Consider the following 44492-nt stretch of genomic DNA (forward strand, 5'->3'; position numbering starts at 1 on the left):
CCGCGCCGCCTTCGCCGCGACGGCTTCGGCCTCCGCGGCCGAGCCCGGACGAAGGCGGTGGTCGACGGTTGCCACATGGATCGAGCCGGCCGGCGCGAGTCGCGCAGCAGCATGCATCAGCGCCGTGGAATCGGGGCCGCCGGAGACGGCGAGGAGCACAGGGCTCGCGGTCCGTCCGTCGAGCCAGGGCGCGAGGGCGTCGAGGACGGGATCGCCGCCCTCGCCCTCCGAGGGTCGCGTCAGGCGGCGCAGCGGGCGCGCTTCTGCTCGCGGGCGACGCCCTGGCGGACGCCGGGGCCGGCGGAGGGGAACTTGCGCTCGAGCTCGGCCAGGGTCGCGCAGGCCTGCTCGCGGGCGCCGAGCGCCGCGAGCGAGGTCCCGAGCTTCAGCATCGCCTCCGGCGCCTGGGCGGAGCGGGCGTAGTCGGTCGAGACCTTCAGGAACTGCTCCGCCGCCTCGCGGTTGCGGTTGCGCTGGAGGTAGCTCTCGCCGAGCCAGTAGGTCGCGGCCGGAACGTTGCCGTCGCGGGGGTGCGACTGGATGAACTGGCGCAGGCTCATCTCCGCCTGCTCGTACTGGCGCTGGCGGATGAAGGCGTAGGCCGCCTCGTAGTCGCTGCGCGCATCGCCGGTGCCGGTGGCTGCGACGCTCGCCGAGGGGCGCTCCGGAGGCCGCTCGGCCGGGATGGCGCCGGTGCGGGCCGGCGGCGTCAGGTCGATCGGCGCGCCGGTGCCGGGGGGCGGCAGCTCGCCCTCGGCCTCCTCGGCGCCGTCCTCGATCGCGGCGCGGGGCAGCGGCCGGGGCGGCATCGCGGCGGGCGTCTCGCTGCGCTCGCCGGCCAGCGGCCGGGTCGGGGTCGTCGTGCCGAGCTGCTGGGGGGCGCCGGGGCGTCCGGGATTGACCTCCGGGTCGAAGGCGTCGCCGCGCTTCTGCGGCTTGGCTGCGCCCGGGTTGCCGCCGTTGACCGGCCCTCCGGAGGCCGGCGCGGGCTTGGCGCCGCCCTTACCCTCCTGGAAGCGGTACTCGACGTCCTCCTGGAACTTGCGCAGCTGCTCCTTGAGCTGACGGTTCTCGTACTGGAGCGTCTCGATCTGCCCAGCCATCATCCGCGACTGGTTCTCCAGCCGGCCGAGGCGCACCACGAATTCCGAGGCGTCCTGGGCGCCCGCCGGAGCGGCGAGCGGCAGGGCGAGGCAGGTCGCGAGGAGAAGGCGGTGGAGCATGGCGTCGGGACCGGGCTGGACTGCGGCGGCCGATAGCAGATGCGCCCGGCCGCGGCAAAACTACGGCGGAGCCCGCCCGATCAGGAGCCGGCGCCGCGGTCGAGGACGGTGACGGCCCGGCGGTTCTGCGACCAGCAGGAGATGTCGTTGCAGACCGCCACCGGCCGCTCCTTGCCGTAGGAGACGGTCCGCATCCGGCCGGACGCGATGCCGCGGGAGGTGAGGTAGTCGGTCACGGCCTGGGCGCGGCGGGCGCCGAGGGAGAAGTTGTACTCGCGGGTGCCGCGCTCGTCGGCATGGCCCTCGATGATGAAGGTGTAGCGCGGGTAGCGCTGCAGCCAGGAGGCCTGCTTGTCGAGGGTGGCGGTGGCGGTCGGCGTCAGGTCCGTCGAGTCGGACTCGAAGAAGACGCGATCGCCGACGTTGACGACGAAGTCCTGGGCGCTGCCCGGCGTCGCGGCGCCCGCCCCGAAGGCGGAGGCGTCGGCGAGGTCCTTGTCGTTGGAGCAGGCGGCGACCCCGAGGGTCGCGCAGATCACCGCGGCAAGGGAAAGCGAGCGGCGCCATCCGGTGGTGGACATGGTCTCAGTCTCCTCGGGCGGTGCCGAAGGCCGACATGGATCTTCCACGGGTCTTCGAAGGCGAACCGCTTGAATTCGTTCGGCCCTGTCTAGGCCGGCTCGGTTAAGCGAAGGTTCCGTCAACCTTGACGAGACGCGTCGCGGGTTCCGGCAGGTGTCCCGGCGCACATCGCCTCGGACATCCGGTCTCCCGCGCTGACGTCACCCGCTCCAGACGCCCGGAATACGGCCAAGCCTTGGCGCGGAGATGACGAATCCGTCTCGGTGCTCCCCTGTGGCGGAGGGATCACACCCGCTCAGGCGGCCTGCCGCAGGTCGAGCAGCGCCGCGAGCGCGCTCTCGGCGGCCTCTCGCGCCTCCCGGCGACGCGTCTCGAACTCGGTGCCGGTGCGGTAGGCAGCCTCGACCGCGATGCAGGCGCGGGACAGGGCCGAGAAGCCGAGCGTCGCGCTGGCGTAGACGAGGCCATGCGCCGCCTTGCAGAATGGCTCGGACTCGAGCCCGTCCGCGAGCAGCCGGCCGCGGATCTCGTTGTGAAGGGCGCCGAGCAGGGCGTCGACGCGGGCGCGGCCGACGAGACCCTCGATCTCGCGAAGCGCGTCGCGGTCGACCACGCCGGCATGCGGGGTGAGCGAAGCATCGCGCACAATCTTGTTGATGCAGCTTTCGATTGTGCCGGGCACCGGTGGCCCCTCAACAGAATCACGGCGGCCGAAAAGCCGAGGTGGATTAGGAGTTCTCCTTAGCTTTAGCTTGGCTGGACTTCAATAGGTCCGCAAAACCCGGCACTTGGCCGGCGGTTCTCGTCGTCTAAGCAGATGACGAGGCTCGCGAGAGTCTCGCGCGATCATGCGAACGCGGCGGGGCGGCTAGCTTTGCCGCGCCGCCGAGAACAGGCCGGCGATCTCCGGGTCGGCCAGCCAGCCCTCTACCCGGGCGCAGCCGAGCTCCTCCGGTCGGCGGGCGGCATAGATCGCGAAGCTCTCGCCGACGAAGCCGGGCAGGTCGTGGAGGCGCGGGAAGGCGCCGCTCTTCGGCTTCGCCTTGAACAGGTAGGAGCCCTCAAGCCCGTAGATCTCGGCCACCGGCGGATAGACCGGCCAGATCACGTCGCGGGCGAGCTCGTCGCCGAGATACTCCTCGACCGACACGTGCTGCGGCGACAATCCGCTCTCGGTAAGCAGGCGCCGGGCGATGTCGCCGATCACGAAGGCCCGCGGGTGGTTGATGACGTGCATGAAGTTGCCGCGCCGGGCCCAGCGCACCGCCTCGCGCTCCAGCCCGAACTGCACGGCCGTGGCGGCGGCGAGCAGCTCGCGCATGCAGGCGTCCCAGCTGTCGAGATAGCCGAGCCGCGCGTAGACGTCCGATCGGAACAGGCGGACCGCCTCGTCGACGCTCAGCCCGGTCCGGAAGGCGGCCAGCGCGATGGCGGAATGGTACTGGCCCATCGGCGAGGGTACGAGCCGCTGGGTGGCGAGGTCGGCGAGGTCGCCGACATAGACCATGTCCGGGTGGAAGGCCGGGAACACGATGGTCGGGAACAGCTTCAGGCGCGGCTCGCGCTCCCGGAGGGCAGCGATGTCGCCGCCCGGGATCAGTCCCGACGGGAAGAGCTGCGAAAAGACGTGGTCGTAGCCGGAAAGCGTGTGCGCCAGCCCGTCGAGATGGCCGTGCTCGCGCTTCAGATACGCCATCTGGATGAAGCGGACCGGGCTTTCCGGCACCAGGAGGCGCATCGCCTGGGCGACGCCGCGGGCCTGGCAGTTGCCGATCACCGCGATCCTCGGTCCCTTGCGGGAGGGGTCTTCGCCGGGGCGTGCGCGCCACGGTGTCGCCCAGGATGGCGCGGAGAACGAGAGGGCCGCGCGGGCGCGCCGTGGCAGATCCTGTAGGCTCACGTATCGTGCGGGCTCAGGTGCGCGGTCTCGAAAAGGTCGCGAAGGCCGGGAGTGACGGGAAACGGATATGGCGTCGAACCCCTACAGCGATCTACCGGCCGAGCGTTTCTGGCGCAAGGTCGTGACCAACGTGCCGCCCTTCGCCGTGGACCCGCGCCCGGCCGCGCCCTTCGCCATCGGGCTCGCCGACAAGGTCGCGACCGGCGGCTCCTGCTTCGCCCAGCGCGTCGCCGAGGCGCTGCGGGAGGCGGGGTTCAACTACTACGTCACCGAGACGGCGCCCGAGGGCACGAATGCCGCGGAGGCCAGCGAGCGCCAGTTCGGCACCTTCTCGGCCCGTTACGGCAACCTCTACTACACGCGCCAGTTCGTGCAGCTCTTCGACCGCGCCTACGGACGCTTCGAGCCGGAGCTGAAGGCCTGGGAAAGGGAGGACGGGCGCTTCGTCGACCCGTTCCGGCCGACCGTCGAGCCCGACGGCTTCGCCAGCGAGGCCGAGGTCGTGGCCGCCCGCGACGCGCATCTCGCCGAGGTCCGCCACCTCTTCGAGACCCTCGACGTGTTCGTGCTGACGCTGGGCCTCACCGAGGGCTGGCGCTGGCGGGGCGACGGGGCGGCGCTGCCGCTGGCGCCGGGCGTCGCCGGCGGCACCTTCGACCCGGCCCTCTACGAGTGCGTGAACGCGGGCGCCGCCGAGCTGATCGGGGATCTCCGCGGCTTCCTCGACCGGCTCTGGAGCGTGAACCCGGCGGCGCGGGTCATCTTCACGGTCTCGCCGGTGCCGATGATCGCCACCTACATGAACCGGCACGTGATGGTGTCGAACAGCTACTCGAAATCGGTGCTCAGGGTGGCGGCCGGAGAGGTCTGCGACTGCGGCGACCCGCGGCTCGTCTACTTCCCCGCCTACGATATCGTCACGAGCAACGTGAACGCCGGCCGCTACTACAACGAGGACCAGCGCACCATCAACGACGCCGGCGTGCGCCACGTGATGCGCTCCTTCCTCGCCACCTTCGCGCCGGACCGGATGGCTCCGGCCCCCGCACGGGCGGCCGCCGACATCTCGGCCGAGTTCGAGGACACGGCCGGCGTCATCTGCGACGAGGAGCAGATCGAGCGCAGCGTGGCGTAGGTCTCAAGGCCGGATCGGCAGCGCCGCCTCCACGAGCCCTGCCCAGAGCGCGGCGCCGTAGGGGGCGGCGGCGTCGCAGAAATCGTATTCCGGGTGGTGCAGGCCGGCGCTGTCGCCGTTGCCCATGAAGATGTAGGCGCCCGGCCGCGCGGCGAGCATGTAGGAGAAGTCCTCGGCGACCATCATCGGCGCCGGGTCGCGGTCGACGCCCTCCTCGCCGACCAGGGAGGCCGCGACCTCGGCCATGAAGGCGGCCTCGGCCGGGTGGTTCTCGGTGACGGGATAGCCGCCGCCGAACGCGACCCGGCCCGTGGCGCCGAACCCTTCGGCCACGCCCGCGACGAGGGCGGTGATGCGCGCCTTCACGGTCTCGCGCACCTTCGGCGAGAGGGCGCGCAGGGTCCCTTTCAGGGTGGCGCTCGCGGGGAGGACGTTGAACGCCTCCCCCGCCTCCACGGCGCAGACCGAGACCACGGCCGATTGCAGCGGATCGACGTTGCGCGCCACGATCGATTGCAGGGCGACGACGACGTGGCTGGCGACGAGCACAGCATCGACGGCGTGCTGCGGCAGCGCGGCGTGGCCGCCCCGGCCCTCGATGGTGATCGTGAAGCGGTCCGTCGAGGCCATGATCGGGCCCGGCCGGATCGCGAAGCGGCCGACGGGCAGGCCGGGCATGTTGTGCATCCCGTAGACGGCGTCGATGCCGAAGCGCTCCATCATCCCGTCGCGGACCATGGCGTCGCCCCCGCCCCCGCCCTCCTCCGCCGGCTGGAAGATCAGCACGGCGTTGCCGTCGAAGTCGCGGGTGCCGGCGAGGTACCTGGCGGCGCCGAGCAGCATGGCGGTGTGCCCGTCATGCCCGCAGGCGTGCATCTTGCCCGGCACGGTCGAGCGGTACGGGGGGTGGCGCGCCTCCTCGATGGGCAGGGCGTCCATGTCGGCGCGCAGGCCGATCGCCCGGTTCGAGGCGCCGCCCCGCCCGCGGATCACGCCGACGACCCCCGTGCGGCCGATGCCCGTCGCGATCTCGTCGCAGCCGAACTCGCGAAGGCGGTCGGCCACGAAGGCGGCGGTGCGATGGACGTCGAAGAGCAGCTCCGGATGGGCGTGCAGGTCGTGCCGCCAGGCGGCGATCTCCGGGGCGAAGGCGTCGATCCGGTCGAGAACGGGGTGGGTCACGGGCTTACGGGCTTCGAATGGGGCGAGGGGCGGGAACGCCTCGGGAGCAAACAGGAGGCCAGAGTGGCGGTCAACGGCCGCGCTTGAAGCCCGCGGTCACGGCATCGCCTCCGGCAGGGTCACGGTCACGGTCGTGCCGGCGCCGACCTCGCTCTCGAAGGCGATGCGCCCGCGATGCCGGTTGAGGCTGTGCTTGACGATGGCGAGGCCGAGGCCGGTCCCGCCCTTCCGCCGGCTGGAGGCGGCATCCACCCGGTAGAATCGCTCCGTGAGGCGCGGCAGGTGCTCGGGCGCGATGCCGGGGCCGTCGTCTCTCACGGTCAGATCGACGACACTGCCGCGGGTCGGATCGGACCGGCGCGCGAGGGACAGGCGGACCGTGCGGCCGCCGTACTTCACGCCGTTCTCGACGAGATTCTCGACGACCCGCAACAGCTCGTCCCGGTCGCCGAGAACCGGAAACGGCGCCTCCTCGGCCTTCAGGGTGATCGCGACGCCCTGCTCCTGCGCAAGGGGGGCCTGAGCGTCCACCATCTGCCGGGTGATGCCGGCGAGGTCGACGGTCTCGGTCGGCGCGACGTGCTCGCGCAGCTCGATCCGGGAGAGGGAGAGCAGGTCGTCGATGAGGCGCGTCATCCGCTGCGCCTGCGTCCGCATGATCTCAAGGAAACGTTCGCGGGCCGCCGGATCGTTGCGGGCGGGCCCCTGGAGCGTCTCGATGAAGCCGAGGAGCGAGGCAAGCGGCGTGCGCAGCTCGTGGCTGGCATTGGCGACGAAATCGACCCGCATCGTCTCGAGCCGCCGGGCGGAGGTGAGGTCGCGCAGGAACAGCACCACGTTCGGCTGCCCGCCGGCGCGGGGGTCGGGCATCGGCAGCGCGCCGATCAGCGCCTCGAAGGCGCGCTCGGCCGGGCCCCTCGTCTCGTAGGGCACCCGCTGGGTCTCGCCGGAGTGCAGCACGGTCTCGATGCCGTCGAGCACGTCGGGATCGCGCAGGGCGAAGGCGAGCGGGTGGCGCAGCTTCAGGTTCGGCAGCAGGGCGCGGGCGGCGGTGTTCGCCTCGATCACCACGGCGCGCCGGTCCACGAGGATGACCGGATCGGGGATCGTGCCGAGCAGGGCCTCGGCGATGGCGGGCCGGTCCGGCTCGCCCGGCTGCGGCGCCGGAGAATCCGCCACGACCCGGCGGCCGCCGAGGAGCGCCGCGGCAAGGAGCGATACAGGGAGCGCGGCGAGCATCGCGCCGGTCGAAGCGCCGGACCCGAGCGCAACGGGGACGAGCACGAGGCTCGCGGCGGCGGCGCCGATCAGCGCCCGCTGGCGCGGTGAGGTCGGCACGGCCGGCGCGCTCCCTCAGCTCTCGTCCTGTCGGCCTTCCCGCTGGTCGCGGGCGCGCTTGGCGATCTCGTAGGCGCCGAGCATGGCGAGCGCCAGCAGGAACGGCCCGAGATAGTAGCAGACCCGGAACAGCAGCAGCGAGCCGAGCACTTGGTCCCGCGGCAGGCTCGACAGGGCGAGCAGGATCGTCGCCTCGAAGACGCCGAGCCCGCCCGGCGCGTTCGAGGCGATGCCGAGCATGGCCGCGAGCACGTAGATGGCGAGGAAGGTGGTGAAGCCGATGGTGAGCCCGGAAGGCAGCAGCACGTAGAGCACCGCCGCCGCGGCGCAGACGTCGCCGATGCCGACGAGCATCTGCCCGAAGGAGACCGAGGCGCCCGGCAGCTCCAGCCGCCAGTGCTTGATCTTCACGCTGCGCCGCTTCAGCGACACCCAGCCGAGATAGCCGACGACGGCGAGCAGGGCCGCGAAGCCGACACCCTGGTTGAGGCGGATCGAGGTGAAGGTGAGCGCGGCGAGCTGCCCCGCCTCGATGATCAGGCTCAGACCCAGCACCACGCCCATGCCGAGCCAGAAGGTGAAGCCGGCGATGACGGTGAGCGCGGCGATCTTGGCGGCCGACAGGCCCTTGCGCGAGTAGATCCAGTAGCGGATCGTGCCCGCCGTCAGCAGCGGGAAGCCGAGGGTGAAGCTCACCGCGTAGCTCGTGAACGAGGCGAGCGCGGTGGTCCGGTACGGGACCTTGATCTTGAGCTGGCGCAGCGCCAGGGCGTCGTAGCCGGTGAGGAACAGGTAGCTCACGGTCACGAACAGCAGCGCGATGCCGATCTGCTTCCCGCTCGCGGCGGTGAAGGCCTCGTGCAGCTCGGCCCAGGTCACCGTCTGCGACAGCTTCCAGAGCACGCCGATCGAGACCGCGAAGATGACGATGCTGGCGGCGGTGCCGATCCAGGCGTAGCGGCTCGGACGGATCAGCCTCCTGGCCTCGGGGGCCGCCTCGTGCGGCTCGGCCGCTTCGAGCGACCGCTTGTCCTGCCCCGCGAAGTTCATGCTCTCGGCGTCCGCCTCCGCCGGTGCGGCCGCGGGCCGCGTGAGCGGCGGGCGCGAGCCCCGGTTGTCGTCGGACCGCGGCCCGCTCCGGCGCGGGATGTAGGCCCTCCCGGCGCCGAAGACCAGGGCGGCCCCGCCCCCGCCCACCGCCTATCGGTCCGCACCGAGGCGCGCGGCGGCCTCCGCGAGGCCCGCCCGGATGCGCTCGGGCACCGACGGCGAGGTGCAGACATAGGTCGGGCTCGGATGCGGGACGGCGATCACCGCGAGGTCCGGCCGCAGCCGCTCGATCTCGCCCCGCGCCAGCCCGGCGACCCGCCCGGAGAGCACCGCGACGCGGAGGCTCGGCAGCAGGGCGAGCAGCGGTTCGAGATGGACGAGGCCCCGACGCTGCTCGGCGGCGCGCGGCGCGCGGTTGAGGGCGCCCTCCGCGTGGATCACCCAGGGCACCGCGTTCCAGATCAGGGTATCGGCCCGCGCGATGCCGGCCTCGCGGAGGAAGCGGAACAGATTCGCGGCCGTGCCGGTCGGGTTGTCCCGCGAGACGAGGCCGGTGCGGCCGATCGAGGGGCCGGGCGTCTCCAGCAGGAGGAGCATCCGCGCCCCGACGCCGCCGTCGAGGGGATCGGGATCCGGCACCGGCGCGGCGCGCTCCTCGGCGATACGCCGCGCCAGGATGCGCAGCGGCCGGACATGCGGCGCGTCGAGCAGCCCGTGCCGGGCGGCGACGGCGGAGGGGCCGGCGAGGCTCTTCGGCGTCTCCGGCTCGGCCGCCAAGCGGTTGCCTATGGCAGGGCGAGGCCGGCGGGCAGCACGCCCTCGGCCTTGAAGCGCTCGACCCCGCCCTCCTCCGCGAGGCGGCGGGCGAGGCCCTCGGCGCCGCCGAACTGGAAGCCGATCTGGGTCGCGTAGGCCCCGCAGGCGGCGGCCTTGGCGGCCTCGGCGGCGCCGTCGAGGGTCACCTGGCGGGTCGGCAGGGACTCGAAGAGGTCGCGCAGGGGCTGCTTCGGGGCGGCATCGCGGACGGTGTAGGGAAAGTCCCGCCACCACAGCACCGGGACGTCGTGGACGGCCTCGCGCAGGCTCAGGACCATCTGGACATGGTCGACATGGCCGCCGATGGCCTGGGGCGCCAGGATCAGGTCGGGCGCCGTCTCCGCGACCAGATCGTGGAGGGCATCGCGGAGCGCGCCGGCGATGTCGTCCCCGGCGTGGATTGCGCCGAACAGCTCCGGCGCCGAGCCGTAGCCCCGGTGCGGCGCCTCGCGGAACGGCAAGTGCCGAACCTCGACGCCGAGGAGGTGCGCGGCCTCGTGATCCTCGGCCCGGCGCAGTGCCATGTAGTCGGCGCTCGCCGGCAGCCCCTTGTCGAGCTGGCAGGCGAGCGCGAAGCCTTGCGGGTCCGGCACGGTCGCGGTGAAGACCGTCGCCATGACAACCCGCCAGCCCTTCGCGGCGAGCGTCGCCAGGGTGCCGCCACAGGAAAAGGCGGCGTCGTCGAGATGCGGAGAGAGGGCGAGCGCGGTCGGCATGGCCTAGAGCAGATGCGGCTCGGCCCGGAAGCGGCAGGTGGGATCGTGGGGAAGATCGGGGGAGAAGTCCGTCGCCGGCCGCTCTCCTGCGATCTGCGCGTAGACGTCCATGATCTGCCGGCCGACCGTGCGCCAGGAATAGACCCGCCGGCATTCGGCGAGCCCGTCCGCGGCGATCCGGCGGCGGAGCGTCTCGTCCTCGACCGCGCGAGTCAGGGCGGCGGCGAGCGCCGGCACGTCGTCGGGATCGACCAGGAGCCCGTTCTCGCCGTCGCGCAGGCAGTCCGAGACGCCGACCGAGTGGGTCGAGACCACCGCGAGACCGGCCGCCATGGCCTCGAGGATCGTGTTGGAGAACCCCTCCGCGTAGGTCGGCGAGACGAACACGTCCGCCTGCCGGTAGAGGTCGGGGACGGTTTCGTACTCGGCGTAGCCTGTGAAGCGCAGGGCACCCTCAGAGAAGCCGAGCTCGGCGGCGCGCTCCTTCGCGGGCTCCACGTCCGGCCCGATGCCGGAGATCACTGCGGAGAAGGGTGTGCCGTGCTCGCGCATCAGCGCCAGGGCGTCGATGAAGTCGAGGACGCCTTTCCTGCGGTCGACGCGGCCGTGGTAGAACAGGCGCACCGGGCCGGGATGGGGCTTCGGCAGGCCGTCGCCCGTCCCTTGCGCGAAGCGGGCGGTATCGACGGCGCCGGGCACGATGGTGAAGCGGGCGGGGTCCGAACCAAGGCGCCCGCAGACCTCCGCCACGAAGGATTTCCCGCCGATCAGCAGGGCGTTGGCATGGGCCAGCACCTCGCACATGGCGACGCGGTGGGTCTCGCAGCAGGAGCCGACCCAGTGTCCGTCGCCGCCCTGGATCGAGACGACGTTCGGCACACCGAGCCTGCGCGAGGCCAGCAGCACCGCCCAGCCGGTCGGGTAGCCGTACTGCGCGTGCAGGATGTCGAAGGGCTTCTTGGTGTGCTCGGCCTCGATGGTGGCGACCATCGTCCCGATGTCGCGTTCGAAGTCGCCGCCCGTCTGCTCGCCGATCTGCTCCAGGCCGATCACCTTGACGCCGGGCACGGCAGGCGGCGGGCCGCCGCCGTAGACGCGGGTCCCGAAGGAGTCGCCCCGGTACTGGCTGATCATGGTCACGTCGTGCCCGGCCTCGGCCAGCTCGCGCAGCAGGTTCTGCGCGTAGACGCTCATGCCGGAGATCGCCGGGAAGTAGCGGCGGCTGACGAAGCAGACCCTCATCGCGTCACGGTCTCGCGGATCTCGGTATCGGCCTGCGGCAGGCCGGGGCCGGCCCGGCGGCACTCGCGCAGGTAGTCGAGGGATTGCGGGATCATCCGGTCGGCCCGGTGGCTCTCGCGGGACAGCTCGACGCAGATCAGCCGCTCGAAGCCGATCCCTTCCAGCGCCGCGAGCACGCCCGGCACGTCCATGTCGCCCTCGCCGAAGGGCAGATGGACGTGGACGCCCCGCGCCATGTCCTCGATGGCGACCGTGCCGATCCGGTCGGCGAACTCGGCCACCGCCGCGGCGGGCTCGCGCTCGCCGGTGACGAGGCAGTGGCCTGTGTCGAGCGCGAGCCTCAATCCCGGAACGTCGAGGGCGGCGAAGTCGTCCAGCGTCTCGATGAGCATGCCCGGCTCGGGCTCCAGGCAGGGCAGGACGCCCCGCGCCTCGGCGTAGGCCGCGACCTCGGCGAGCCCTTCGACCAGCCAGCCCCGCGCCTCGTCGCGGTCGACGCCCTCGCGGGGCACGCCAGCCCAGAAGGACACCGCCTCGGATTTCAGGATCGCGCCGATCTCGACGGCGCGCTTGAGGAAGCCGACCCGGCGCGCCCGGCCGGCGGCGTCGGGCGTCACAAGGGTGGGCTCGTGCTTGGCGGTCGGGTCGAGGAGGAAGCGGGCGCCGGTCTCGATGACCGAGCCGAGCCCGAGCCGCTCCAGGCGGCTCGCCACGCGCTCGGCCTCCCGCGCCCAGTCCTCGGCGAAGGGGTCGAGGTGGTGGATGTCGAGCGTCAGCGCCACGCCGTCGTAGCCGGCGCCGGCGATGAGATCCAAGGCGTCGTCCAGGCGGTGGTTGGCCGCGCCGTTGGTGTTGTAGGCGAAGCGAAGAGTCACGCCGCCTGTCCCCTCTGCTCCAGCCGGAACGGCGCGTGGTGCGATTCCGGCTCCCGGTAGAGCGGATAGTGGCTGCCGACGATCTCTTCCGCCAGAGCGGTGTCGAACAGGGGCTGGCGGCCGTCGAAGCGCTCGATCGCCTCCGGCGTCAGCCGCACCGGCAGCAGGGTGTCGGTGGCCTGCCCGAAGCGGATCAGCGGGTGGTCGCGCTCCAGAAGCTTGCGGGTGTTGCGCTCACCGATCCGGTAGTAGCTCATGGTCTCGACCTCGAGGCCGGGGACGATCGCCTTGACGATGCCGACCCCGCCATCCTGGGGCGAGGCGTCGACGTAGAGCATGTCGAAGCCGGCCGCGCCCAAGCGCTCGCAGGCGATGCGGCCGCGGGCGTGCCCATCTTCAGCGTGCGTCGTCGGAAGTTCCGCGAACCGCTTGGTGGAGCGCTCGGAATAGACCGTGTCGCTGAGGATGCCGCGCAGGTCCTCGGGCGGCAGCACGATCCATTCGAGCATCGCCTTCAGCGCCCGGCTCTCTTCGAGATCGAGGCTCGGCAGCGCCTTCTCGATGAAGCTCCGCACGTAGCCCGGCGGCGTCACCCGCTCGGCGAAGGCGAGCGGCCCGTGGCCGAAGGCCTTGCGGACGCGGGCGGCCTGGAACTCGAGGAGCGCCTTGCGCAGCGCCCGCTCCCGGTCCGGGTCGCAGGCCTCGCCGCAGGCGGACAGCGCGATCGGAGCCGGCGTGTCGGCGGGGTTGCGGTCGTAGCCGACCACGTAGACGTTGGTGAGCCCGAACTGGTCGGTGGCGAATTTCGGCAACGCCCGGATGCCGAGCGCGTCCAGCCTCGCCAGCATGGACGAGGTCTCGGGGCCAAGCCCCTCGAAGCCCTCGCCTTTCGAGAAGTCGAGCATCACGCCCTGGTCGAGGGCGCGGAAGAGAAGGCCGTTGCCGTCGCGCTGCAGGATCTCGAGCACGCCGTGACCCAGGGCGAAGGACACGTCCGGTCCGGCGCCGAGGCCGTTCGTAATCAGGTTCGTGAACGGCCTGTAACCCTCGCGCAGCTCGAAGTAATCCGTCGCGGCGACGTCGAGGGGCATCAGCACTGTCTCGCCGGTGCCGAGGCGTTTCGTCTCGGTCCAGTCGAGGGGCGTGTCGCGGCCGACGGGGGAGCCCGCCGGCAGGCAGAGCGTCAGCGGATCGGCGACGAAGCGGGCGCCGTGGACGCGCACGAGCTCGTCGTACGAGCGGCGCTCCACCCGCTTGCGCTTCATGAGCGCGACGGTTGGCATCAGGTTCTCGGCGATCTCGGCGACCGCGCCGATCAGCGCCTCGTCGTCGGTGGCGCCGTAGCCGATGCCGCTCGGCATCGCGCCGACGTAGAACGGGTCGTCGAGGAACAGCGAGACGAACCAGACCGGGATGCCGGTGCGATCGAGGGGAGCCAGGTTGAAGCCGACGACGCGGCCCTCCGGCAGCACGTCGAGATAGGCGCGCACGGCATCCGGCAGGCGCTCCGGCAGGCCCTCGATGCGGCGGGGCGCGCGGAACCGGTAGGGACGGGGCATCCGCGCCGCGTCGCTGCGGGCTCGGCCGTCCTGGTCCTGTTCGGTCATGGGGTCTCCGTCATGAGAACGGTCCGCCGCCGCCGCGCTCGCTCTCGTAGGCCTCGCAGACGAGCCGCGCGGTGTGGAGATCGCGCTCGATGGAGTAGGCGTCCCGCTCCGCCGGCCGGCGGAGCGCCGAGCCGAAGGCGCGCACCTGCTCGGTGAAGGGCGAGGCTTGCCGATCGAAGGGCACATCCTCCGACGCGCCGTCCGAACCGTTCGTGAACGCCAAGTGGCCGCCGGCGGTCTGGCCCATGGTGTTCAGCGCCACGAGCTGGCCCGCCGTGCCCACCACCTCCAGCCGGCGGCGCGGCAGCGCGTCGGGCGTGTTGTAGGCGACGTGGAGGTTGGCGAGCACGCCCGACGGCGTGCGGCCGATCAGCAGGGCGCCGTCGTCCACGGCATAGTCCTGGGCGCGGGATTGCGTGAGCGCGAAGATGTCCGAGATCGATTCGCCGAGTAGATAATCGACGAGGTCGATGCCGTGAGGGGCGAGGTCGATGAGGGCGCCGCCGCCGGCCTGGGCGCCGTCGATGCGCCAGTTCGTCTGGCCGGGGCAGGAGGTCCAGTCGCGGCCGAGCCAGCAGGCGTAGACGATGCGCACCGCCGTCACCGTGCCGAGCCGGCCCGCCGCGATCGCGGCGCGGATTGCCCGGTGGGCCGGGTGATGGCGCTGGTCGAAGGCGGTGCCGTAGAAGACGCCGCTCGCCCGCACGGCCTCGGCCATGGCCTCGGCGTCCGAGAGGAAGGCGGCCATCGGCTTCTCGCAGAGGATCGGCTTGCCCGCCGCCGCCAGCGCCTCGACCGCCTCCCGGTGGAGATGGTTGGGGCTCGCGACGTAGACCGCCTCCACCTCGGCATCGGCGATGAGCCCGGCGATGCCGGCGTAGGCACGGGCGCCCTCGCGCTCGGCGGCGGCGCGGGAGTCCGCGCTCGGGTCGCTCACCGCGACGAGCCGGTGCCCGGCGGCGCGGATGCCCGGCGCCATGTAGTCGCGGGCGACCCAGCCGTAGCCGACGATGCCCCAGCCGACCGCGTCGGACACGGTCTCCCGCATCACCAGCGCTCCGGCAGGTCGACGAACTCGCGGGTCCGCACGCGGGTGACCGCCTCGGCATCCGACGGGCCGATCCAGTCGAGCCTCTCGGGGCCGGGGGACCGCAGGGGATAGGTCACGCGGACGGCGTACTCCGCCTCGTAGCGCTCGGACGGCCACACGATCCGGAACATGCCGGTACGATCGCGCCGGTAGAGCGGGTTGAGGCTGAGCAGCGTGCCCTCGCGCGGCAGGGTCAGGCCGTCGACCACCGAGCGCGGCGCCGGCCGCATGCCCGGACCCGCCACCACCGAGAAGGCCTCCGCGTCCCTGAGGTCGCCTGCCTTCCGGGGCGCCGGGGCGCGGGCCTCGACCAGGGCGCCGGTCAGCTCGTCGTCGTCGTAGACGAAGCCGTCGGGAAACAGCTCGTCGATCTCATCCGCCGACACCGCGCGGCCGGCGGAGAAGCCCGGCCGATCGCTGTTGTGGATGTGGCTGACCGCGAGCCAGCCGTCGTCGCCCGCGTTCTGGCGCAGGCATTCGAGCACGCCGGCCTTGTCGTCGAGGAAGTAGAAGGCGTCGTTGCAGATCACGAGATCGGCCGGCGCGCCGGGGATCGGCCAGTGGGGCGAGCCGGCGTCGAAGCAGACGAGCTGCGCCTCCCTGCCCGTCACCCAGTGCCTCGCCACCCAGAGCTTGGCGAAGACCACGTCGGCCCCGGCGACCTTGCAGCCCCGCCGCCTCAGCTCGCGCAGGTAGTGGCCGATGCCGCAGGCAAACTCGAAGACGCAGCGCGGCTCGTTCCAGTGGGCCTCGAGAAGCGCGAGGCCGGCGAGGAAGGTCGGGTCGCTCCAGCGGTGCAGGAAGTAGTCGCCGACCCGTCCCCAGCCGAGGAGCCGCACCGCGTCCCGCAGGGTGGCGGTGTCGCGCTCGCGCACGAGGCGCAGGAGGTCGTCGGGATCGGCCGGCGGCCCGTTCCACCAGTCGTCCTGGTCGGCGAGCAGCAGCGCCAGCGCCTCGTCGGCATCGCCCGAGTCGAGGCGCGCGAGCACGCCCTCGATCAGCTCGATCCGGTTGGTGCGCAGGTAGGGGATGCCGTCGACGACCGGCCAACGGGCCCCGTTCGACGCATCCGCGAGGGAGTGCGGCGTGTCGGGGCGCAGCGGGTGCCCGGTCTCGGGCGAGAGCAGCTCGAAGGGAATCATCCGGCAGGCTGCCCGCGCTTGTGCGGGCCCGTCTCCAGTCTCGCGATGCGGTTTCAGGGAATGCGCATATCCCGCAGCACGCGGTCGTGAAAGTCCTTCACCGGCCCGGCATGGACGAGCTCCATGTCGTCCAGCACCTGGCCCATGGTGGTCGAGGCGCCGCGCAGGTGCTGCGCGATCTGGAGCACCCGGTCGATGGCATCGGCGGCGTGGAAGGCGCGGCCCTCGGCGGTGGCATCGTCCGGCAGGACGGCGCGGGCACGCTCGACCTCCCCGCGAAGCTCGGGCTCCAGCTCGTCCAGCGCCCACTCCGTCGTCTCGCGCATTACCGGCCCGAGCAGGTCGCCGAGAAGCATCTCGCCGGTGAAGCCGGCATCCGGCATGGCGGCGTTGTGGAAGTGGTGCGCCATCGCGGCGAGGAAGACGGTGCCGGGATCGGCCCGGTAGAACGGGCTCAGCACCACGCCGTAGACGGCCACGACGAGGCAGTGCTCGGCGTGGTTCTCCGGCGGCTCGAACAGGATCCGGGGCTTGCCCGGGCAGGTCACGCCGGCCCGCGGCTGCTCGGCGAGCGCGGCGACGAAGGCGGGCACTCGCCCCTCGGCCATCTCGCGGCGGTTGCGGAGGCGTTCGCGCAGCCGCTCGCGGAGCGCCGGATCGACGGGCTCCGTCACCGCGTCGAAGCCGGCGACGAGCACGCCCGTCACCTGCTCGTCGGTGAGGCCGGCGGCGCTGAGGAAAGCCTCGTCGAGGTCGCAGAGGCGCGTCGCGGCGAGCGCCGTCGCCGTGATCTCCAGGGCGACCTCCTCCGGCGGCACGCCGCCGGTGAGATGCGCCCAGCCTCGGGCGAAGAGCCGCTCGGCGATGGAGCCGAAGCGGCCGGCGGAGCGGACGCGCTTGAGGTCGCCCGCCTCCACCAGAAGCTCGCGCAGGGCGAGCGGGGCGGCCGGTGCGCTGGCCGCGGCCTGGCTGAGCATCAGTTCACGCCGAGCCAGTCGAGGAGCATCTTCTCCTGCTTGCCGAAGGCGTGCTCGGGGCCGTGGCCGTTCTTGACCATCGGCGCCTTGAAGAAGGTCGAGAGCTGCTCCTGCACGCCGCCGTCGCCGCGCTTCTTGGCGAGGTCCAGGACGCGGGCGATCTCGATGACGAGGGGCGCGGCGAGGATGGAGTCCTTGCAGAGGAAGTTGACCTTGATCTGCATCCGCTGGCCCATGAAGCCGGTGACGTCGATGTTGTCCCAGGCTTCCTTGTCGTCGCCGCGGGGGCGGTAATAGTGAATGTGCACGAGATGGTCCTCGACCGGGTAGCCGAGGATCGAGTCGAGCACCGTGCCCTTGGTGTTGAGCTTCGACTGGAGCGAGGACGGGTCGTTCAGGGCAAGGCCGTCGCGGTTGCCGAGGATGTTCGTCGAGAACCAGCCGTCGACATGGAGGGCGCGGGCCTTCAGCGCCGGGGCGAGCACGGTCTTCATCATGGTCTGGCCGGTCTTGCCGTCCTTGCCGGCCACCGGGACGTTCAGCTCGCGGGCGAGCTCCAGCAGGGCCGGCACGTCGGCGGCGACGCTCGGCGTGAAGTTCGCGTAGGGAATGCCGCTCTTGATCGCCGCGTAGGCGTAGAGCATCGCCGGAGAGATCGACTCGTCGCTGGAATCGAGGCCCTTCTCGAAGGCGGCCGTCGAGTTCAGGGTCGGGTCGGAAAGGTCGGGCCAGCGCTCGGTGGAGGCGAGGTTCACAACCACGACCTCGTCCAGGTTGCTCTCCTTCTGGAAGCGGCGCAGGTCGTTGGCGATGACCGAGACCGCCTCGCGGTGGTCCTTGGCGACGATGCGGTTGCCGCCGTCGATGTTCTTGCAGAACTTGGCGCTGCCGACCGCCGGCCAGGGGGTCAGCCCCTTGAGCACCTGGGCGCCGTTCTCGATGTCCTGCTTGGTCAGCACGCCGTGGCCGGCGGCCGCGGAGGCGAGGTCGTCGCCGTTGAGGTCCCAGCCGCCGAAGACGAGGTCCTTGTAGTCGGCCATGCCGGCGACGGGGACGCCCGCGAGGGGCAGACCGTCCAGCCGGTTCGACCCGGACTTGATCATCTCGATGCCGGCGATGGCGGTGGTGGCGACGGCGCCGCCCATGCCAACGAACGCAACGCCGACGCGGCGACCGGTCTGCATGCTCATGGGGAAGGGTTTTCCTTGAAAAGGCCTGGGACCGCGGAGCGCCGATGACAGCGAGGCCGCCCGCGACGGCCATAGCTAACTGAGGCACCCGGGCTTCGTTCCAAGGCCGAGGGCCGCACCTTTCTGGTCCGGCACGCCTGAACCGCAGCCGAACGACGCCGGAAGAGCGCCCCGGAAGCGGTCTTCGGGGCATTCGCAGAAGTGTCATGCTTGGATCACGGCATCGTCCCATTATGGACACAGCCGGTTATGAAACACCCGCCTCTCGATCGAAGCCGCGCACCATGAAGTCGCGGCACGAAAGGCAAGAAGAATGGGGGTTCATCCGGAGCCGGCGCATCGCGCCGACGACGTGTGTTGTCTTGCGCCTTGCGAGACCTTCGATACGACAGGCGGGTCAGACCGGTCCGCGACGGAACCATCAAGGAATTCTTTCTCCAGCGCGAAATGTCGCGGTGCGGCGCGCCTTGTCGTCGCGGCCGTGGCCGCCGGCGGGCTTCTGCTGATCTCGGGACAGCGCGACGGCGCGCTTCAGGCGCCGGCCGTGGCGCATGACCGCCTCGACGAGAGCGCGCTGAGCGCCTCCGCGACGGGCGGCGGCAGCATGACGGAGCGGGTCGCGGCCTGGCACGGGGTGCCGCTGATGGAGGAGCAGCCGGCGACGAGCGCCCTCATCGCCGATACGCTCTCCGCCCTGCCGCGTCCGGCGGGCAGCAACGACGGCGTCGTGCAGTTTGGTGAGGCCCGCGTGCCCCGCGCCGTCGTCGCGCCGATCGTGCGGGCCTCGGCCGAGACCGGGGTCGACCCGGCCTACATGATGGCGCTCGCCGACAAGGAATCGCGCTTCGACGTCGAGGCGCGCAATCCCGCCTCCTCCGCCGAGGGGCTGTTCCAGTTCGTGACCGCGACCTGGCTGGAGATGATCCGCGACTTCGGCGCGCGCCACGGGCTCGCGGCGGAGGCGGCCTCGGTCAGCGGACGCGGGGGTGCGCTCACCATCGCCAACCCGGCCGCACGGGCCCGCGTGCTCGGCCTGCGCAAGGACCCCTACGTCGCCGCGCTGATGGCGGCGGAACTCGCCAAGCGCGACCGCTCGCGAGTCGAGAGCCGGATCGGCCGCGCCCTGCGCACCTCGGAGCTGTACGTCGCGCATTTCCTCGGCACCGCCAGCGCCGGGCGCTTCTTCACCCTCTCCTCCGACAAGCCGGACGAGGTGGCGCAGAAGGTCTTCCGCAACGCCGCCCGGGCCAACCGCAGCCTGTTCGTGTCGGGCGGGGCGCAGAAGCGGGGCGGCAAGGGCCATGGCCGGGGCCTGACCGTCGCCGAGCTTCACGAGCGCCTCGACGGCATGATCGACCGCCGCATCAGCCGCTACGAGGGCGTCGCCGCGCTGGTGCAGGAGGCCCCCTCCCGCGTCGTGCTGGCCGAGGCAGGAACGCCCTGACCGCCTCCGCTGCCGGCCGGGCTCAATGTCCGGCCGGGGCGCCGCCGCCGAGCTTCACCTTGCTCAGGGTCATCGCCAGCGGCACGGCGCTCGCCGAGACGATGGCGAGGACGAGGAACACGTCGATATAGGCCCAGAACGCCACCTGCCGGGCGACCTCCTGCCCGATCCAGGCGATGGCCTGACCCTGCGCGTCGACGCCCTTGTCGCCGTAGGTCGAGAAGTACTGCGTCGCCCTGGCCAGGGTGTCCTGATAGGCCGGGTTCGAGGGGATCGTGCCCTCGACGAGCCGGGTCTGGTGGAACTGCTGGCGGTAGGCGAGCACGTTCTGGGCGAGCGACACGCCGAGCGAGCCGCCGACGTTGCGGGCCACGTTGATCAGGGCCGAGGCCTGATCCGTCTGCGACTTGTCGATGCCCTCGTAGGAGGCGGACGTGATCGAGATGAAGATCAGCGGCAGGCCGATGCCGATATAGACCCGCACCCAGGCGAAGAACGAGAAGGTGGTGTCGCCGTAGATCCAGGTCAGCCGGTACATGGCGAGCGCCACGATCGTGGCGCCGATGGCGATGAGGTACTTCGGCTGCACCTTGCCGGAGATCTGCCCGACGACGAGCATCATCGCCACCGTGACGAGCCCTCCGGGGGCGAGCAGCAGCCCGGAGAGGGTGGCGGTGTAGCCGTAGTATTCCTGCGTGATCTGCGGGATGAACTGCGTCGTCGCGATCAGGATCGCGCCGGTGGCCATCATCACCAGGAAGCAGGCGCCGAACTGGCGCTTGAACAGGAGCTTCAGGTCGACGACCGGGTTCCGGTGGTTCAGCTCCCAGGGGATCATCAGCAGGAAGGACACCGCGCAGAGGCTCGCGAACACGACGATCAGGTTCGAGCCGAACCAGTCCTTGCGCTGGCCCTCGTCGAGGATGACCTCGAGCGAGCCGAGGAAGGTCGCGACCAGCACGAAGCCGACGATGTCGAAGCGCACGCCGCGCGCGCGGAGAGAGCGCCGCTCCTTCACCGCCTCGTCGGAATCCTGAAGCAGCCAGTGCATCAGCCCCAGCGAGATCAGCCCGACGGGCCCGTTGATCAGGAAGCACCAGTGCCAGGAGAGGTTGTCGGAGAGCCAGCCGCCCAAGGTCGGCCCGATCACCGGCGCCACGACGATGGCGAGGCCGTAGAGGGCGAAGGCCTGCCCGCGCTTCTGCGGCGGGAAGGAGTCGGCGAGGATCGACTGGGCGAGCGGGGCCATGCCGCCGCCGCCGAGCCCCTGCATCACCCGGAAGAGCAGCAGCGACTCGAGGTTCCAGGCGAAGCCGCACAGCACCGAGGAGAGGGTGAAGAGTGCCACGCTCCACATGAAGAACGCCTTGCGCCCGTAGCGCTTGGCGAGGAAGCTCGAGGCCGTGAGCACGATGGCGTTGGCGACGAGGTAGCTCGTCACAACCCAGGCCGCCTCGTCGGGGCCGACGGCCAGACCGCCGGAGATGTAGCGCAGGGCGACATTGGCGATCGTGGTGTCGAGCACCTCCATGAAGGTCGCCAGCGCCACGACGAGGGCGACCGCCCAGGGGCTGTGGCCGCCGGGTGCCCGGGGCAGTGCCCCGGCCTTGGCGCTCATCGCACCCGGACCGAGGGGACGACGGACAGGCCGGGCCCGATCGCCACGTCGTCGGGCCATCGCTCGACGACGATCTTCACGGGCACGCGCTGGACGACCTTCACGAAGTTGCCCGTGGCGTTCTGGGCCGGCAGCAGGCTGAAGGCGGTGCCGGAGCCGGGCTGCACCGAGGCGACGCGGCCGCTGATCTTGCGGCCCGGATAGGCATCGATCTCCACGTCCACGGCCTGCCCGGGGCGCATGTCGGTGATCTGCGTCTCCTTGTAGTTCGCCGTCACCCAGACGTCGTCGGGCACGAACATCGACAGGCTCTGCCCGGCCTGGGCGTACTGGCCCTTGGCCCCGCTCAGGCGCACGACGCGGCCGGGCTGGGCGGCGGTCACATCGGTGTAGCCGAGGTTCAATTCGGCCTGCGCCTTCTGCGCCTGCGCGGTGGCGAGGCTCGCCTCGGCGCTGGCCTTCTGCGCCTCCAGGGAGCCGATCTGCTTCTGCGCGGCGATCACGCTCGCCTGAGCGCGCTGAAGCGAAGCCTGCTGCTGCTCCAGATTCGAGGTCGATTGCTGCGACTGCTGGACGGTGCCGGCGCCTCGCTTGGCGAGCTCTTGGTAGCGGGCGGCGTCCTGCTGGGCGAAATCGAGGGAGGCCTTCGTCTGCGTGACCTGCGCCTTCGCCACGTCGACCTGGGCCCGCTGGCCCTCGATCTGCGCGTCGACGTTCTGGATCGAGGCCTGCGCGGACTGGACCTGCGCGTCGGCTTGGCGCAGTGCCACCTCGTAGTCGCGCCGGTCGATCCGGAACAGGATCTGCCCGGCCTCGACGTGCTGGTTGTCCGTCACCGGCACCTCGACTACGTAGCCGGAGACCTTCGGGGCGACGCTGAAGGAGCGCGCGTCCACGAAGGCGTCGTCCGTTGTCTCGTAGGGATGGAGCGCCGTCAGCCAGTAGAAGTAGCCGGCGACCGCGAGTGCGACGAGCGCCAGCGCGCCGAGGGCGAACCAGACCGGGTGGCGCCGCAGGACGTTCGGACGGCTCTCGTCCGCGTCGCTCTCACCGCCTTCGGTGCCGGACGGCTGCGTCCGCTCGTTCTCCTCCGGCGCGGCCTCTCCCGGCTTGCGTCCGGTCTCGCGCGCTTCGGCTGCGGTGCGGTCGTCCGGTGCCGTCCCGGCGCCGGAGGCATCGGCGCGGGGCGGCTTCGTGGTGTTGTCGAGCATGGATCGTCGGGTCCGGGTTGCGCCCCGCACCGAAAGGGTCGCGTGGTAGAGCCGCCTCGGAGCGATAAACGGGACCCGTCCGGAATGTTCCCCGTCCTCGCACGTCCGTGCGCGAAGGACCGATCTGCGTGCGCCTTGCGGTCCGGCGCCGATCGTCCCAAACCCCCGGCCGGCGCAGCGGCAGGGACGGGGCACGGATGGGCGAGATCCGAGAGGGCGAGGTGAGCGTGGCGCTGCCGGAGCGCTTCGACGCCGGCCTGCACTTCATCGGCCGCCTCCGCACGCCCTGGGCGACACGGCCGGAGTGCCCGAAGAACGGCTTGCAGAGCGACGCGGTCTGCACCGTCGAGGTCGACCCGCCCTACCGTCCGGCGCTGAGCCACGTGCGCGGCGCCAGCCACCTGATCCTGCTCTACTGGATGGACCGGGCCGAGCGCGGCCTCGTCATCCAGCGTCCCCGCCACGCCGACGGGCCGCGGGGGACCTTCTCCCTGCGCTCGCCGGCCCGGCCGAACCCCATCGCGCTCTCCGTGGTCGAACTGATCGAGGCCGGCCCGGAGACGCTCGCCGTGCGCGGGCTCGACTGCCTCGACGGCACGCCGCTCCTAGACATCAAGCCCTACTACGCCTCGACGGATGCGCGGCCCGACGCCACGGTCGACCGCTCCGGCCTGGGAGATCGGTCGTGAGGGCTGCCGTGCGGCGGGCGCTCCTCCTAGGCGCGGCCGGGCTCGCCCTGGCGGGGGCCGGCGGTGCCCTCGGCTGGAGCCTGCACACCGCGAAGCTCGATGCGCGCCTCTACGCGCAGAACCGGCTGATCGCCGTGCAGGTCCATCTCGACGCGGCGCCGGCCGAGTACGTGTTCCTGGCCGGCGACTCGCAGGCCGAGCTGCAGTCGCCCTCCGAGCGCCCTTGCGGACGGGAGATCGTCAACGGCGGCGTCAGCGGTGCGACCGCCGCGGTCTACGCCGACCTCCTGCGGAGCCTGCGCTTTCCCGTGCGGCCGCGCGCGGCGGTGCTGACGATCGGCACCAACGATCTCCTGCGCAAGAACGACCCCCTCTCGGCCGACGCGAGCGCCCGTTTCGAGAAGGCGGCGGGCGCCATCGTCGCGACGCTCAAGGCGGCGGCGGACGAGGTCGTGGTCACGGCGCTGCCCCCGGTCGGGCGGGAGCTCGACCGCTGGCTGGAGCCCGCCGCCGTCGGGCGGTACTCGGCCCGGCTGAAGGCGCTGTGCGAGCGCCTCGGCTGCCGCTTCGCCGACCCGTTCGAGGCCCTGCGCGACGGCGACACCGGCTTCGCGAAGCCCGGCGCGATGCGCGACGGGCTGCACCTTTCCGCCTACCGGCCGGTCATGCGCGCGCTGGAGCCGGCGCTGTGCCCGACCCTGCCGCCGTCCCGTCCCGCGGCGGGGCCTTGATCCGGTACCAGCCGACGTAGAGGGCGGGCAGGAAGAACAGGGTCAGGCCCGTGGCCGCGATGATGCCGCCGATCATCGCGTAGGCCATCGGCCCCCAGAACACCTCGCGGGCGATCGGGATCATGCCGAGGCTCGCCGCCGCCGCCGTCAGCAGGATCGGCCGCATGCGGTGGCGCGTGGCCTCCAGCACCGCGTCCCAGGGGCCCATCCCCTCCGCCTCGCACTCCTCGATCTGGCTCACGAGGATCACCGCGTTGCGCACGATGATGCCGATGAGGGCGAGGATGCCGAGGATCGCCACGAAGCCCATCGGCTTGTCGAAGATCAGCAGCACCGGCACCACGCCGATCAGGCCGAGCGGCGCCACCGAGAACACCAGGAACAGCTTCTGCACGCTCTGGAGCTGGATCATCAGGAAGACGGCCATGGTCAGCAGCATGATCGGCACCACGGCGGCGATCGGGCCCTGGCCCTTGGCCGCCTCCTCGACCGCGCCGCCGGTGGCCAGCGTGTAGCCCTCGGGCAGCGCCTTGGTGAACGCGTCGATCTCGGGCTGGAGCGCGGCGACGATGGTCGGCGGCTGCGTGGCGTCGAGGATCGTCGCCTTCACCGTCACCGTCGCCACCCGGTCGCGGCGCCAGACGATCGGCTGCTCCAAGTCGTAGTCGATGTTGGCGAAGGCGAGCAGCGGCACCACGGAACCGTTGGAGAGCGTCACCTGAAGGCTCTGGAGCGTGTCGAGGGAGCGCCGCTCGATGGCCTGCGCCCGGCCGACCACGTTCACGAGGTAGATCGAGTCGCGCACCTGCGTGATCGTGGTCCCGCCGACGACGCTGTTGAGGATGCTGGCGAGGTCCTCGCTCGTCACGCCGAGCTGGCGGGCCTTGTCCTGGTTCACGACGACCCGCAGCACCTTGCCCGGCTCGTTCCAGTCGAAGGTCGGCACCCCGACGCGCTTGTCCTTGGCGACGATCGAGGCGAGCGTCAGCGCCTGCTCCCGCACGACCTGAAGGTCGGGCCCGCTCAGGCGGTACTGGATCGGGCGGCCGACCGGGGGACCGAGAGAGAGCGGGTTCACGAACACGTCGATGCCGACGAACTCGCGCTTTCCGCGCTCCTCGAGCCGCGCCATCAGCCGGTCGCGGGCCTCGAGCGACTTCGCCACGATCACGACCTGCCCGAAGAAGGCGTTGGCGAGCTGCTGGTCGAGGGGCAGGTAGAAGCGAACCGCGCCCTGGCCGACATAGGACGACCAGCGCTCGATGTCCGGGTCGCCCTTCAGGCCGGCCTCGAGGCGGTCCATCTGCCGGCGCGTCTCGGCGATGGTCGCGTTCTGCGGCAGCGTCATGTCGACGAGGACCTCGTTGCGGTCCGAGGACGGGAAGAACTGCTGCTGGACGTGGGTCATCCCGACGATCGAGAGCCCCATCAGGCCGATGCAGATGAGAACCGTCGTCCAGCGCCAGCGCATGGCGGTGCGCAGCACCGCGACGAACAGCCCGGTCAGCCGGCCGGGCTTCTCGTGGTGGCCCTTCATGGTCTTGGGCAGCAGCGCCACGCCGATCAGCGGCGCGAACAGCACCGCGACGATCCAGGAGACCAGCAGCGAGGCGGCGATGACCACGAACAGCGAGTAGGTGTACTCGCCGGCCGAGGAGCCGTTGAAGCCGATCGGCAGGAAGCCCGCCACCGTCACCAGGGTGCCGGTGAGCATGGGAAAGGCGGTCGAGGTGTAGGCGAAGGTCGCCGCCTTCTTGAGGTTGTCGCCGAGCTCCAATCTGGCGACCATCATCTCGACGGTGATCATCGCGTCGTCGACGAGGAGCCCGAGCGCGATGATGAGCGCGCCGAGCGAGATGCGCTGGAGCGTCACGCCCATCACCTGCATGACCACGAACACGATCGCCAGCACGAGGGGGATCGAGATCGAGACGACGAGCCCCGCCCGCCAACCCAGGCTGATGAAGCTCACCGCGAGCACGATCACCACCGCCTCGACCAGCGCCTTCGTGAAGCCGCCGACCGCCTCCTCGACGATCTTGGGCTGATCCGAGATGAGGTGGATGCCGACGCCGATCGGCAGCTTGCCCTCGACGATGCGCATGCGCGCCTTCAGGTCCTCGCCGAAATGCAGGAGGTTGGCGTTCGGGCGCATGGCGACCGCGAGCCCGATCGCCGGCTTGCCGTCGACCCGGAACAGCGCCGCCGGCGGGTCCTCGTAGCCGCGGGAGATCTCGGCGACGTCCGAGAGGCGGAAGAAGCGGTCGTTGATGCGCAGGTTGATCTCGCGCAGGCTGTCCTCGGAGGCGAACTGGCCGCTGACGCGCACCGAGACCCGCTCCGGGCCGGCCTGGACCACGCCGGAGGCGGCCACCGCGTTCTGGGCCTGGAGCGTCTTGATCAGCGCCTGCACGTCGATGCCGAAGCCGGCGAGCTTGCGGGTCGAGAAGTCGAGGTTGATCGTCTCCTTCTGCGGGCCGAGCAGCTGCGTCTTGCCGATGTTGGGGACCTTCAAGATCTCGGTGCGCACGCTCTCGACGTAGTCGCGCAGCTGCCGGTGGGTCAGGCCGTCTGCGGTGAAGCCGTAGACGTTGCCGTAGACCTCGCCGAACTCGTCGTTGAAGAACGGTCCCTGCACCCCCTGCGGGAAGGTGCCCTGGATGTCGCCGAGGCGCTTGCGCACCTGGTAGAAGGCCGGCTGGATCTCGCTGGGCTTGGTGGTGTCGCGCAGGTTCACGAACACCGTGGTCTGGCCGGGGGTCGTGTAGCTCCGCACGTAGTCGAGGGCGTTGAGCTGCTGAAGCTCCTTCTCAATCCTGTCCGTGACCTGCTCCACGGTGTCCTTGATCGTGGCGCCGGGCCAGCTCGCCTGGACGACCATCGTCTTGATGTTGAAGGGCGGGTCCTCCTCGCGGCCGAGGCCGCGATAGGCGATGGTGCCGGCGACCAGGCACACGGCCATCAGGAACCACACGAAGGAGCGGTGGCCGAGCGCCCAGTCGGAGAGGTTGAAGCTCTTCACGGTTCGATGGTCCGGCTCGGTCACGGGAGGGGCTCGTCGGAGAGGCGCACGGCCTGCCCCTCGCTCAGGGAGTGCACGCCGGCCACCACGACGCGCTCGCCGGTCTTGAGGCCGGAGCGGACGGCGACCCGGTCCGGGCCCTCCGCCTCGGCAAGCGCGACCTCGCGGCGGGCGACGCTCTTGCCCTCGCCGTCGACGATCCAGACGAAACGCCTGCCGTCCGCGTCGAGGATGGCGGTGGCCGGCAGCGGGAAGCGCGTCTCGATCGGCTGCGACAGCGAGACGGTGATCGTCGCCCCGAGCCGGAAGGCGCTCGGCGGGTCGGCGAGCGTCATGCGGATGCGCCGCGTCCGGGTGCGCTCGTCGGCGAAGGGCGCGATCTCGCGGACCGTGCCGATCGCCGTGATCTCGGGCGCGCTCTGGAGGGAGACGGTGAAGCGCCCGTCCCGCGGCATCGCGCCGATCAACCCCTCGGGGATGTCGACGACCGCCTCCCGGACCTCGGGGCGGGCCACCGTCACCACCGTCTGGCCGGCGGAGAGATCCTGGCCGACCTCGGCCCGGCGCTCGGTGACGACGCCGTCGAAATCGGCGTGGAGCTCCGTGTAGCCGATCTGGTCGCGGGCCTTCTGGAGGCTCGACTGCGCCTGGGCGAGCCGGGCGAGCGCGGTGTCGCGGTTGGCGACCGCCTGATCGAGCTGCGCCTGCGTGACGTTGCTGCCCTCGATGAGCTTGCGGGTGCGGGTCTCGGTCGCCGAGGCGTTCTCCGACTGTGCCCGCGCATCGGCGACGTCCGCCTCGGCGCGGGTGAGCGCGAAGCGGGTCACGATGGGATCGAGGGCTGCGAGCCGCTGCCCCTTCTTGACCACGTCGCCGACGGTGACGTCGCGGGCGACGACGCGCCCGCCGATGCGGAAGCCGAGCTGCGACTGGTAGCGCGGCTCGACGGTGCCGGAGAAGGGCCCGAAGGTGACGCGGTCGAGGGGCTTGGCCAGGGTGTAGAGAACCGGGCGGATCGGCGGGGGCGGCTCCTCCTTGGCCTGGCAGCCGGCGAGGAGGAGCGCGGCGGCTCCGGCGGCGAGGGCGCGCATCATCGGGCGGCTTCCGTCGTCGGGTTCGCGACCGTCACGGTCTGGCCGGGGCGCAGGAACTGGATGCCCGCCGTCACCACCTCCTCGCCGGCCTCGACGCCGGAGGCGAGCGCGACGGTGTCCGAGCCGTAGCGATCGATGGCGACGGGCCGCGGCGCCACGGTGTTGGCGGTGGGGTCGCGCACCCAGACCGCCGGCCCGTTGTGCCAGCGGTAGAGGGCCGACCACGGCAGCACCACCGCCTCCCGCGGCCGGAAGTGCCCGCGCCCGATGACGACAGCGCCGAGGCCCATGGCGTCGGGCGTGCGGCTGAGCCCGACCTTGACCCGCACGGTGCCCGAGGCCGGATCGACGCTCGGCGCGATCTCCCGAACCGTGCCCGTCGCCGTCACGGAGGGGTCGGCCTGAAGCGACACGTCGACCTGCTTCGAGTCCGGCGGCGTGGCGAGCAGCGCCTCGTAGACGTTGAACACCGCGTCCCGCGGGCCGTCCTGGGCGATCACGAGCACGGATTGTCCCGCCTGCACCACCTGCCCCGCCTCTAGGGTGCGGCTCAGCACGATCCCGTCCACGCCGGATTTCAGCTCGGTGTAGGAGAACTGCTCCTGAGCGGTCCCGAGCGCGGCCCGCGCCGATTCGACCGAGGCCTGCGCCGTGCGCAGCTGTTGCTCGGCGTTGTCGTAGGCGGGGCGCGTCGTGTAGCCGCTCGCCAGCAGCGTCTCCTGCCGCCTGAAGCTGAGCTTCGCCTGGGTCAGCACCGCCTCGGCGGAGGTCAGGGCGGCCTGCGCGCTGGAGAGGTTGGCCTGCTGCTCCTGCGGGTCGAGCCGGGCGAGCACCTGATCCGCCTTGATGTGATCGCCGACCTCGAAGAGCCGCTCCGCGATCTTGCCTGCCGACCGGAAGGAGACGTTGGTCTGTGCCTGGGCCTGGATGTCGCCGGTGAAGACGATGTCCGCCGGCACCGCTTGGCGCTTCGCCACGAGGGTGCGCACCAGCGTCTGCGCGCCGAGGGGAACGTCCTGCGCGTGCGCCGGCGCGATCCACGGCACGACCCATGGCGACGCCAGGATCGGCAGCATCAGGAGGCGGGCGACTGGCGACATGGCAGGGAGCCTCGCGGCCGTTTCGAGCGGGTCGGGTGTCTAGCGCTTGATTTACCGACCGTCCAGACGGTATTGAGACGCATGGGTGCGACGAGACAGCGGCGTGAGGATCGGGCGGAGGTCATTCTCGATGCCGCCGAGGCCCTGCTGCGCCGGTCCGGCAGCCGAACGCTGACGATCGATGCCGTCGCGGCGGAGGCAGGTCTCAGCAAGGGCGGCGTCCTGCACCACTACGCCTCCAAGGACGCGCTGGTGACGGCGCTGGCCGCCCGCAAGGTCGAGCGCATGAGCGAGGGGATCGGCGCCTGCGCCGAGGCGCTGCGCGGCGACCCGGCGGCGCTGCCCCTGGCGATGATCGCCCACGCCCGCGGCGTCTACGCCGAGGAGTGCGGCTTCCCCGATTCGCTCCTCGTCGCCACGGCGGAGAACGATCAGGCCGTCGCGATCATGCGCGGCTTCCTCGACGGGAATCTCGCCTCGATCCGCGACGTCGAGGGGCATGAGGGCGCCGGCGCGGCGCTGCTCTTCGCGGTCCTCGGCCTGATGATGAGCCGTTCGCTCGGCTTCCATGCCCTGGAGGGCGAAGAACTCGAGCGGCTGTTCTCCGCTCTGGAGGCGCAGGCACGAGCCCTGCCTCGTCAGCGAGAGACATAGACCAAGGAGCTGTAACTCAGAATTGTATACTTTACGGCGCGTTAACCGGGCCGGCCGATCCTCCGGCCATGCTGTTTCGTGCCAGAACTTCCTCCGCGCCGGCGGCCGTCCCCCCCGATGCCGCCGTTGAATGCGCCCCTTCGGTCACGGCCGAACCGCCGCGGGTGCCCGCAAGCGACGTTCTCGACGTGATCGAGAGCGACGTGCTCTCGGCGATCGAGGCGGTCGGCCGCTCCATCGGCCTCGCCCGCGTCGAGGTCGGGGAGATGCGCTCCGCCTTCGCTGGCATCCGCGCGCAGATGGCGGCGCTCGCCGAGCAGGCGCAGAGCGCGGCCGGCGCCAGCGCCGAGCTCGTCGCGCAGACCGACGCGCTGGCCGGCGCCTCCGGACAGATCACCGCGGCGATGGCCGAGGCCGCGCGCCAGGTCGACCGGGCCGCGCAGCGCGGCGCCGAGGCCGGCACCATCATCGTCGGGCTCGCCGAGGCCGGCAACGAGATCGCGGGGATCGTCGACACCATCTCGGCGGTCGCGCGGCAGACGAACCTGCTCGCCCTCAATGCGACCATCGAGGCCGCCCGCGCCGGGCCGGCGGGCAAGGGCTTCGCGGTGGTGGCCGGCGAGGTCAAGGCGCTTGCCGTCCAGACGGCCGGTGCCGCCGACGACGTGCGCCTGCGGGTCGCCCGCCTGCGGACGGGCGCCGAGGCCTCCACCGGCGCGATCGGTGCCGCGGTCGAGGCCATCGACGCGATCCGTCCCTCCTTCGCCCTGGTGCGCGACCTCGCCGATTCGCAGGCCGCGACCCTGGCCGAGATCGCGGCGGGCGTCGGCCGGACCGCCGACCTCGTGTCGAGCGTCCACGGCGAGGCCGACGCGGTGCGCAACGCCACCGTCGGCCTCGACCGGCAGGCGGTGGCCGTCGAGGAGGCCGCAGCCCTCTCCAACGAGCAGGCCTCCGGCCTCGCCCGGCGCTTCGTCGCGGTGATGCGCCAGAGCGAGATCGGCGACCGCCGCCGCCACGACCGCCTGCCGGTCGACCTCGCGGTGCGCCTCGCGGACGGCCGCTCGACACGCTCCATCGACCTCAGCGAGGGCGGCCTGCTGCTCGCCGCCCCGCAGGGGGCGCCGCTGCCGGTCGGGACCACGATCCGCTGCGAGGTCGAGGGTCTCGGGCCGATCGCGGCCCGCATCGTCGGCTCCGGGCCGATGGGCCTCAACTGCGCCTTCGAGCCGGTGCCCGAGGCGGTGACCGGCCGCCTCCGGGCCCGGCTCGCCGAGACCCGGACCGAGTACGCGCCGCTCATCGCCCGCGCACAGGGGATCGCGGCCCGCGTCGGCCAGCGGTTGGAGGCGGAGATCGCCGCCGGACGCCTCGCGGAGGCGACGCTGTTCGACACCGACTACGCGCCGATCCAGGGCACCAACCCGCAGCAGTACCGCACCGCTTCGACCCGGCTGCTCGAGGAGATGCTGCCGGGCTTCCTCGAGCCCGAGCTGGCGCAGGACAACCGGATGCTCTTCTGCATCGTCACCGATCGGAACGGCTTCCTGCCCGTTCACAACCGGCAGTACTCCCAGCCGCAGCGGCCCGACGATCCGGTCTGGAACAACGCCAACGCGCGCAACCTGCGCATCTTCGACGACCGCACCGGCATCACCGCCGCGCGCTCGCAGCGGCCGGCGACGATCCAGGTCTATCGCCGCGAGGTCGGCCGCGACGTCTACATGGTCCGCGAGATCGACGCCCCGATCCGCGTCGGCGGCCGCCACTGGGGCGCCTGCCGCACCGCCTACCGGCTCTGAGGACCGCCGTCGCTCATGGGAAGCACCGGCGGGGGCTCCTCGCGGCGCAGGGCGACGCCGCTGGTGCCCTGGGCGAACATCACCCGCAGCAGCCCTGCGACCTGATCGGCCGCGGCCTCGATCGAGAGCCCGTCCTGTCGGATGTTCGAGATGCAGTTGCGCCGGGAATCCGGCAGGCCGACCTCCGGTGCGAAGGTGACGTAGCAGCCGAGGCTGTCGGCCGCCGAGAGGCCGGGCCGCTCCCCGATCAGCATCACCAGGCAGCGCAGGCCGAGCCGCGCGCCGATCGGATCGCCGAGCGCGACGCGCGCTTGGCTCGCCACGACGACGGGAGCGAGGCTCAGGCCGGCGGCCCGGATGCGCCCGGCGAGCGCCGCGGCCATCGGCACCGCGTTCAGCGTCACCGCCGTCGCGGAGAGCCCGTCGGCGATGGCGATCCCGACATCGAAGCCCGACCCGGCGGCGGCGAGCGCCGTCTCCGCGTCGGCATGGAGTGTCCGGCCCCGGTCGGGCCGGCGCAGGTACTCCGCACGGTCGGTGACTGAGGAGCGCACGGCAAGCGAGTCGAGGCCCTGCTGCGTCAGCGCCTCCCGGATCGCGTCCGCGTCCATCGCCGTCCAGACGGCCTCGCGGGCGCGGGCGTGATCGAAGTTGAAGGCCAGCGCCGCCTGGGTCGGCACGCCCGAGCCGTGGGCGCCGAGAGCGATGCGGGCCTGGGTGAGCCCTCGCAGGTCGCGCAGGGAGCGGAGCGGCGCCTCCGCGGCCTTCCCGGCCGGCTCCGTCACGTTGCGGTTCATGCACCCCTCCCAGACAGGAGCAGCGAGGCGTCCGCGAAGGCGCTCGGCAGCCGGCCGGTGGCGTCCGCGAGCAGCCCCTGCCGGTCCACGATCCGCGTCTCCCGCAGCCACGCCTCGAACTCGGGGGCCGGAGGGCGGCCCAAGGTCTCGCGGGCGAAGACCGCGTCGTGGTGGGAGAGCGACTGGTAGTTCAGCATCACGTCGTCGGCGCCGGGCACGGTGATGACGAAGTTGACGCCCGCCGCGCAGAGCAGCGTCAGCAGGGCGTCCATGTCCTCGCCGTCGGCGTTGGCGTGGTTGGTGTAGCAGACGTCCACTCCCATCGGCAGGCCCAGCAGCTTGCCGCAGAAATGGTCCTCCAGCCCGGCGCGGATGATCTGCTTGCCGTCGTAGAGGTACTCCGGCCCGATGAAGCCGACGACCGTGTTGACGAGGAGCGGATCGAACTCCCGCGCCACCGCGTAGGCGCGCGCCTCCATGGTCTGCTGGTCGACGCCCCAGTGCGCGTCCGCCGAAAGGGCCGAGCCCTGCCCCGTCTCGAAATACATGAACTGCCCGTCCGCCGGGCACCGCCCGAGGGCACGGCCGGCCTCGGAGGCCTCGCGCAGCACGGCGAGGTCGACGCCGAAACCGGCATTGGCCTTCTGCGAGCCGGCGACGGACTGGAACACAAGGTCGACGGGCGCGCCCCGCGCCATCGCTTCGATCGCCACCGTGACGTGGCCGAGGCAGCAATGCTGCGTCGGCACGCCGGTGCGCAGCCGCAGGGTCTCCAGCAGATCGACGATGCGCAGGTAGTCGGGCAGCGTGTCGGTCGCCGGGTTGACGCCGATCACCGCGTCGCCCGAGCCCATGAGCAGTCCGTCCAGCGCAGAGATCAGGATGCCGGCCGAGGCGTCCGTCGGGTCGTTCGGCTGGTTGCGGGTCGAGAGTCGTCCCGGCAGGCCGATGGTCGAGCGGAAGCGCGTCACCACCGGCCGCTTGGCGGCGACCGCCACGAGGTCCTGAAGGCGGCAGATTTTCGAGACGGCGGCGACCATCTCCGGCGTCAGGCCGGGCGCGAGGGCTTCGAGCGCCGCCCGGTCCGCCGCCGGCGACAGCAGCCACTCGCGGAAGGCGCCCACCGTCAGCGAGGCGACGGTGGCGAAGGCCGCGGGATCGTGCCGGCGGGCGATGAGGTCCGAGACCTCGTCCTCCTCGGACGGGATCAGCTCCTGCTCCAGGAAGGTCTTCAGCGGCAGGTCTGCGAGAGCGATCTGCGCGGCGAGCCGCTCCACGGGGCCCTCCGCGCCGATGCCGGCGAGCTGGTCGCCCGAGCGCTCCGGCGTCGCCTTGGCGAGGAGCGTCCTGAGATCCGCGAAGGCGAAGCGCGTGCCTTCGAGGGTCGTGAGATAAGCCATGGAACTCTCTTGAGCGGAGGAACCCGGTCGCAACGGCCGGGCGCGCCCTTTCACGATTTATGCCGCGCTCCGTCCCAGGCCGCCATGGCCTCGAAGACGAGGGCGTGGCGGGCGGCGAGCGCCTCGACGTCGCCTCCGTAGCCGCCCCCGATCACCGCGACGAGGGGGATGCCGCGAGCCCGCGCCTGCTGGACGACGAGGCGGTCGCGGGCGGCGAGCCCGGCATCGCTCAGGGACAGGCGTCCGAGACGATCCTCGGCATGGGGGTCGACGCCGGCATTGTAGAACACGATGTCCGGCGCCAGGGCGTCGAGGAGCGGCGGCAGGCGCTCGGCCAGCACGGCGAGGTAGCCCGCGTCGTCGAGGCGATCCGGCAGGCCGATGTCGAGATCACCGGGGATCTTGGCGGAGGGGTAGTTCCGCTCGGCATGGACCGAGAGGGTGAACAGGTCCGGCGAGCGCGACAGGCAGTCGGCGGTGCCGTCGCCCTGGTGCACGTCGAGATCGACCACCAGCGCCCGCGCGATCCGTCCCTCCGCCTGAAGGGCGCGCGCCGCCACCGCGACATCGTTGAACACGCAGAAGCCCGCGCCCTGCTCCCGGCGCGCGTGGTGGCTGCCGCCGGCGGTGCTTCCGGCGAGCCCTTGCCCGAGGGCGAGCCGCGCCGCGGCGAGCGTCCCTCCGACCGAGGCCCGCGAGCGCGCCACGACGCTCTCCGTGACCGGCAGGCCGATGGAGCGCTCCACCGCGCGGGGCACCGCAAGGCCGAGCACCGCCTCCACGTAGGCGGCGTCGTGGGCCTGCCTGAGAAGCGGCGCGTCGGCGGGCTCGGGCCGCACGAAGCCCTCCGGAACGAGGCCGGAGGCGACGAGATACTCCGCCAGCCGCGCGTACTTCCGCATCGGGAAGCGGTGCCCCTCGGGCAGGCTGGCCTCGTAGGCCGGGTGGAAGACGATCGGAACGGGCAAGGAGGACCGGCTCGGCGACGGAGAGGCCTGTCATACGGCTGAAATGCGGGGCCTGTTAGGGCCGTTCCCGGTTCGGGCGCGGTCGCGCCACGCGGTGGGAGCGTTCAGCATGGCGGGCTTGTTCGGGGACGCGACGGCCCTCGCCCTCGGCATCTGCGCCACCCTCACGCTGATCCATCTCGCCAGCCTCGGCCTCGCCGCCCGCCGGCTCGGGCGGCAGCCTGCGCCCTCGGCCTTCCCGGCCGGCGCGCCGGTGAGCATCGTGCGGCCGGTCTGCGGGCTCGAGGCGTTCAGCGAGGAGACCCTCGGCCGCGGCTTCCGGCTCGACTATCCCGACTACGAGCTCGTGTTCTGCGTGGCCGATGCCGGCGACCCGGTGCTGCCGCTGCTGCGCCGGCTCGTGGCGCTGCACCCGGAGATCCCGGCCCGCATCCTCGTCGGCGACGAGCGGGTCAGCGACAATCCGAAGCTCAACAACTGCGTGCGCGGCTGGGAGGCGGCCCGGCACGAGTGGGTCGTGCTCGCCGATTCGAACGTCCTGATGCCGCCGGACTACCTCCAGCGCCTCCAGGCGGTGTGGCGGCCGGACACCGGCCTCGTCTGCTCGACGCCGGCCGGCGCCCGGCCGCAGGGCTTCTTCGCCGAGGTCGAGTGCGCCTTCCTCAACACCCTGCAGGCACGCTGGCAGTATGCCGGCGAGGCGCTGGGACTCGGCTTCGCCCAGGGCAAGAGCATGCTCTGGCACAAGCCGTTCCTCGAGAGCCAGGGCGGCATCCGGGCGCTCGCCGCCGAGATCGCCGAGGATGCCGCCGCGACGAAGCTCGTGCGCGCGGCGGGCCGCCACGTCCATCTCGTCGCCCTGCCCTTCGAGCAGCCTCTGGGCCGCCGGACCCTGGCGGAGGTGTGGTCGCGTCAGCTTCGCTGGGCGCGGCTGCGGCGGGTGACCTTCCCGCTGTTCTTCGCGCCGGAGATCGGGACCGGGCTGCTGCTGCCCTTCCTGGGGGCGGGGCTGATCGCGGGGACGGGAACCGCCGCCCTCGGCCTCCTCGGCCTCGCGGCGCTCTGGTACGGGGCGGAGTACGCGCTGGCGCGGCGGGCCGGCTGGCACCGGTCGCCGCGGCTGATCCTGGCCTTCCTGGTGCGCGACGCGCTGATCCCGGCGATGTGGCTCGCGGCCTGGACGCAGAGCGCCGTGGTCTGGCGGGGCAACGCCATGGACATCCGCCCGCGCGAGGCCGGCCGGCTCCGGACGTCGGCGGAAGCCGTCTGAGACCTCCTCACGCGGGGCGCTCCCCGCCTCCGATCCGGAAGACCAGTACGCCGTCCTCTCCGCGCAGCGCCTCGACGGGACGGCCCTCCTCGCGGGCCAGATTGGGGATGTCGATGGCCGCCATCGGGTCGGTGCAGACGACCTCGACGGCCTGGTCGGGCGGCAGGGTCGCGAGCGCCTTGCGGGTCCGTAGCACCGGCAGGGGGCATTTCAGTCCCCGCAGGTCGAGGCGGACCGGACCGCTGCGATCGTCGCCATCGTCGCCCATGAGAAACCCCGCCGCCGGTGAGCCGGCGACGGGGCTTGTAGGGTGGTTCGGCCCGCGCGTCAGGAGCGCGGACGTGCCCGATCAGTAGCCGTAGTAGCCGCCGTACCCGCCGTAATAGGCCGGGGCGTAGCCGTACGCGGGGGCGTAGCCGTAGCTGTAGGCCGGGGCGTAGCCGTACCCATAGGCCGGGTAGCCGTAGCCGCCGTAGTAACCGTAGCGCGGGGCGGCGCTGGCCGCGAGGGCACCACCGATGATGCCGAGGGCGGCGCCGGCCGCGAGCGCGCCGCCGACGCCGGGGCCGCGGCGATAGCCGTAGCCGCCGTAGTAGCCGCGACGCCAGCCGACGTTCTCGACGGTGGCCGAGGGGCCGCCGACCTGAGCCGAGGACAGCGCGGGAAGCGGGGCGGCCTGGGCGGCGGTGAAGCTGCCGGCGGAGAGGCCGAGGGCGGTGGTGCCGGCCAGCACGGTGGACAGGATGCGGGACATGCCTGCAATCTCCTTGATCGATCTCGTCACGCCGTAGGAACGGCGAAGGTCGATTTCCGTTCCAAGAGATGCGCCCGCTGGAGCGTCGTGACAGTGCGCGTCCGCACTCGCCCCGCTTCGATCGTCAGAAGGTCTGCGTTCCGAAGACCGGGTTGATGCAGCGCCGCCAGGGGCCATCGAACTCCGCGAGCAGAACCTCGGCATGGGTCCGGCCCGAGGCGACGATGGCCTCGAGCGGCTGCAGGTAGACCGACTCGTCGCGGCCGAGCCCGTCGCGCCGGGCGCGGGCCTGGAGGCCCCGGCGGGCGATGGCGAGCGCCTCCGCCGCGACGGCGCCGAGGCTGCGCCCGTCGACCGTGGTGGCGAGCCCCAGCCGCGGCGCGGTGGCGCGCAGAGCCTCCCGCTCCGCCTCGTCCCACTCGGCCACGAGGGCGAGTGCCGCGTCGAGGGCGCCGTCGTCGTAGAGGATGCCCGTCCAGAAGGCGGCCTGCGCCGCGATCATCGCCGGGTCTCCGACATCGGCGCCGCGCATCTCCAGGAAGCGCTTTAGGCGCACCTCGGGGAAGACGGTGGAGGCGTGGTTCGCCCAGTCCGAGACCGTGGCCCGCTCGCCGGGAAGCTGCGGCAGGCGGCCGTCCATCAGGTCGCGGAAGGAGGCGCCGCTGACGTCGTGATAGGTGTCGCCGCGCTTCACGAAGTACATCGGCACGTCGAGCAGCCACTCGGCATAGGCCTCGTAGCCGAAGCCTGGCGCGAAGGCCTGGGGGAGCATGCCCGTACGGTCGGCGTCCGTGTCCCGCCAGATCTCCGAGCGGCGGGAAAGGAAGCCGTTGGGCTTGCCGTCCGTGAAGGGGGAGTTCGCGAAGAGCGCCGTGGCGACGGGCTGGAGCGCCAGAGAGGCGCGCATCTTGCGCACCATGTCGGCCTCCGAGCAGAAATCCATGTTCACCTGCACGGTGGCCGTGCGCAACATCATGTCGAGGCCGAGGCTGCCGACCTTCGGCATGTAGCCGGCCATGATGCGGTAGCGGCTCTTGGGCATGACCGGCGTCTGGTCGCGCCGCCATTTCGGGCTCATGCCGAGGGTGAGGAAGCCGATGCCGAGCGGCCCTGCCACCCGTCCGGTCGCGGCGAGATGCGCCTCAAGCTCGGCGACGGTGGCGTGGACGTCCGGCAGCGGCGCCCCGGAGAGCTCGAACTGGCCGCCGGGCTCGATCGAGATCGCCCCACCCTCGTCGGAGGCGAGCCCGATGATGTTGCCGGCATCCTCGATGGGAGCCCAGCCGGTCTCGCGGCCGAGCCCTTCCAGCAGGGCGCGCACGCCCCCGTCGCCCTCGTAGGGCACCGGGGCGTTGCCCTCGCGGTAGAAGGGAATCTTTTCGTGCTCGGTGCCGATGGCGAAGCGCTCGCGCGGCTTCTCCCCGGCCGCGAACCAGGCGATCAGCTCGTCGCGCGAGGTCAGCGGGGTCGTGTCGGACGTATCGCGCGCCATGCGCAGCCTCGCCGTGCGGTCAATCAGGATCGGGCGCCGCCGGCCGCCCGCCGAGGCCGCATCCGGCGAGGATCGGGTCCCGACGGATGCCGTCCGCTCCGGGTGCTTCCGGAGAGGCGGACGGCGCCTCTTAGTCGAGGGCGTGGTCGCCCACAACGTGCCGGATGCACCCCTCCCCTGCGGCGAAACCCGCCGCTGCGGGCGCGCGGGGCAGCGGATCGGAACGATGGCGCGGGATGTGCGGCGGCACACACCGCACGGGAACCTCAGCGCCCATCGCCGAGCACCGCCTGCACGAGGGCGAGCACCACCACGGCGGCGGTGTCGGCGCGCAGGATGCGCGGCCCGAGCGAGAGCGCCACCGTGTTCGGCCGGGCGGCGATGGTCTCCCGCTCCTCCGGGGCGAAGCCGCCCTCGGGGCCGACGAGCACCCCGAGCGGGGGCGCCTCGCCGTTCCCCGCGGCGGCGCGCAGCGCCGCCACGGGGTCGGAGACCGGCGCGTCCTCGTCGCAGAACACCAGGAGCCGCTCGGGCTCGATCGCGTCGAGGGCGACGGGCAGGCGTTCGGGCTCGGCCACCTCCGGCACGGCAAGGATGCCGCACTGCTCGGCCGCCTCGACCGCGTTGGCGCGCAGGCGCTCGACGTTCACCCGCTCGCCCTGCGTGTAGCGGGTGATGACGGGGCGGATCTGGCCTGCGCCCATCTCCACCGCCTTCTGGGCGAGGTAGTCGAGCCGGGCGCTCTTCAGCGGTGCGAACAGGTAGTGGAGGTCCGGCAGCGGCGTCTGCGGGCGCGTCCGCTCGGCGACGACGAGATCCGCGCTCTTGCGGCCGGTGGCGGCGAGCGTCGCCCGCCATTCCCCCTGCCGGCCGTTGAAGAGGAGCACCGGATCGTCGGGCCCCCGGCGCAGGACGTTGAGGAGGTAGTTCGCCTGCGCCCGCTCCAGAGGCAGGCGCAGGCCCGCCGCGAGGTCGTGCGTCACATGCAGGCGCGGCGCGGTGAAATCGTAGGCGGCCATGCCCCTGGAGGTGCCGCCGGCTCCCGTCCCTGTCAACGCGGGGATCGGGGCGGCCCGGACGGGGTGTTGCGCGGATGCGACGGCGCCGCGATTTCCCCCCGTTCCCCACCGGCATCGTCACGGGGCGCTTTGCGGTTCGATTGGCGCCACATTCCTATGAATAACGCAGGTTGAACGAGCGCGGCGCCGGCCGGGCCGTTGCGAAAGCGAGGGGCGAGGTCCGATCCGCCCGGGTGCGAGGGAGACGAGGCTATGGGCCAGGGTATGGGATCACGCAGCAGGCTCACGCGGATCGCCGCCGCCGTCGCGGGCGGCCTCGTCGGCGCGACGCTCCTGCACACCGCCGCCTTCGCGCAGAACGCCGAGTGCGGCGAGATCCAGAAGACCCTCGAGGAGCGCAAGAACCTCGTCGCCAAGGCGAACGCCGCCTCGAACTCCAAGAAGAAGATGACGCCCCAGGAGGCCTGCGCCCTCTTCGGCAAGCTCCAGTCGAACGGTGCCTCCGGGCTGAAGTGGATCGCCGCCAACAAGGACTGGTGCTCGATCCCCGATTCCTTCGCGCAGGGCTTCAAGGCCGATCACGAGAAGGTCGGCGGCATCCGCGCCAAGGTCTGCCAGGTCGCCGCCCAGGCCACCAAGATGGAGGCGCAGGCCCGCGCCCAGGCCCAGAACGGCGGCGGAAGCGGCGGCCTTCTCGGAGGCCCCGGCCTGACGGGCCAGTTCCGGATGCCCCAGGGCGCCCTCTGAGGCTCTCCTGAGCGTCGTTCTCGCCCCGTTGCCGATCCCGCGATCCGGCCGCTCCTCGTGAGCGGGCCGGCGCCGGACGGCCGCGTCTCGGACGCGGTGGCGGGGCACTGGGCCGACCGCGCGACGCCGCGCAGCCTGCGGCCCTATCTGCGCCTCGCCCGCATCGAGCGCCCGATCGGCTGGTGGCTGCTGCTGTTGCCCTGCTGGTGGTCCGCGGCGCTCGCCGCCATCGCGGCCGGCGCGCCCACTCCGAACCTCGCCCATCTCGCGCTGTTCCTCGTCGGCGCGGTCGCCATGCGCGGGGCCGGCTCGACCTACAACGACATCGCCGACCGCGACCTCGACGCGCGGGTCGAGCGCACGCGCTCGCGCCCCCTGCCCTCCGGACAGGTCGGCACGCGGGCGGCGGCCGTCTTCCTCGTGCTCCAGGCGCTCGTCGGCCTTCTCGTGCTGCTGCAGTTCAACGGGACGGCGATTCTCGTCGGCCTCGGCTCGCTGGTTCCGGTGGCGGTCTACCCGTTCATGAAGCGGGTGATGCCGGTGCCGCAGCTCGTGCTGGGCCTCGCCTTCGGCTGGGGCGCGCTGATGGGCTGGGTCGCCGTGTTCGGACGGCTCGATGCCGCGCCGATCCTGCTCTACGCCGGCACCATCGCCTGGATCGTCGGGTACGACACCATCTACGCGGTGCAGGACATCGAGGACGACGAGATCGCCGGCATCCGCTCGTCGGCCCGGTTCTTCGGGGAGCGGCTGCGTCTGGCTGTGGGCGCCTGCTACGGGCTCTGCGTCGCTCTGGTCGGGCTGTCGATCGCCGCCGCCGGGGGTGGTCCCGCGGCCTATCTCGGCCTCGCGGGCTTCGCCGCGCATCTCGGCCGGCAGGTGCTGCGCCTGCGCGAGCGCGACGGGGCGGGGGCGCTGGCCCTGTTCCGCTCGAATCGCGGGGCGGGCCTGATCCTGTTCGCGGGTCTCGTGCTCGACGCCGCGCTGAGAGCCTGGGTCGGCCGCGCCTGATCGCTCAGGAGCGGGCGATGATCTCGTTCTCGTCGCGGTGAATCTGCGGGCGGGCCGGCAGGCGGCCGGTCTTGCGGCGGGTGAGGAAGCGCGGGCGGCGCTCGCCGAGCGAGCCGTGGCGGCGGCGGATGCGGGTGGTGCCGAGGGCCAGCCGGCCGATCTGACGGGAGACCAGCGACAGGCCGCCCTCCTCCCGCTGGATCATGCGGGGCAGGCCAGTCTTGCCCGAGAGGTCGCGCCACACCGCCACGACCTCCTCCTCGCAGAAGGGCCCGAGCCGGGCGATCACGGAGCCGTCCTCGCCGGTGAGGAGCAGCGCGAAGCGATCCTCGCCGCAGGCCTCGGCCTCGTCGGTGGCGAAGGCGAGCGCCACGCCGGCGCAACGCTCGGTGCCGGTGCCGTAGACCGGCAGGGCGGAGGCGCCGAACGCGAAGTCGAACGCCGGCACGCCGTCCTGTCGAAGGTCGTTCTGCGGGGTCGCGCTCATGATGCTTTCGGTATTCATCTGTCCGATGCCCTGTCGCAAGAGGCGACCTCTTGTGGGCCGCTCGTCGTCCCAAGCAAAATGCATCGGCTCTCACTGTCTCGACCTTAAGCGGCAGCGTTAAGCGATCGTCGCCGGGGCCTAAACGATTCGAATGCTCAACGGATCATTGTCGCGCGCTGCGCCGGCTCGCGAATCTCCTGAAAGATCACGGTGTTCGCCGCCGCTTGTGGGCGGCCCGGGCGGGCCGTAGAACGGGTGTCGCGGTCGCGCGATCCCGCCTCCGCCGCGTCCTTCGATCCCCTGTCGCCCCGCAGCGCGCCCTCCGGGCCCGCCGAGGTAGAGCCTCGATGTCCGAGCCCATCACCGCAGCGGCCGCGCGGGCCCTGCTCCCGGCGGTTCTTGAGGTGGTCGATGCCGCTTCCGGCATCGCCCTGCCCTACTTCCGGCGCGGCGAGCAGACCACGGCCCGCGTCTGGTCGAAGGCCGGCGGCTCGCCGGTGACGGAGGCCGACGTCGAGGTCGACGCCTTTCTCAAGGTCCGCCTCAGCGAGCTCGTGCCCCAGGCCGGATGGCTCTCGGAGGAGACCCGCGACGATCCCGACCGGCTGTCGCGGGACACGGTCTGGATCGTCGATCCGATCGACGGCACCCGCGCCTTCCTGTCCGGAAACCCGGATTGGTCGATCGCGGTGGCCCTGCTCTCGGGCGGCGAGCCGGTGCTGGGCATCGTCGCGGCGCCGGCTCTCGGCCGCGTCTACGCGGCGGCGGCCGGCGGCGGTGCCTACTGCGACGCGGCGCGGATCCATGCGTTCACGCGCGTGGAGCTTGCCGGGGCGCGGGTCACGGGGCCGAAGCCGATGATCGAGAGGCTCGCCCGCAGCGCGGACGGGCTCGAGACGATCCCGCGCGTCCCCTCCCTGGCGCTGCGCATCGTGCGGGTGGCCGAGGGACTGATCGATGTCGGGCTCGTCTCGACGGATTCCCGCGACTGGGATCTGGCGGGTGCCGATCTGATCCTGCGGGAGGCCGGAGGGGTGCTATGCGACCTCTCGGGAGAGGCGGCCCGCTACAACAGGCCGCGGCCGATCCACGGCGAGCTGGCGGCGATGCCCGCGACCCTGGTCGGGCCGGTTCTCGCCGCCCTCGCCTGAGCGGTCAGGCCCGCGCCGCCTCGCTGAGCGCGATGTCGGCGGGCGCCAGACCGAGCCGGTCGGCGAGGTGCCAGCGCAGCTCACGGGGTGAATGGTAGTTGTAGGAACGGTCGATCATGTCGCTGACATCGACGGCGTGAGAGCCGCCGCGCGCGGCGGCCTGGCGAAGGCGACCGACCCGGAACGTCGCCGCGTCGGTGACGGGCGAACGGGCGCTGTGGCGCCGGGTGAACTCGAACTGCATTTTCTTGTGTTGTCTTTCTCGTCGGCGGCCTCTTCGGTCGCGCCGGTCGTTTCTGGTTATGGGTGTCGTCCGACCGGCACGCCCCTGTCGGGAAGCGCCGGAGGGATCTCTTCGCGTCGTCGGTCCCTGGACGGGCGTGGTCAGGCGGCCTGAAGGTTGCTGGCGGCTTCCTTGCCGCTGCGCTTGTCGGGCACGACCTCGTAGGTCACGCGCTGTCCCTCGATCAGGTTGCGCAGACCGGCGCGCTCGACGGCGGAGATGTGCACGAACACGTCCTTGCCGCCGTCATCGGGCTGGATGAAGCCGTAGCCCTTGGTCTCGTTGAACCACTTTACAGTGCCAGTATTCACGAACAGATCCTCGTATCGTCCATAGGCAATATCCGTGCGTCTACCCGACGTACGGGACGGTGCCTCGTCATCGATCTAGTTGCAAGCGGCGGGGCATGAGGCGCTGACCATGCGAGCGTCGCGCTCAACCTTCGGCCCCCCGATTGCTTATGTAGGACTCCGGTGTGGCCGCAGCAAGGCGGTCCCTTGCGATCCCTTGCCGGCCCGCTTCCCGCGACGCCGGGCGCCCTGGGCATTTGCCCGGGGCCACGCATATAAGAACGCTAGCAGAGGTGATCATCATCCATGGCGGGTATCTCGGTATCGCTCGAAGGCGCCAACATCCAATTGTCCTTCCAGAAGGACGACCAGGCGACGGCCGTGGTCATGGACTCGCGCGCCGCGCGCGCGCTGGTTCGGGCGGTCGGCCAGCTCCTGACCGCCATTGACGAGCCGGCCGATCCCGAGATGCCCGAGGACCTCTCCGACGAGGACGCCGCCATGCTGGAGGTGACCTCCTCGGCCATCGAGGTCGGTACCGACGAGCACGGGCAGGCGGTCGTCGCTCTCCAGGCCGGCGCGCTGCCGCCGTTCCAGCTGCGCCTCACGGACGAAGAGGCCCGCCACGTCGCGACGAGCCTCTCCGAGATCCTTGCCGCGCCGCGGGACGTGCGCGCCTCCCACGGCGGTCACTGACGCCTACAGGCGGACACCGGGATTGGTCGGCCCGCCGGGCAGGTAGTCCGGCTCGGAGCCGGGACCCGTGGGCTCGTCCACGCCCGGGTCGTCGACCGGATAGGGCGTGCGCGGACCGGTCGGTCCCACATCCGGCTGCTCGTCGGGCGCCGGAGGAGGCGGCAGGTCGCCGGGGATCGAGCCGCCGGGCGTGGGTTCGGGAGTCGGAAGGCCGGGATTGGCCATGCGGGCTCTCCTTCGATGGGTGGGTATGCCGGGTCAACGGCCCCCTCGGAGAACCGGTTCCGGCCTCGCTTGCCCGATTTCCCGCGCGTCCCGAAACCGCCCCGCCCCTCCGGAACCCCTCGCGCGCAAGCACCGTTTGCCGGTCATATCCACAAAAGCGGAGCGTGACATGGCCGACATCCGGCAAGCGAAGGTGCTCATCATCGCCACGGACGGTTTCGAGCAGAGCGAGCTTCTCGAGCCCCACGCCCAGCTCGGGCAGGCCGGGGCCACCGTCCACGTCGCCGCTCCGAAGTCCCGGATGCGGCCGGACTCGATCCGAGCTTGGGACAAGACCGACTGGGGCAAGAGCGTCGCCGTCGACCTCGACGTCGAGGCGGTCGATGCCGAAGACTATGATGCCCTCGTGCTGCCGGGCGGCCAGATCAACCCGGACAAGCTGCGTCTGGAGCTGAAGGCGCTCGCCGCGATC

45 protein-coding genes are annotated in these 44492 nt (G+C 71.9%); 12 read left to right on the top strand and 33 right to left on the bottom strand.

Features of this window, described 5'->3' with window-relative positions; genetic code table 11:
- The 5 genes from MFF04_RS00785 to MFF04_RS00805 all read right to left on the bottom strand — a co-directional run.
- Nucleotides 1–243, bottom strand: a 243-nt coding sequence (locus MFF04_RS00785) for a PP-loop family protein (RefSeq protein WP_283206334.1), incomplete at its 3' end; no start/stop codon positions are given.
- On the bottom strand, nucleotides 240–1223 hold the full coding sequence (gene ybgF, locus MFF04_RS00790) for a tol-pal system protein YbgF (protein ID WP_238273587.1): 984 nt from the start codon (nucleotides 1221–1223) through the stop codon (nucleotides 240–242). The genes MFF04_RS00785 and ybgF, both read right to left, overlap by 4 nt.
- 80 nt (nucleotides 1224–1303) lie before the next feature.
- Complete coding sequence (gene pal, locus MFF04_RS00795) at nucleotides 1304–1804, bottom strand: peptidoglycan-associated lipoprotein Pal (protein ID WP_238273588.1); 501 nt, start codon at nucleotides 1802–1804, stop codon at nucleotides 1304–1306.
- Nucleotides 1805–2100: 296 nt separating this feature from the next.
- Nucleotides 2101–2487 (bottom strand): hypothetical protein, encoded by a 387-nt coding sequence (locus tag MFF04_RS00800; protein WP_238273589.1) that lies wholly within the window; start codon nucleotides 2485–2487, stop codon nucleotides 2101–2103.
- A gap of 186 nt (nucleotides 2488–2673) precedes the next feature.
- Nucleotides 2674–3690: a WcbI family polysaccharide biosynthesis putative acetyltransferase gene (locus tag MFF04_RS00805; protein WP_373319920.1), complete on the bottom strand. Its 1017-nt coding sequence runs from the start codon at nucleotides 3688–3690 to the stop codon at nucleotides 2674–2676.
- A gap of 82 nt (nucleotides 3691–3772) precedes the next feature.
- Between MFF04_RS00805 and MFF04_RS00810 the strand changes: the two genes are divergently transcribed.
- Entirely contained in the window at nucleotides 3773–4840 is a 1068-nt protein-coding gene (locus MFF04_RS00810) for a GSCFA domain-containing protein (RefSeq protein ID WP_238273591.1), read from the top strand.
- A 3-nt stretch (nucleotides 4841–4843) separates the two neighbouring features.
- Here the strand turns inward: MFF04_RS00810 and MFF04_RS00815 are convergent, their stop codons facing one another.
- From MFF04_RS00815 to MFF04_RS00870, 12 genes are all read right to left on the bottom strand, one after another.
- On the bottom strand, nucleotides 4844–6022 hold the full coding sequence (locus MFF04_RS00815; RefSeq protein ID WP_238273592.1) for a M20 aminoacylase family protein: 1179 nt from the start codon (nucleotides 6020–6022) through the stop codon (nucleotides 4844–4846).
- A gap of 96 nt (nucleotides 6023–6118) precedes the next feature.
- Entirely contained in the window at nucleotides 6119–7360 is a 1242-nt protein-coding gene (locus tag MFF04_RS00820; protein ID WP_238273593.1) for an ATP-binding protein, read from the bottom strand.
- Nucleotides 7361–7375: 15 nt separating this feature from the next.
- Nucleotides 7376–8410 (bottom strand): lysylphosphatidylglycerol synthase domain-containing protein, encoded by a 1035-nt coding sequence (locus MFF04_RS00825; protein WP_238273627.1) that lies wholly within the window; start codon nucleotides 8408–8410, stop codon nucleotides 7376–7378.
- 150 nt (nucleotides 8411–8560) lie between these two features.
- Nucleotides 8561–9187: a uracil-DNA glycosylase gene (locus MFF04_RS00830; RefSeq protein ID WP_238273594.1), complete on the bottom strand. Its 627-nt coding sequence runs from the start codon at nucleotides 9185–9187 to the stop codon at nucleotides 8561–8563.
- Between the two features lie 8 nt (nucleotides 9188–9195).
- Nucleotides 9196–9942 (bottom strand): PIG-L deacetylase family protein, encoded by a 747-nt coding sequence (locus MFF04_RS00835; RefSeq protein WP_238273595.1) that lies wholly within the window; start codon nucleotides 9940–9942, stop codon nucleotides 9196–9198.
- A gap of 3 nt (nucleotides 9943–9945) precedes the next feature.
- Nucleotides 9946–11184: a glycosyltransferase family 4 protein gene (locus tag MFF04_RS00840; protein WP_238273596.1), complete on the bottom strand. Its 1239-nt coding sequence runs from the start codon at nucleotides 11182–11184 to the stop codon at nucleotides 9946–9948.
- A complete protein-coding gene (locus MFF04_RS00845) occupies nucleotides 11181–12059 on the bottom strand; it encodes a sugar phosphate isomerase/epimerase family protein (RefSeq protein WP_238273597.1) in 879 nt (292 codons plus the stop codon). The genes MFF04_RS00840 and MFF04_RS00845 overlap by 4 nt, the downstream gene beginning before the upstream one ends.
- Entirely contained in the window at nucleotides 12056–13666 is a 1611-nt protein-coding gene (locus tag MFF04_RS00850) for a YcaO-like family protein (protein ID WP_238273598.1), read from the bottom strand. Before MFF04_RS00850 ends, MFF04_RS00845 begins: the two co-directional genes overlap by 4 nt.
- A gap of 10 nt (nucleotides 13667–13676) precedes the next feature.
- Nucleotides 13677–14714: a Gfo/Idh/MocA family protein gene (locus MFF04_RS00855; RefSeq protein ID WP_373319918.1), complete on the bottom strand. Its 1038-nt coding sequence runs from the start codon at nucleotides 14712–14714 to the stop codon at nucleotides 13677–13679.
- Nucleotides 14714–15898 carry a class I SAM-dependent methyltransferase gene (locus MFF04_RS00860; protein WP_238273599.1) on the bottom strand — a complete coding sequence of 395 codons (1185 nt, stop codon included), beginning with the start codon at nucleotides 15896–15898 and terminating at the stop codon, nucleotides 14714–14716. The genes MFF04_RS00855 and MFF04_RS00860 overlap by 1 nt, the downstream gene beginning before the upstream one ends.
- A 53-nt stretch (nucleotides 15899–15951) precedes the next feature.
- Nucleotides 15952–16875, bottom strand: a complete 924-nt coding sequence (locus MFF04_RS00865) for a hypothetical protein (protein WP_238273600.1) — start codon at nucleotides 16873–16875, stop codon at nucleotides 15952–15954.
- Complete coding sequence (locus MFF04_RS00870) at nucleotides 16875–18065, bottom strand: inositol-3-phosphate synthase (RefSeq protein ID WP_238273601.1); 1191 nt, start codon at nucleotides 18063–18065, stop codon at nucleotides 16875–16877. Before MFF04_RS00870 ends, MFF04_RS00865 begins: the two co-directional genes overlap by 1 nt.
- 481 nt (nucleotides 18066–18546) lie before the next feature.
- Here MFF04_RS00870 and MFF04_RS00875 point away from each other — a divergent pair, with 481 nt between their 5' ends.
- The gene (locus MFF04_RS00875; RefSeq protein WP_238273602.1) at nucleotides 18547–19509 is read left to right on the top strand and encodes a transglycosylase SLT domain-containing protein; all 963 of its coding nucleotides are present in this window, start codon (nucleotides 18547–18549) and stop codon (nucleotides 19507–19509) included.
- A gap of 22 nt (nucleotides 19510–19531) precedes the next feature.
- Here MFF04_RS00875 and MFF04_RS00880 read toward each other — a convergent pair whose 3' ends face one another.
- Together MFF04_RS00880 and MFF04_RS00885 are read right to left on the bottom strand one after the other, a co-directional pair.
- The gene (locus tag MFF04_RS00880) at nucleotides 19532–21127 is read right to left on the bottom strand and encodes a DHA2 family efflux MFS transporter permease subunit (RefSeq protein WP_238273603.1); all 1596 of its coding nucleotides are present in this window, start codon (nucleotides 21125–21127) and stop codon (nucleotides 19532–19534) included.
- Nucleotides 21124–22338, bottom strand: coding sequence for an HlyD family secretion protein (locus MFF04_RS00885; protein WP_238273604.1), 1215 nt, complete (start codon nucleotides 22336–22338; stop codon nucleotides 21124–21126). The genes MFF04_RS00880 and MFF04_RS00885 overlap by 4 nt, the downstream gene beginning before the upstream one ends.
- 197 nt (nucleotides 22339–22535) lie before the next feature.
- Between MFF04_RS00885 and tsaA the strand changes: the two genes are divergently transcribed.
- Together tsaA and MFF04_RS00895 are read left to right on the top strand one after the other, a co-directional pair.
- Nucleotides 22536–23027 carry a tRNA (N6-threonylcarbamoyladenosine(37)-N6)-methyltransferase TrmO gene (tsaA, locus tag MFF04_RS00890; RefSeq protein WP_238273605.1) on the top strand — a complete coding sequence of 164 codons (492 nt, stop codon included), beginning with the start codon at nucleotides 22536–22538 and terminating at the stop codon, nucleotides 23025–23027.
- Nucleotides 23024–23758: an SGNH/GDSL hydrolase family protein gene (locus tag MFF04_RS00895; protein WP_238273606.1), complete on the top strand. Its 735-nt coding sequence runs from the start codon at nucleotides 23024–23026 to the stop codon at nucleotides 23756–23758. Before tsaA ends, MFF04_RS00895 begins: the two co-directional genes overlap by 4 nt.
- Here MFF04_RS00895 and MFF04_RS00900 read toward each other — a convergent pair.
- Genes MFF04_RS00900 through MFF04_RS00910 form a run of 3 tightly spaced genes read right to left on the bottom strand, consistent with a single transcriptional unit; the run spans nucleotide 23691 to nucleotide 28974 of the window.
- The gene (locus MFF04_RS00900) at nucleotides 23691–26780 is read right to left on the bottom strand and encodes an efflux RND transporter permease subunit (RefSeq protein ID WP_283206335.1); all 3090 of its coding nucleotides are present in this window, start codon (nucleotides 26778–26780) and stop codon (nucleotides 23691–23693) included. The two genes, MFF04_RS00895 and MFF04_RS00900, sit on opposite strands and share 68 nt — an antisense overlap.
- Nucleotides 26781–26800: 20 nt before the next feature.
- Nucleotides 26801–27874, bottom strand: a complete 1074-nt coding sequence (locus MFF04_RS00905) for an efflux RND transporter periplasmic adaptor subunit (RefSeq protein WP_238273607.1) — start codon at nucleotides 27872–27874, stop codon at nucleotides 26801–26803.
- Nucleotides 27871–28974 (bottom strand): efflux RND transporter periplasmic adaptor subunit, encoded by a 1104-nt coding sequence (locus tag MFF04_RS00910; protein ID WP_238273608.1) that lies wholly within the window; start codon nucleotides 28972–28974, stop codon nucleotides 27871–27873. The genes MFF04_RS00905 and MFF04_RS00910 overlap by 4 nt, the downstream gene beginning before the upstream one ends.
- Nucleotides 28975–29055: 81 nt before the next feature.
- On the opposite strand from MFF04_RS00910, the gene MFF04_RS00915 reads away from it, so the two are divergent.
- Entirely contained in the window at nucleotides 29056–29628 is a 573-nt protein-coding gene (locus MFF04_RS00915) for a TetR/AcrR family transcriptional regulator (protein WP_238273609.1), read from the top strand.
- 164 nt (nucleotides 29629–29792) lie between these two features.
- Entirely contained in the window at nucleotides 29793–31430 is a 1638-nt protein-coding gene (locus MFF04_RS00920) for a methyl-accepting chemotaxis protein (RefSeq protein ID WP_238273610.1), read from the top strand.
- On the opposite strand, the gene eutC is transcribed toward MFF04_RS00920, so the two are convergent.
- The 3 genes from eutC to MFF04_RS00935 are packed head-to-tail and all read right to left on the bottom strand — an operon-like array spanning nucleotide 31418 to nucleotide 34529.
- Nucleotides 31418–32227, bottom strand: a complete 810-nt coding sequence (gene eutC, locus MFF04_RS00925; RefSeq protein ID WP_238273611.1) for an ethanolamine ammonia-lyase subunit EutC — start codon at nucleotides 32225–32227, stop codon at nucleotides 31418–31420. The two genes, MFF04_RS00920 and eutC, sit on opposite strands and share 13 nt — an antisense overlap.
- Nucleotides 32224–33627 (bottom strand): ethanolamine ammonia-lyase subunit EutB, encoded by a 1404-nt coding sequence (locus MFF04_RS00930; RefSeq protein WP_238273612.1) that lies wholly within the window; start codon nucleotides 33625–33627, stop codon nucleotides 32224–32226. Before MFF04_RS00930 ends, eutC begins: the two co-directional genes overlap by 4 nt.
- Before the next feature lie 50 nt (nucleotides 33628–33677).
- Nucleotides 33678–34529, bottom strand: coding sequence for a histone deacetylase family protein (locus MFF04_RS00935; protein WP_373319921.1), 852 nt, complete (start codon nucleotides 34527–34529; stop codon nucleotides 33678–33680).
- A 175-nt stretch (nucleotides 34530–34704) separates the two neighbouring features.
- Here MFF04_RS00935 and MFF04_RS00940 point away from each other — a divergent pair, with 175 nt between their 5' ends.
- A complete protein-coding gene (locus tag MFF04_RS00940) occupies nucleotides 34705–35865 on the top strand; it encodes a ceramide glucosyltransferase (protein WP_238273614.1) in 1161 nt (386 codons plus the stop codon).
- Between the two features lie 7 nt (nucleotides 35866–35872).
- On the opposite strand, the gene MFF04_RS00945 is transcribed toward MFF04_RS00940, so the two are convergent.
- From MFF04_RS00945 to MFF04_RS00960, 4 genes are all read right to left on the bottom strand, one after another.
- Complete coding sequence (locus tag MFF04_RS00945; RefSeq protein WP_238273615.1) at nucleotides 35873–36133, bottom strand: sulfurtransferase TusA family protein; 261 nt, start codon at nucleotides 36131–36133, stop codon at nucleotides 35873–35875.
- Between the two features lie 81 nt (nucleotides 36134–36214).
- Nucleotides 36215–36619 carry a hypothetical protein gene (locus MFF04_RS00950; protein WP_238273616.1) on the bottom strand — a complete coding sequence of 135 codons (405 nt, stop codon included), beginning with the start codon at nucleotides 36617–36619 and terminating at the stop codon, nucleotides 36215–36217.
- A gap of 124 nt (nucleotides 36620–36743) precedes the next feature.
- Nucleotides 36744–38111, bottom strand: coding sequence for a glutamate--cysteine ligase (locus tag MFF04_RS00955; protein ID WP_238273617.1), 1368 nt, complete (start codon nucleotides 38109–38111; stop codon nucleotides 36744–36746).
- A 266-nt stretch (nucleotides 38112–38377) separates the two neighbouring features.
- Entirely contained in the window at nucleotides 38378–39130 is a 753-nt protein-coding gene (locus MFF04_RS00960; protein WP_238273630.1) for a 16S rRNA (uracil(1498)-N(3))-methyltransferase, read from the bottom strand.
- 252 nt (nucleotides 39131–39382) lie between these two features.
- Between MFF04_RS00960 and MFF04_RS00965 the strand changes: the two genes are divergently transcribed.
- The gene (locus MFF04_RS00965; protein ID WP_238273618.1) at nucleotides 39383–39877 is read left to right on the top strand and encodes a hypothetical protein; all 495 of its coding nucleotides are present in this window, start codon (nucleotides 39383–39385) and stop codon (nucleotides 39875–39877) included.
- 57 nt (nucleotides 39878–39934) lie between these two features.
- Complete coding sequence (ubiA, locus tag MFF04_RS00970; RefSeq protein ID WP_238273619.1) at nucleotides 39935–40888, top strand: 4-hydroxybenzoate octaprenyltransferase; 954 nt, start codon at nucleotides 39935–39937, stop codon at nucleotides 40886–40888.
- Between the two features lie 4 nt (nucleotides 40889–40892).
- On the opposite strand, the gene MFF04_RS00975 is transcribed toward ubiA, so the two are convergent.
- Nucleotides 40893–41375: a DUF6101 family protein gene (locus tag MFF04_RS00975; protein ID WP_238273620.1), complete on the bottom strand. Its 483-nt coding sequence runs from the start codon at nucleotides 41373–41375 to the stop codon at nucleotides 40893–40895.
- 347 nt (nucleotides 41376–41722) lie between these two features.
- On the opposite strand from MFF04_RS00975, the gene MFF04_RS00980 reads away from it, so the two are divergent.
- Complete coding sequence (locus MFF04_RS00980; RefSeq protein ID WP_238273621.1) at nucleotides 41723–42526, top strand: 3'(2'),5'-bisphosphate nucleotidase CysQ; 804 nt, start codon at nucleotides 41723–41725, stop codon at nucleotides 42524–42526.
- Between the two features lie 4 nt (nucleotides 42527–42530).
- Here the strand turns inward: MFF04_RS00980 and MFF04_RS00985 are convergent, their stop codons facing one another.
- Nucleotides 42531–42770 (bottom strand): AsnC family transcriptional regulator, encoded by a 240-nt coding sequence (locus tag MFF04_RS00985; RefSeq protein WP_238273622.1) that lies wholly within the window; start codon nucleotides 42768–42770, stop codon nucleotides 42531–42533.
- 140 nt (nucleotides 42771–42910) lie between these two features.
- Complete coding sequence (locus tag MFF04_RS00990; protein ID WP_238273623.1) at nucleotides 42911–43120, bottom strand: cold-shock protein; 210 nt, start codon at nucleotides 43118–43120, stop codon at nucleotides 42911–42913.
- Nucleotides 43121–43405: 285 nt separating this feature from the next.
- Between MFF04_RS00990 and MFF04_RS00995 the strand changes: the two genes are divergently transcribed.
- Nucleotides 43406–43795, top strand: a complete 390-nt coding sequence (locus MFF04_RS00995; RefSeq protein ID WP_238273624.1) for a hypothetical protein — start codon at nucleotides 43406–43408, stop codon at nucleotides 43793–43795.
- A 3-nt stretch (nucleotides 43796–43798) separates the two neighbouring features.
- Here MFF04_RS00995 and MFF04_RS01000 read toward each other — a convergent pair whose 3' ends face one another.
- Entirely contained in the window at nucleotides 43799–44020 is a 222-nt protein-coding gene (locus MFF04_RS01000) for a hypothetical protein (RefSeq protein WP_238273625.1), read from the bottom strand.
- A gap of 169 nt (nucleotides 44021–44189) precedes the next feature.
- On the opposite strand from MFF04_RS01000, the gene MFF04_RS01005 reads away from it, so the two are divergent.
- Nucleotides 44190–44492: DJ-1/PfpI family protein (locus MFF04_RS01005; protein ID WP_238273626.1), on the top strand; the 303-nt coding region annotated here is incomplete at its 3' end.

It is taken from the genome of Methylobacterium jeotgali (assembly GCF_022179345.1).
Lineage (GTDB): Bacteria > Pseudomonadota > Alphaproteobacteria > Rhizobiales > Beijerinckiaceae > Methylobacterium > Methylobacterium jeotgali.

Coding starts and splice junctions, on each gene's coding strand:
- MFF04_RS00915 (WP_238273609.1), top strand. CDS start 29,056: ATGGGTGCGACGAGACAGCGGCGTGAGGATCGGGCGGAGGTCATTCTC.
- MFF04_RS01000 (WP_238273625.1), bottom strand. CDS start 44,020: ATGGCCAATCCCGGCCTTCCGACTCCCGAACCCACGCCCGGCGGCTCG.
- MFF04_RS00835 (WP_238273595.1), bottom strand. CDS start 9,942: ATGCCGACCGCGCTCGCCCTCTCTCCGCATCTCGACGACGCCGCCTTT.
- MFF04_RS00850 (WP_238273598.1), bottom strand. CDS start 13,666: ATGACCGAACAGGACCAGGACGGCCGAGCCCGCAGCGACGCGGCGCGG.
- MFF04_RS00885 (WP_238273604.1), bottom strand. CDS start 22,338: ATGCTCGACAACACCACGAAGCCGCCCCGCGCCGATGCCTCCGGCGCC.
- MFF04_RS00905 (WP_238273607.1), bottom strand. CDS start 27,874: ATGATGCGCGCCCTCGCCGCCGGAGCCGCCGCGCTCCTCCTCGCCGGC.
- MFF04_RS00880 (WP_238273603.1), bottom strand. CDS start 21,127: ATGAGCGCCAAGGCCGGGGCACTGCCCCGGGCACCCGGCGGCCACAGC.
- tsaA (WP_238273605.1), top strand. CDS start 22,536: ATGGGCGAGATCCGAGAGGGCGAGGTGAGCGTGGCGCTGCCGGAGCGC.
- MFF04_RS00840 (WP_238273596.1), bottom strand. CDS start 11,184: ATGAGGGTCTGCTTCGTCAGCCGCCGCTACTTCCCGGCGATCTCCGGC.
- ybgF (WP_238273587.1), bottom strand. CDS start 1,223: ATGCTCCACCGCCTTCTCCTCGCGACCTGCCTCGCCCTGCCGCTCGCC.
- MFF04_RS00855 (WP_373319918.1), bottom strand. CDS start 14,714: ATGCGGGAGACCGTGTCCGACGCGGTCGGCTGGGGCATCGTCGGCTAC.
- MFF04_RS00975 (WP_238273620.1), bottom strand. CDS start 41,375: ATGAGCGCGACCCCGCAGAACGACCTTCGACAGGACGGCGTGCCGGCG.
- MFF04_RS00860 (WP_238273599.1), bottom strand. CDS start 15,898: ATGATTCCCTTCGAGCTGCTCTCGCCCGAGACCGGGCACCCGCTGCGC.
- MFF04_RS00960 (WP_238273630.1), bottom strand. CDS start 39,130: ATGGCCGCCTACGATTTCACCGCGCCGCGCCTGCATGTGACGCACGAC.
- MFF04_RS00910 (WP_238273608.1), bottom strand. CDS start 28,974: ATGTCGCCAGTCGCCCGCCTCCTGATGCTGCCGATCCTGGCGTCGCCA.
- MFF04_RS00980 (WP_238273621.1), top strand. CDS start 41,723: ATGTCCGAGCCCATCACCGCAGCGGCCGCGCGGGCCCTGCTCCCGGCG.
- MFF04_RS00930 (WP_238273612.1), bottom strand. CDS start 33,627: ATGGCTTATCTCACGACCCTCGAAGGCACGCGCTTCGCCTTCGCGGAT.
- MFF04_RS00940 (WP_238273614.1), top strand. CDS start 34,705: ATGGCGGGCTTGTTCGGGGACGCGACGGCCCTCGCCCTCGGCATCTGC.
- MFF04_RS00810 (WP_238273591.1), top strand. CDS start 3,773: ATGGCGTCGAACCCCTACAGCGATCTACCGGCCGAGCGTTTCTGGCGC.
- MFF04_RS00870 (WP_238273601.1), bottom strand. CDS start 18,065: ATGAGCATGCAGACCGGTCGCCGCGTCGGCGTTGCGTTCGTTGGCATG.
- MFF04_RS00985 (WP_238273622.1), bottom strand. CDS start 42,770: ATGCAGTTCGAGTTCACCCGGCGCCACAGCGCCCGTTCGCCCGTCACC.
- MFF04_RS00945 (WP_238273615.1), bottom strand. CDS start 36,133: ATGGGCGACGATGGCGACGATCGCAGCGGTCCGGTCCGCCTCGACCTG.
- MFF04_RS00865 (WP_238273600.1), bottom strand. CDS start 16,875: ATGCTCAGCCAGGCCGCGGCCAGCGCACCGGCCGCCCCGCTCGCCCTG.
- eutC (WP_238273611.1), bottom strand. CDS start 32,227: ATGAACCGCAACGTGACGGAGCCGGCCGGGAAGGCCGCGGAGGCGCCG.
- MFF04_RS00935 (WP_373319921.1), bottom strand. CDS start 34,529: ATGCGGAAGTACGCGCGGCTGGCGGAGTATCTCGTCGCCTCCGGCCTC.
- MFF04_RS00965 (WP_238273618.1), top strand. CDS start 39,383: ATGGGCCAGGGTATGGGATCACGCAGCAGGCTCACGCGGATCGCCGCC.
- MFF04_RS00825 (WP_238273627.1), bottom strand. CDS start 8,410: ATGAACTTCGCGGGGCAGGACAAGCGGTCGCTCGAAGCGGCCGAGCCG.
- MFF04_RS00955 (WP_238273617.1), bottom strand. CDS start 38,111: ATGGCGCGCGATACGTCCGACACGACCCCGCTGACCTCGCGCGACGAG.
- pal (WP_238273588.1), bottom strand. CDS start 1,804: ATGTCCACCACCGGATGGCGCCGCTCGCTTTCCCTTGCCGCGGTGATC.
- MFF04_RS00995 (WP_238273624.1), top strand. CDS start 43,406: ATGGCGGGTATCTCGGTATCGCTCGAAGGCGCCAACATCCAATTGTCC.
- MFF04_RS00950 (WP_238273616.1), bottom strand. CDS start 36,619: ATGTCCCGCATCCTGTCCACCGTGCTGGCCGGCACCACCGCCCTCGGC.